The organism is Nostoc sp. (genome assembly GCF_036917465.1).
Classification (GTDB): domain Bacteria; phylum Cyanobacteriota; class Cyanobacteriia; order Cyanobacteriales; family Nostocaceae; genus Nostoc.
The window spans coordinates 115,343-173,013 of sequence record NZ_JBALDL010000041.1 but is presented as its reverse complement, the minus strand read 5'-3'; the positions used below and the strand labels follow the sequence as shown (position 1 = coordinate 173,013).

General features: G+C 41.1%; 50 protein-coding genes, 3 tRNA genes and 1 pseudogene (2 of these 54 running past the window's edge). 34 read left to right on the top strand and 20 right to left on the bottom strand.

The genetic code is table 11. The annotated features are described in order from the left end of the window. Together V7K38_RS08645 and V7K38_RS08640 are read left to right on the top strand one after the other, a co-directional pair. Nucleotides 1-1,796 carry the 3' portion of an FAD/NAD(P)-binding protein gene (locus V7K38_RS08645; protein WP_334857027.1) on the top strand. 457 nt of this gene lie to the left of the window's left edge, so the window shows 1,796 of its 2,253 coding nt (coding positions 458-2,253); its start codon lies off the left edge, out of view; it ends in the stop codon at nucleotides 1,794-1,796. 268 nt (nucleotides 1,797-2,064) lie between these two features. After that, complete coding sequence (locus V7K38_RS08640; RefSeq protein ID WP_334857025.1) at nucleotides 2,065-2,466, top strand: fasciclin domain-containing protein; 402 nt, start codon at nucleotides 2,065-2,067, stop codon at nucleotides 2,464-2,466. 155 nt (nucleotides 2,467-2,621) lie between these two features. On the opposite strand, the gene sfsA is transcribed toward V7K38_RS08640, so the two are convergent. Next, complete coding sequence (gene sfsA / locus V7K38_RS08635) at nucleotides 2,622-3,347, bottom strand: DNA/RNA nuclease SfsA (RefSeq protein WP_334857024.1); 726 nt, start codon at nucleotides 3,345-3,347, stop codon at nucleotides 2,622-2,624. 240 nt (nucleotides 3,348-3,587) lie between these two features. Between sfsA and V7K38_RS08630 the strand changes: the two genes are divergently transcribed. Continuing rightward, entirely contained in the window at nucleotides 3,588-4,262 is a 675-nt protein-coding gene (locus V7K38_RS08630; RefSeq protein ID WP_334857023.1) for a 2OG-Fe dioxygenase family protein, read from the top strand. A 57-nt stretch (nucleotides 4,263-4,319) separates the two neighbouring features. Here the strand turns inward: V7K38_RS08630 and V7K38_RS08625 are convergent. Then, nucleotides 4,320-4,447: pseudogene (locus tag V7K38_RS08625) on the bottom strand (DUF711 family protein); the annotation flags it as partial. Nucleotides 4,448-4,649: 202 nt separating this feature from the next. Here V7K38_RS08625 and V7K38_RS08620 point away from each other — a divergent pair. Continuing rightward, nucleotides 4,650-5,918 carry a tetratricopeptide repeat protein gene (locus tag V7K38_RS08620; RefSeq protein ID WP_334857022.1) on the top strand — a complete coding sequence of 423 codons (1,269 nt, stop codon included), beginning with the start codon at nucleotides 4,650-4,652 and terminating at the stop codon, nucleotides 5,916-5,918. A 144-nt stretch (nucleotides 5,919-6,062) separates the two neighbouring features. Here V7K38_RS08620 and V7K38_RS08615 read toward each other — a convergent pair whose 3' ends face one another. From V7K38_RS08615 to hemE, 3 genes are all read right to left on the bottom strand, one after another. Then, the gene (locus V7K38_RS08615) at nucleotides 6,063-7,661 is read right to left on the bottom strand and encodes a B12-binding domain-containing radical SAM protein (RefSeq protein WP_334857021.1); all 1,599 of its coding nucleotides are present in this window, start codon (nucleotides 7,659-7,661) and stop codon (nucleotides 6,063-6,065) included. Between the two features lie 68 nt (nucleotides 7,662-7,729). Next, the gene (locus tag V7K38_RS08610; protein ID WP_334857020.1) at nucleotides 7,730-8,710 is read right to left on the bottom strand and encodes an NAD-dependent epimerase/dehydratase family protein; all 981 of its coding nucleotides are present in this window, start codon (nucleotides 8,708-8,710) and stop codon (nucleotides 7,730-7,732) included. A 159-nt stretch (nucleotides 8,711-8,869) separates the two neighbouring features. Continuing rightward, nucleotides 8,870-9,931 carry a uroporphyrinogen decarboxylase gene (gene hemE, locus V7K38_RS08605; RefSeq protein ID WP_334857019.1) on the bottom strand — a complete coding sequence of 354 codons (1,062 nt, stop codon included), beginning with the start codon at nucleotides 9,929-9,931 and terminating at the stop codon, nucleotides 8,870-8,872. 221 nt (nucleotides 9,932-10,152) lie between these two features. On the opposite strand from hemE, the gene V7K38_RS08600 reads away from it, so the two are divergent. Both V7K38_RS08600 and V7K38_RS08595 read left to right on the top strand, forming a co-directional pair. Next, nucleotides 10,153-10,890: a hypothetical protein gene (locus V7K38_RS08600; RefSeq protein ID WP_334857018.1), complete on the top strand. Its 738-nt coding sequence runs from the start codon at nucleotides 10,153-10,155 to the stop codon at nucleotides 10,888-10,890. Nucleotides 10,891-10,923: 33 nt separating this feature from the next. Beyond that, entirely contained in the window at nucleotides 10,924-11,547 is a 624-nt protein-coding gene (locus tag V7K38_RS08595; RefSeq protein WP_334857017.1) for a hypothetical protein, read from the top strand. Nucleotides 11,548-11,629: 82 nt separating this feature from the next. Here the strand turns inward: V7K38_RS08595 and V7K38_RS08590 are convergent, their stop codons facing one another. From V7K38_RS08590 to V7K38_RS08575, 4 genes are all read right to left on the bottom strand, one after another. Next, on the bottom strand, nucleotides 11,630-12,949 hold the full coding sequence (locus V7K38_RS08590; RefSeq protein WP_334857015.1) for an ABC transporter substrate-binding protein: 1,320 nt from the start codon (nucleotides 12,947-12,949) through the stop codon (nucleotides 11,630-11,632). Between the two features lie 169 nt (nucleotides 12,950-13,118). After that, nucleotides 13,119-13,772 carry a glycosyltransferase family 2 protein gene (locus V7K38_RS08585; protein ID WP_334857014.1) on the bottom strand — a complete coding sequence of 218 codons (654 nt, stop codon included), beginning with the start codon at nucleotides 13,770-13,772 and terminating at the stop codon, nucleotides 13,119-13,121. Between the two features lie 91 nt (nucleotides 13,773-13,863). Then, nucleotides 13,864-14,832, bottom strand: a complete 969-nt coding sequence (locus V7K38_RS08580; RefSeq protein ID WP_334857013.1) for a glycosyltransferase — start codon at nucleotides 14,830-14,832, stop codon at nucleotides 13,864-13,866. 32 nt (nucleotides 14,833-14,864) lie between these two features. Further along, entirely contained in the window at nucleotides 14,865-15,971 is a 1,107-nt protein-coding gene (locus V7K38_RS08575; RefSeq protein ID WP_334857012.1) for a class I SAM-dependent methyltransferase, read from the bottom strand. 762 nt (nucleotides 15,972-16,733) lie between these two features. On the opposite strand from V7K38_RS08575, the gene V7K38_RS08570 reads away from it, so the two are divergent. Further along, complete coding sequence (locus tag V7K38_RS08570) at nucleotides 16,734-17,513, top strand: class I SAM-dependent methyltransferase (protein ID WP_334857010.1); 780 nt, start codon at nucleotides 16,734-16,736, stop codon at nucleotides 17,511-17,513. 31 nt (nucleotides 17,514-17,544) lie between these two features. Here the strand turns inward: V7K38_RS08570 and V7K38_RS08565 are convergent, their stop codons facing one another. Both V7K38_RS08565 and pgsA read right to left on the bottom strand, forming a co-directional pair. Next, complete coding sequence (locus V7K38_RS08565; protein ID WP_334857008.1) at nucleotides 17,545-18,450, bottom strand: S66 peptidase family protein; 906 nt, start codon at nucleotides 18,448-18,450, stop codon at nucleotides 17,545-17,547. Nucleotides 18,451-18,529: 79 nt separating this feature from the next. Next, the gene (gene pgsA / locus V7K38_RS08560; RefSeq protein WP_334857006.1) at nucleotides 18,530-19,072 is read right to left on the bottom strand and encodes a CDP-diacylglycerol--glycerol-3-phosphate 3-phosphatidyltransferase; all 543 of its coding nucleotides are present in this window, start codon (nucleotides 19,070-19,072) and stop codon (nucleotides 18,530-18,532) included. 144 nt (nucleotides 19,073-19,216) lie between these two features. Here pgsA and V7K38_RS08555 point away from each other — a divergent pair, with 144 nt between their 5' ends. The 7 genes from V7K38_RS08555 to V7K38_RS08525 all read left to right on the top strand — a co-directional run bounded on the left by V7K38_RS08555 (nucleotide 19,217) and on the right by V7K38_RS08525 (nucleotide 27,080). Then, complete coding sequence (locus tag V7K38_RS08555; protein WP_334857004.1) at nucleotides 19,217-20,638, top strand: aspartate ammonia-lyase; 1,422 nt, start codon at nucleotides 19,217-19,219, stop codon at nucleotides 20,636-20,638. Between the two features lie 109 nt (nucleotides 20,639-20,747). Then, complete coding sequence (locus tag V7K38_RS08550) at nucleotides 20,748-21,719, top strand: DUF362 domain-containing protein (RefSeq protein WP_334857002.1); 972 nt, start codon at nucleotides 20,748-20,750, stop codon at nucleotides 21,717-21,719. A gap of 939 nt (nucleotides 21,720-22,658) precedes the next feature. Continuing rightward, nucleotides 22,659-22,847 (top strand): hypothetical protein, encoded by a 189-nt coding sequence (locus V7K38_RS08545; protein WP_334857000.1) that lies wholly within the window; start codon nucleotides 22,659-22,661, stop codon nucleotides 22,845-22,847. A gap of 923 nt (nucleotides 22,848-23,770) precedes the next feature. Further along, on the top strand, nucleotides 23,771-24,595 hold the full coding sequence (locus V7K38_RS08540; protein WP_334856998.1) for an FkbM family methyltransferase: 825 nt from the start codon (nucleotides 23,771-23,773) through the stop codon (nucleotides 24,593-24,595). 539 nt (nucleotides 24,596-25,134) lie between these two features. Next, nucleotides 25,135-25,647: an inorganic diphosphatase gene (locus V7K38_RS08535; RefSeq protein ID WP_334856996.1), complete on the top strand. Its 513-nt coding sequence runs from the start codon at nucleotides 25,135-25,137 to the stop codon at nucleotides 25,645-25,647. Nucleotides 25,648-25,776: 129 nt separating this feature from the next. Next, nucleotides 25,777-26,160, top strand: a complete 384-nt coding sequence (gene panD / locus V7K38_RS08530) for an aspartate 1-decarboxylase (protein WP_334856994.1) — start codon at nucleotides 25,777-25,779, stop codon at nucleotides 26,158-26,160. An 11-nt stretch (nucleotides 26,161-26,171) separates the two neighbouring features. After that, nucleotides 26,172-27,080: an MBL fold metallo-hydrolase gene (locus V7K38_RS08525; protein ID WP_334856992.1), complete on the top strand. Its 909-nt coding sequence runs from the start codon at nucleotides 26,172-26,174 to the stop codon at nucleotides 27,078-27,080. A gap of 176 nt (nucleotides 27,081-27,256) precedes the next feature. Here V7K38_RS08525 and V7K38_RS08520 read toward each other — a convergent pair whose 3' ends face one another. Then, complete coding sequence (locus V7K38_RS08520) at nucleotides 27,257-28,465, bottom strand: HhoA/HhoB/HtrA family serine endopeptidase (RefSeq protein WP_334856991.1); 1,209 nt, start codon at nucleotides 28,463-28,465, stop codon at nucleotides 27,257-27,259. Nucleotides 28,466-28,747: 282 nt separating this feature from the next. Continuing rightward, entirely contained in the window at nucleotides 28,748-30,070 is a 1,323-nt protein-coding gene (locus V7K38_RS08515; protein WP_334856990.1) for a D-alanyl-D-alanine carboxypeptidase, read from the bottom strand. Between the two features lie 424 nt (nucleotides 30,071-30,494). On the opposite strand from V7K38_RS08515, the gene V7K38_RS08510 reads away from it, so the two are divergent. The 4 genes from V7K38_RS08510 to V7K38_RS08495 all read left to right on the top strand — a co-directional run bounded on the left by V7K38_RS08510 (nucleotide 30,495) and on the right by V7K38_RS08495 (nucleotide 33,085). Further along, nucleotides 30,495-31,229: a DUF1995 family protein gene (locus V7K38_RS08510; protein WP_334856989.1), complete on the top strand. Its 735-nt coding sequence runs from the start codon at nucleotides 30,495-30,497 to the stop codon at nucleotides 31,227-31,229. A gap of 80 nt (nucleotides 31,230-31,309) precedes the next feature. Beyond that, complete coding sequence (locus tag V7K38_RS08505; protein ID WP_334856988.1) at nucleotides 31,310-31,855, top strand: histidine phosphatase family protein; 546 nt, start codon at nucleotides 31,310-31,312, stop codon at nucleotides 31,853-31,855. Nucleotides 31,856-32,213: 358 nt separating this feature from the next. After that, on the top strand, nucleotides 32,214-32,639 hold the full coding sequence (locus V7K38_RS08500; RefSeq protein ID WP_334856987.1) for an acyl-CoA thioesterase: 426 nt from the start codon (nucleotides 32,214-32,216) through the stop codon (nucleotides 32,637-32,639). A gap of 185 nt (nucleotides 32,640-32,824) precedes the next feature. Next, complete coding sequence (locus V7K38_RS08495; protein ID WP_334856986.1) at nucleotides 32,825-33,085, top strand: hypothetical protein; 261 nt, start codon at nucleotides 32,825-32,827, stop codon at nucleotides 33,083-33,085. A 25-nt stretch (nucleotides 33,086-33,110) separates the two neighbouring features. On the opposite strand, the gene V7K38_RS08490 is transcribed toward V7K38_RS08495, so the two are convergent. Together V7K38_RS08490 and V7K38_RS08485 are read right to left on the bottom strand one after the other, a co-directional pair. Then, nucleotides 33,111-33,899 (bottom strand): TrmH family RNA methyltransferase, encoded by a 789-nt coding sequence (locus tag V7K38_RS08490; protein WP_334856985.1) that lies wholly within the window; start codon nucleotides 33,897-33,899, stop codon nucleotides 33,111-33,113. A gap of 120 nt (nucleotides 33,900-34,019) precedes the next feature. Further along, a tRNA-Leu gene (locus V7K38_RS08485) sits at nucleotides 34,020-34,100 on the bottom strand. A gap of 408 nt (nucleotides 34,101-34,508) precedes the next feature. On the opposite strand from V7K38_RS08485, the gene murA reads away from it, so the two are divergent. The 8 genes from murA (at nucleotide 34,509) to V7K38_RS08445 (ending at nucleotide 40,990) form a co-directional block, all read left to right on the top strand. Continuing rightward, on the top strand, nucleotides 34,509-35,876 hold the full coding sequence (murA, locus tag V7K38_RS08480) for a UDP-N-acetylglucosamine 1-carboxyvinyltransferase (protein WP_334857083.1): 1,368 nt from the start codon (nucleotides 34,509-34,511) through the stop codon (nucleotides 35,874-35,876). Between the two features lie 199 nt (nucleotides 35,877-36,075). Further along, on the top strand, nucleotides 36,076-36,954 hold the full coding sequence (locus tag V7K38_RS08475; RefSeq protein ID WP_334856984.1) for a M48 family metallopeptidase: 879 nt from the start codon (nucleotides 36,076-36,078) through the stop codon (nucleotides 36,952-36,954). A gap of 96 nt (nucleotides 36,955-37,050) precedes the next feature. After that, the gene (locus V7K38_RS08470) at nucleotides 37,051-37,935 is read left to right on the top strand and encodes a hypothetical protein (protein ID WP_334856983.1); all 885 of its coding nucleotides are present in this window, start codon (nucleotides 37,051-37,053) and stop codon (nucleotides 37,933-37,935) included. A gap of 72 nt (nucleotides 37,936-38,007) precedes the next feature. Next, on the top strand, nucleotides 38,008-39,129 hold the full coding sequence (locus tag V7K38_RS08465; protein WP_334856982.1) for an alpha-hydroxy acid oxidase: 1,122 nt from the start codon (nucleotides 38,008-38,010) through the stop codon (nucleotides 39,127-39,129). 99 nt (nucleotides 39,130-39,228) lie between these two features. Then, a tRNA-Leu gene (locus tag V7K38_RS08460) sits at nucleotides 39,229-39,312 on the top strand. Nucleotides 39,313-39,346: 34 nt separating this feature from the next. Beyond that, the gene (locus V7K38_RS08455) at nucleotides 39,347-39,601 is read left to right on the top strand and encodes a hypothetical protein (RefSeq protein ID WP_334856981.1); all 255 of its coding nucleotides are present in this window, start codon (nucleotides 39,347-39,349) and stop codon (nucleotides 39,599-39,601) included. Between the two features lie 352 nt (nucleotides 39,602-39,953). Continuing rightward, nucleotides 39,954-40,751, top strand: coding sequence for a WecB/TagA/CpsF family glycosyltransferase (locus V7K38_RS08450; protein WP_334856979.1), 798 nt, complete (start codon nucleotides 39,954-39,956; stop codon nucleotides 40,749-40,751). Nucleotides 40,752-40,918: 167 nt separating this feature from the next. Beyond that, nucleotides 40,919-40,990, top strand: a tRNA-Gln gene (locus tag V7K38_RS08445). A gap of 90 nt (nucleotides 40,991-41,080) precedes the next feature. Here the strand turns inward: V7K38_RS08445 and V7K38_RS08440 are convergent. Next, the gene (locus tag V7K38_RS08440) at nucleotides 41,081-41,560 is read right to left on the bottom strand and encodes a hypothetical protein (protein WP_334856977.1); all 480 of its coding nucleotides are present in this window, start codon (nucleotides 41,558-41,560) and stop codon (nucleotides 41,081-41,083) included. 207 nt (nucleotides 41,561-41,767) lie between these two features. Here V7K38_RS08440 and V7K38_RS08435 point away from each other — a divergent pair, with 207 nt between their 5' ends. Continuing rightward, a complete protein-coding gene (locus tag V7K38_RS08435) occupies nucleotides 41,768-43,057 on the top strand; it encodes a hypothetical protein (protein WP_334856976.1) in 1,290 nt (429 codons plus the stop codon). 3 nt (nucleotides 43,058-43,060) lie between these two features. On the opposite strand, the gene V7K38_RS08430 is transcribed toward V7K38_RS08435, so the two are convergent. Together V7K38_RS08430 and V7K38_RS08425 are read right to left on the bottom strand one after the other, a co-directional pair. Next, nucleotides 43,061-43,486, bottom strand: a complete 426-nt coding sequence (locus tag V7K38_RS08430; protein ID WP_334856975.1) for a VOC family protein — start codon at nucleotides 43,484-43,486, stop codon at nucleotides 43,061-43,063. Between the two features lie 519 nt (nucleotides 43,487-44,005). After that, nucleotides 44,006-44,362, bottom strand: coding sequence for a VOC family protein (locus V7K38_RS08425; protein WP_334856973.1), 357 nt, complete (start codon nucleotides 44,360-44,362; stop codon nucleotides 44,006-44,008). A 595-nt stretch (nucleotides 44,363-44,957) separates the two neighbouring features. Here V7K38_RS08425 and V7K38_RS08420 point away from each other — a divergent pair. The 5 genes from V7K38_RS08420 (at nucleotide 44,958) to V7K38_RS08400 (ending at nucleotide 52,945) form a co-directional block, all read left to right on the top strand. Next, the gene (locus V7K38_RS08420) at nucleotides 44,958-46,019 is read left to right on the top strand and encodes a sulfonate ABC transporter substrate-binding protein (protein WP_334856971.1); all 1,062 of its coding nucleotides are present in this window, start codon (nucleotides 44,958-44,960) and stop codon (nucleotides 46,017-46,019) included. A 183-nt stretch (nucleotides 46,020-46,202) separates the two neighbouring features. Further along, the gene (locus tag V7K38_RS08415; RefSeq protein ID WP_334857081.1) at nucleotides 46,203-48,464 is read left to right on the top strand and encodes an FdhF/YdeP family oxidoreductase; all 2,262 of its coding nucleotides are present in this window, start codon (nucleotides 46,203-46,205) and stop codon (nucleotides 48,462-48,464) included. Nucleotides 48,465-48,582: 118 nt separating this feature from the next. Next, the gene (locus V7K38_RS08410; protein WP_334856970.1) at nucleotides 48,583-49,287 is read left to right on the top strand and encodes an SAM-dependent methyltransferase; all 705 of its coding nucleotides are present in this window, start codon (nucleotides 48,583-48,585) and stop codon (nucleotides 49,285-49,287) included. Nucleotides 49,288-49,836: 549 nt separating this feature from the next. Further along, nucleotides 49,837-51,162 (top strand): ABC transporter ATP-binding protein, encoded by a 1,326-nt coding sequence (locus V7K38_RS08405; protein ID WP_334856968.1) that lies wholly within the window; start codon nucleotides 49,837-49,839, stop codon nucleotides 51,160-51,162. Between the two features lie 43 nt (nucleotides 51,163-51,205). Beyond that, nucleotides 51,206-52,945 (top strand): ABC transporter permease, encoded by a 1,740-nt coding sequence (locus V7K38_RS08400; protein WP_334856967.1) that lies wholly within the window; start codon nucleotides 51,206-51,208, stop codon nucleotides 52,943-52,945. 246 nt (nucleotides 52,946-53,191) lie between these two features. Here V7K38_RS08400 and V7K38_RS08395 read toward each other — a convergent pair whose 3' ends face one another. Continuing rightward, the gene (locus V7K38_RS08395; protein WP_334856965.1) at nucleotides 53,192-53,767 is read right to left on the bottom strand and encodes a TIGR04376 family protein; all 576 of its coding nucleotides are present in this window, start codon (nucleotides 53,765-53,767) and stop codon (nucleotides 53,192-53,194) included. Between the two features lie 149 nt (nucleotides 53,768-53,916). Between V7K38_RS08395 and V7K38_RS08390 the strand changes: the two genes are divergently transcribed. Both V7K38_RS08390 and V7K38_RS08385 read left to right on the top strand, forming a co-directional pair. Further along, entirely contained in the window at nucleotides 53,917-55,434 is a 1,518-nt protein-coding gene (locus V7K38_RS08390) for a DUF3131 domain-containing protein (RefSeq protein WP_334856963.1), read from the top strand. Nucleotides 55,435-55,691: 257 nt separating this feature from the next. Continuing rightward, nucleotides 55,692-56,099 carry a peptidoglycan-binding domain-containing protein gene (locus tag V7K38_RS08385; protein WP_334856961.1) on the top strand — a complete coding sequence of 136 codons (408 nt, stop codon included), beginning with the start codon at nucleotides 55,692-55,694 and terminating at the stop codon, nucleotides 56,097-56,099. A gap of 494 nt (nucleotides 56,100-56,593) precedes the next feature. Here the strand turns inward: V7K38_RS08385 and V7K38_RS08380 are convergent, their stop codons facing one another. Beyond that, a protein-coding gene (locus V7K38_RS08380; protein WP_334856959.1) for an FUSC family protein crosses the window boundary here: on the bottom strand, nucleotides 56,594-57,671 show its end. Its footprint extends 1,220 nt past the window's final position; only the last 1,078 of its 2,298 coding nucleotides appear in the window; its start codon lies beyond the right edge, outside the window; the stop codon is at nucleotides 56,594-56,596.

The following is a 57,671-nucleotide window of genomic DNA, read 5'->3' as shown; positions in this document are numbered from 1 at the left end:
CACAACTAAATGCAGCAGCTAATGTGCAGTTAGAGAAGATTGTGGATGAAACGATCGCCATCGAAACTAAACCCAATAGCACAATAATATACCTGAGTAGCGGTCAATGTTTGGATGTGCAGAAGGCGGTGTTAGCGTTGGGCAATTTCCCAGCAATTCTGCCTGCACCGCTTGCCGTTTTAGACAACCGCTATGTCAAAGATGCTTGGTCTGCTGATGCGATCGCTGATTTAAATCCAGAGGATGCTATTTTGTTGGTAGGAACTGGGTTAACAATGGCAGATGCGGTTGTCGCTTTGCATCAGCAAGGGTTCCAGGGAAAAATTCATACCGTTTCGCGGCATGGGTTGATGCCTTGTAGCCACAAATCAACAACTCCTTATCCGGCATTTATTGATGGAGAAACTGCACCAAAAACGGCGCGAGGATTGTTGCATATAGTACGTCAAGAACTGCGCGAAGCCCTTAGCCAAGGACACGGTTGGCGGGCGGTAATTGATGCCATTCGCCCAATTATTCCTCAACTTTGGCAAGCAATGCCATTGCCAGAACAGAAGCGATTTCTGCGCCATGTCAAAGCTTACTGGGAAGTTCATCGCCATCGGATTGCTGAAGGAATTGCTGAAGTCCTTGATGCTGCAATGGAGTCTGGTCAACTAATCCATTACGCAGGTCGGATTAAAAGCTGTCAGGAGTTTGAGAATGGAGTAAACGTGAAAATCTGCGAACGGGGGACGCACGAGGATATTGTTTTGCAAGTTAAGCGAATTGTCAATTGCACCGGCGCAAATTGTGATTACCGCAGATTGCAGCACCCATTAGTCGCTAGCCTCCAAGAACAACGCTTGATCCGTCCTAACAGATTATCAATGGGAATTGACACAGCCTCAAATGGTGCGCTAATCGATGCAGATGGAAATACATCTCAAATGCTGTATACCTTGGGGACACCACGCAAGGGCAATCTTTGGGAAACCACTGCTGTTCCCGAAATTCGCTCTCAGGCGGCAAATTTAGCACAGGAGTTACTAAAATCTCTCAATCCCAAACCCTACGCTACTACTTTCTTGTTGAGGAAACCTGCGATGTTATTTCGTCAACTATTCGATAGAGAATCTAGTACTTATACTTACCTCATTGCCGACCCAGAAAGTAAAACAGCTATCCTAGTTGACCCTGTGTTGGAACAAGTCGAACGCGATCTTCAAGTGTTGCGACAATTAGGGCTGAACCTACGCTACTGTCTGGAAACCCATATCCATGCTGACCACATCACTGGGACGGATAGACTGAGGTCACTGACGGGTTGCTTAGGAATTGTACCTAAGAATGCGGGGGCTACATATTCAGATCGCTACATTGCTGATGGGAATATGTTGGAATTGGGGAATGTGCAGATTCAGGCGATCGCTACCCCTGGTCACACTGACAGCCACATAGCATATTTAGTCAACCACACACATCTATTAACTGGAGATGCCCTATTTATCAGGGGTTGCGGTCGTACCGACTTCCAAAACGGCGATGCTGGATCGCTGTATGATGCGGTTACTCAGAAGCTATTTACATTATCGGATGACACCTTGGTATATCCCGGTCACGACTACCAAGGACAGACAGTATCCACCATTGGCGAGGAAAAGTCCTGGAATCCTCGATTTGCCGGACGTAGCCGCAACCAGTTCATCGAACTCATGAAAAACCTCAACTTACCCCAACCGAAAAAGATGCTGGAAGCTGTACCCGCAAATCAGCATTGTGGCAGAGTTTTAGTTGCATTGGACTATCAAATTTGAACTCTCTTGAACTATGAAAATGGTAAAGCGATCGCTTTACCGTTTCCATTAAGATTGTGTAGCGATGTCTAACCACAAGTCCCTGCGCGTCTACGCTCTATATGTTTCGCCCAGACTAATTACATATAATTCTCTACTGGTATAAAAATATATATAAACTTTTATGATATCAATAAAAAATTTTATTTGGCATACGTCTAACGATAGATAGATTTTATGGAAAAATAGTTTAGATTTGTAACAAGTTACACAGAACTAGGTAAAGCACATGGCCAAGATAATTGAAACTGCCACCAATAATGGTTCTTTCAAGACACTAGTCGCAGCAATCCAAGCGGCTGGTTTAGAAGGTACACTGAATGGCAATGGCCCATTCACCGTGTTTGCACCCACTGATGAAGCATTTAACAAGCTTCCAGCAGGTACAGTAGATGCATTACTGAAAGATATCCCCAAGCTGAAGAAAATCTTGACCTATCATGTTGTCTCAGGTAAAGTACTGGCTGCTGATGTAGCTAAACTGAAGACAGCTAAAACAGTTGAAGGTTCAGATGTAAAAATTGACGCTTCTAATGGCGTTAAAATCAATGATGCAAAAGTTGCAACAGCAGATGTTGCTGCTGATAACGGTGTCATCCACGTAATTGACACAGTTTTGATTCCTGCATAATCAAACTTCAGAATAGCAAATGCTATTTCTGGGGCGGCGACTACCTGTAGTCGTTTCTTGATTAAAATTTGGTTGAATGTTTTTTAGTAAACAGCAACTAACAACAAATCCATCTAGACAGGATCTAGATGGATTTATTGTTTAATTAGGTGTAATCAAATTTTTAGTTTTGCCAAACCCAAATAACGGATACCTTCGGGGGAAATGTCAAAACGGCAAGGTAAGACTTCTAAACCAAGAGCGATCGCATCCCGTAATAATTTACCATAGACAGGATCTGTGCGATCGCCAGGGGAAAACTCGATACAATCACCGCGATTGATAAAGTAAAGCATCACCGCACGAGTTAGAGGTAGTAGCGCCATTAGTTCTCGCAAGTGCTTTTGTCCTCTTGTAGTTTCTGTGTCGGGAAATAAAGCTAATCTTCCCTCAGACAAAGTTGTATTTTTCACTTCTAAATAAATCGGGCGTTCCTCATCACTCCCCGTCAAGAAAAAATCCACTCGACTTTTTTTATCTAACCCATAAACAACCTCTCCCTTAATTTGGCTATACTCGCCCAATTCCGGGAAAAGATGTTGCGCCAAAGCCAACTTTACCACCCGATTGGGCAAAAAAGTATTTATGCCTACCCAAGTCGGCTGATTATCATGTACCTGAATTAGTTCTAAAGTGTAAGCCAATTTGCGGTTAAGATTATCACTTTTAGAAAGCTGTACAGCACTTTGGAGAGTCGATACTCCAGTCATTGGCCCTGTGTTGGGACAATGTGCTGTCACTATTTCGCCAGAACTAAGTTGAACGTCAGCAAAAAACCGCTTGTAACGCTTGAGTAAAATACCAGGATATAAAGGTGGGTAACGGTAAAGCCAATCTGTCATTATAAAACCTTGTTGCTGCTAGTAAATATACGTCGATTCTTTACCCACCTAACTCTCAACAGCAAATCTCTTCAGCAGACACTTCCCACTGTGACAGAAATCAAGCAACTTTATATATCATGAATGGTCAATTTCTGTAGTCAAATTGACAACATAGTAATAATAAGTAGCATATACTGAGTGTTATAAGCCTCCCATAAACAATCCGGGAGAATTTAAACGTGCAAGGAGGTAAATCCTATGCAAAAAGTGTGGACAGCGACGGAATTAGAATATGCTTTTCTGTTTACTCTAAGAAAAGTAAATTCAATCAATCTAGAAGGTTTCAAGCCATTTTTTAGTAATATGCCTGTTGACCCTTATATCAAAGGCAATTATCGTTCCAGAAGATTATCTCGGTTCACAGTTTCTGGAAATCAGTTAATCAAATTACCTCATGGCTACTTCTTTCAAAGTAAAGAGTATAATCCATTAGTGGGTGATATAAAAAGAGAGTTTGCAGAATTAGATGATGCACTCATAGAACTTGATATTTTTAGAAATCTTGTCTTAGCATTTAGTGATTCTTGTAAACTTCATCCTGAAGCGGAAATCGGAGTTCATCAAATTAGAATTAGTTGTTCGCCAGACAATTTTAGTAATCCAGCGCCTGAAGGTATCCATCAAGATGGTACTGATTTTATTGGCTTATTTTCAGTAGATAGAGATAATATTCAAGGTGGAGAAACACATTTGTATACCGCCAAAAAAGAAAAACCTGTATTTAGCAAAGTTCTAAATCCGGGGGAACTTTTATTAGTTAACGATCATGAGTTTTTCCACTTCGCCAATCCCATAAAACCACAAACTGACGCTCAAGGAAGTTGGGATATTTTTGTACTGACTTCTCCTAGCTTACTTTCAGAAGAATTCTAGTTAACTGTAAATATTTTGTGGTGTCCAGATCCCCGACTTCTTTGATAAGTCGGGGATCTATCTTTTTCTTTTACAATCTCTGAAATATGGGGAATTGAATGTAGTCATTTCCCCAGTTTTTTATTTGGAATTGGAAATAATTGGGCTGATAATGGTTTATCTAAAGTTGCCATATCAGTTAATAAATCTGTAATCTGGAGATGCAAAATATTCAATTGGGTAAATCCCTCTGATGAAATTTCCGGGATGTGTTGGTTTTAATTCATTACAAATCCGAAATCAAGCAAAGCCACGCTGAATACTTAAAATATTAAGAGTGAGTGGATAAGTTAGGCTACGAAGTAAGCTTGCTGGAATTCAACTAACTGAATCAACCAAACAAATGCTATGAATAACGAATTCTACAATAGAGGATTGGAAAAAGCTAGGCGAAAAGACTACGCCGGAGCAATTGAGGAATTTAACCATGCTTTACAACTGACACCTTACTTTACCGAAGCTTACTTGCAACGGGGTTTGGCATATTATGACTCAGGAGTAATCCTTAAGGCTGTTTCAGATTATACCGAAGCGCTGAAACTTAATTCTGAGAGTGTAGAGGCGTATTATTGTCGTGCATTGGCTAGGGTGGCGCTGAAAAATTTACCGGGGGCGCTGGAGGATGTTGAACGCGCTATTCGTCTCAATCTTAATTATGCTGCGGCTTATAATCTGCGCGGGATGGTGCGGCGCAAACAGGGTTATATTCAAGATGCGATCGCTAATTTTAAAAAAGCTGCACAATTATATCTAGAACAACAGGATAAAGAAAACTGTCGCCTGTGTCTGGAACGAATTAAACAGCTACAACCGCAAGAATTACCTGTTGTACAGCAATCGCGTTCTACCAATGCGCCAATTTTATCCACTAATGATTATTTCACGCAATTATTAGAAAAAGCTGAAAAGGGAGATACCCAAGAGGCACTGGCAGATTTAAACTGGGTATTAAAAGCCGATTCGCAAGATGCCCAAGCTTACTGCTGTCGTGGGGTTGTGCGTTGTAAAATGGGAAATTATCGAGAAGCGATCGCAGATTTTAATCAAGCATTACGACTAAACTTTCAAGATGCCATTGTCTATCGCAACCGAGGTAAAGCCCGTTCTATATTAGGAGATCATCAAGGTGCGATCGCGGATCTTAACCAAGCACTCCAGATGCAACCACAAGATCCCCTAATCTATATTGCCAGAGGTAATGCCTATCGGACAACGGGTAACTATCTCGGTGCAATTCAAGATTACACCCAAGCGCTGCAAATAAATCCTGATGATGCTCAAGCTTACTATAATCGCGGCATTGCCCATACTTGTTTAGAAGAAATTCAAAACGCCGTGGAAGATTATCAACGGGCGGCGAGTATTTTTTGCGAACAAGAAGACTGGGTAAATTATCAACAAGTCTTAAGTAGCCTAGAAAAAATCCAAAAATTTAGTCCCCAATCCAAAAAGCAAAAGTATAACCAGCTACATCAGCGACTTTTGCGAATGGTTGGGGGATATTGGGAAATAGCCGAAAGATTGATTCAGCAGAAACAAGATTATCATCCTGGAATGTCAGACGAGTGGTATTTGCAAAAAGTGATTGATGATTTAGAACGCGATCGCGGGAGATAGATGAAGAGGCAGGGGAAAATTTGCCTCTCCAAGAACTGCTTTTATTCATAAATGCCACTAACCATATATGTAAATTCACCCGTACACTTGTTTATACGGGTGAAGATGCGATCGATCACTTGTCGATTTCTATCGTCAAAACACTTAACTAACTACCGCTTCAGCTTTTTCCTCGGCTTTTTCTTTGACTAGCACATAAGGCGTTTCTGCCCCTTGTGCTAAATATTCTGCTAGCTGACTTTCAATTTGATCGCGCACAATTTGGCGATATTCTAGAAAATGCTCGTTGTGGGCGCAAGCAGAGATGTAATGCTCAATCACTCCAGGGTTACGCTTGAGAATGCTAAACAAATGATGCCAGAACTTCCAACGGGTTTCCCGTTTGATTCCTTGTCGCCAAATAACAATCAGCAGCGCTCTCACAACAATCCATTCGGGCATTTTCGCTGGTGCTTTCCAACTTGGTAAACCCATCATCAAGAAGCAGCGATAGGTACGATCCAAGTAATTTACTGGATCGTATAAAGTACAAAACGCTTCAACATATTCTCTAGCAAGTTCTTCCAAGGGACGGGTGGGGAGGAAGTTCATCAATGTTGTCTGGTTGATGTTGCCATCTTGATTTTCCCGCAGTCGTCCTTCTTTTTTCAGGCGATGCCAAAGCGCGGTGTTAGGTAACGCTTGCAACATGGCAAAGGTAGTTGAGGGAATTGCTGCTTGTTCTGCAAAGCGGACAATGCGATCGCCTGCGCCTGCTTTTTCGCCATCAAAACCGATAATAAACCCAGCCATTGGGCGCAATCCGGCTCTAGTGATGGTTTCCACTGCCTCAGTTAGAGAACTGCGAATATTTTGAAACTTCTTGGTCATTTGCAAACTATCCTCATCCGGCGTTTCGATTCCCAAAAACACCGCCGAGAAACCGCACTCAACCATCAACTCCAACATTTCTGCGTCTTGCGCTAAGTCAATGGAAGCTTCAGTGTCAAACCGGAAGGGATACTGGTGTTCTGCCATCCAGACTTTTAACTCTTTCAGCAACAATTTTACATTTCGCTTGTTGCCAATAAAGTTGTCATCTACCATGAACACACCCCGCCGCCAACCCAACTTATAGAGGTAATCTAACTCTGCTAACAGTTGGGCTGGGGCTTTGGTGCGTGGTTTGCGCCCGTAGAGAACAATAATGTCGCAAAATTCGCACTGGAAGGGACACCCGCGCGAAAACTGCACGGACATCATATCATAAGCATCCAATTCTAATAAATCAAAGCGGGGTATTGGTGTGCCTGTGACATCAGGTTTTTCTGTGGCGCGGAAAGTGCCAGATGTATCTCCCCGTTGAACTGCCTCAATAAACATGGGCAACGTGATTTCCCCTTCATCCAGAATCAGAAAATCTGCGCCAACATTTTCAACTTCGTGAGGTACAGAGGTGGGGTAGGGGCCGCCCACTGCGACTAACTTGCCACGTTTTTTAGCTTCCTGAATTTGGTCAAGTAAATCTTGCTTCTGAACAATCATCGCGGAGAGGATTACTATGTCTGCCCATGCCCACTCTTCCTCTGTTGCTGTACGAATGTTGCGATCGACCAGCTTGAATTCCCATTCTTGGGGCAGAATCGCCGCCACTGTGACTAAACCCAGAGGTGGTAATAAAACTTTGCGATCGACTAATTCTAAGATTTTTTCATAAGACCAAAAGGTTTTCGGAAATATTGGATACACTAACAAGATTCGCATGTAGTATCAATCCTCACACTTTGATTGTTATCCCACTCTAACGAAAATAAAGAGCTATTGACTTTTTATTAAAGTTGTTTTACTGTGCCATTCATATTTTTACCTTCAACGCCACTGATTTTTAAAACATCACTCATAGTTGCACAATAATTTGGCAAGCCGAAACTATCGGGATTAATGAATTTTTCATAAGTGAAATGCCGATAGCTCATGCAAAACCTATCCCAAGCCGCCATCTTAATGCGGAACAGAACAATAATCAAATTAGCTAATACTATAGATATGGGAATGCGAAAGTAAATCTTCTTGCCCAGATAAGCACAAACTTGTCTCACTGCTTGATTAGCAGTTAATGGTGCTTGCCCTAAAACCAGCCGACGTGGTTGATCCTTTTCGGGAGGACGATCGATTAAATATTGCACGACAGTGGCAATATCTCGTGCGTGGATAAAGTGAAAACTGCCATCTGCTTCCAAAAAACGAATTATATTAATATATTTTGTCACTTCTGTAATACCAGATGTGACAGCAGAATAAGGTTTATTCGCATCACCGCCCAATACTACAGTGGGAAAAACTGTGGTAATTTTGGGTGCGATCGCTAATTGTTCTTTTTTATGTAAACACTCATATTTAGAACGAATGTAATCTGTCCCAATTTCCCCGGCTTCTTTTAATGGTTCATTGTACCGATCCAAAACGCTAGCTGTCGAAAAATAAATCACCTGCTGGCAACGTTCTGGATCTAGCAGTTCGAGCAACTCTATAGTCTTGACTACGTTAATATCAAATGTATTATCACCACCCCAAGCTGTGGCTGTGAGTACCGCCGTATCAATTGTGGATAGCAAATTGGCAAATTGGCGAATATTTTGCATATCACCTTGCAAAACGTTGATACCCGAACGTGCCTTAGTATCAACTTGCAGTTTACTTGGGTTCCTAACTAGTAGATACAGTTCGTGATCTGTTTCCTTAATTAAGGCTTCTGTTAAATAATGACCTACACAACCACTTGCACCAGTCACTAAAATCCGTTTCTGGCTCATAGAAAATTTTTTAAAATTTAGGAGTTAAAAGTGAAGAGTTAAAAATGAAGTTAAAAGTTCCGAATCAGGAGTTAAAAATAACTCTGCACCTCACAACTGATAACTCCTGTAGAGACGCGATTAATCGCATCTGTACTCATAACTCCTAACTCATAATTCCTAACTCTTAACTCCTGCAAGATTCAATTCCTTTGCAGTTTCAAAGAAGAAAGCGACATTTTCTTCGGGAGTTTCAGGTAGGACACCATGACCGAGATTGAGAATATGACCCCAATTACCAGCTTTGCGAACGGTATCGAGAATGCGATCGCGGATAAACTGTTTAGAGCCGAATAACACGCCAGGATCAAGATTTCCTTGAACTTTGACTTGTTTACCCAATCTGGCTCGTGCATCTGCCATATCCACAGCCCAATCTACACTGACAATATCAGCGCCAGATTGTCCCATTCTTTCCAACACACCGGCACTACCACTAACTAGCAGAATTAAAGGTGTATCGGGGTGGGTTTGCTTGACTTGCTGGAAAACTCGCTTTTGATAGGGGAGAGCAAAGGTGTCATAATCTTGAGGACTCAATTGACCCGCCCAAGAATCGAACATTTGCACAACTTGAGCGCCACAGTCAATTTGGTAACGGGCATAAATGGCGATCGCATCTGCTAATTTAGATAACAGTTGATGCAATATCGTCGGGTCTGAGAATGCCATATTTTTGATGATGGAATAGGTTTTAGAACCTTTTCCTTCCACCGCATAAGCTGCTAATGTCCACGGCGCACCCACAAAACCTAACACCGTAGATTTATCGCCTACTTCAGAACGCAACGACTGCAAAATTGTCTTGATAAATGGTAGAGCAGCTTCTGGTTCTAAGGGATGCAGACGCTCGATTTGCTCTTGAGTGCGCAGTGGCGAGTGAATGATTGGCCCTTTACCTTCGGCGATATCCATGTCAATACCCAAACCAGGTAATGGGGTGACAATATCAGAAAATAAAATTACTCCATCTGGTTGGAAAGCTTTCCACGGTTGCAAGGAAACTTCAATTGCTACATCTGGAATTTCCGAGCGATCGCGAAACGAAGGATACTTTTCTCTTAAGTCTCGATATGCTTTCATATATCGTCCCGCTTGTCGCATCATCCATACAGGGGGACGATCTACTACTTCACCACGAGCAGCCCGTAAGAGATGAGGAGTTGTTGAAGAAACACCCATTTATCACTTCATCCTAAGTCACAATTTTTATGCCACTGTTTAGCTTATCATTCCGGGATTACGCTTTTTCAGCAGGCTTACATCAAAAGCGCTAGTCGCTTTACACCAAAGGGAAATCGGGTCAGAAATGGGATAAAACAAGAATTAACAAAGAAAGTGGAATATAAAAGAATTTCGTCACTCTTTTGTGTTGTCTCCACTCTCTACTCCCTTAATTTCCTATGCAAACTGACTCTAACAGTCCCGATGGTGTTGCATCTGTTAATAACGAGCCTAACCCAGGAAAGTTTTTGATTCCGCGATCGCAGCGACAGATGTTCTTTATTCAGTTTACCTTAATGACCCTCATCGGATGGGTTGTGGGTGGCGTTGCCAGTATCGCCTTAGAGAAAATTATTCTCCAAAGTTTTTCATCTAGCGTTGCTATCCAATCACAAACATTGAGCATTTTGGTCAGAAGTCTCAGTAATGTTGTATTTGCTGTGATTTTTGCTGCTGACCAGAGCTTTGTCATTTACCGATATTTACCTGGTTTGCAATGGCTATTTGCAACTAGTGTTGGTTGGCTGATTGCTAACGGCGTTTCTACAGCCTGGATTAACTACATTTCAACCCTTGCTTTATCATCGCCTGAAGAAACTTTTATTTTGGAATTTTTATCTGCGATCGCATATATAATCTCTGGTATTTGGCTAGGTATTTGCCAGTGGCTGGTTTTGAGGCGATATACAGCAGATATTTGGTGGTGGAATTTTTTACCCTCAATCTCTTTCTTCTTGATTACTATTTTGGTTTGGTTGCTTTTTATTGTGCAAAATTTGATTCCAGAAACCTACCGGACTCCCATATTATATTGGAGTGGACAAGGATTAACAGCAGTGATTTTGGGAGCTATACCAGCAATCGGTTTATGTACATTGAAAAGAAATTTACATCGCAAAACTGGAATTTCTCCCTGAATTTTGTCGATATATTCCATAATTTTAATATTTATGACTCGCCCGCGCATTCTCCAACCCGGTCAAAGTTATACATTTAGTAAGTATTTTGAATTACCTTATGCCCCAGCAGATATCTTAGCGGAACTGGGATGTAGTTACGAACGTACATCGCTACAACTACCACAATATTCAGGCGTAATTGACTATTTAGAGTTTTTGCAGCGTTATTTACGGCGCAATATCATGCGCGTCAATCCTATAAGTGAAGCTGCAAAACGCGAAGTTTTAATTGCTCCTATTTTGTTGGAAATTTGTGACCAAACGCAAACTCAACTAAACATTGAGTACCCAATTAATGTTAGTGAACAACTCAAAGGAAGTTTTGATTACTATATTTCCTCTTCCAATTCACTCTTAGTCGTTGAAGCCAAGCAATCTGATTTAAGCCGGGGGTTTACTCAACTTGCAATCGAATTGATAGCACTCGACCAATGGACAGATTCTCAAACCCCAACTTTGTATGGTGCTGTAACAAATGGAGAAGATTGGCGATTTGGGATATTTTATCGGCAAGATAAACGGGTCATGCAAGATATCAAACTTTATCGGGTTCCAGAAGGTTTGGAAGAATTAGTGCGAGTACTTGTAGGAATTCTTACCAATGCTAATAGTTAATTATAGCGTTGCATATTTGTGGCATGATTTAGCAACTTCCAAAATTCCTCTCCTCCTTACCCAATTCATCCCACAGCCCCATTTAATTGCTATCCCAAATACTTTCTAAACGCTCTTGTGCTGTCTTGAGAGCTTTTTCGGGAGACTCACCCAGTAATGTAGCCTCAATAGCTCGACCAAGACTGTCAGAAAGACGACTATATCCAGCAATAATCGGTCGAGCGCCAGCTAGGGGAACTTGTTCCATAAACACTTTTAACCAAGGTTTTTGCTTCATAAATTGCTGATAAGCTTCACTTTCAGCAGCTTTAAGATTAATTGGTAAAAAACCAGTTCCAATACTCCATTCTTTTTGGAATTCTTCACTCAAAACATATTCTAAAAACTTGAGTGCGGCTTCTTCTCTTGCTGGTGTTGTCTTCATCACATAGAGATTTCCACCACCTGTCACCGTAGCTTTATCAACATTTGCAGGTATGGGAAATGCATCGTAATCAACTTTAGATTTAGTGATATAAGTCCAAGGGCCTGTAATTTGCATAGCAACGCGACCCGCTATAAAAGCATCCTCTTCATAACCCCGTTCTGGAGAAGAAAGCATTGCTGAACCATCTTTTAATAGCTCTTGCCAAAATTGTAAAGCTTTCAGCGCTCCAGGATTCGTTAAATTCGGTCGGTTATTTGTTAGCACTTCTCCCCCAGCGCTCAATAAGAAAGGAAACCAGCTAAAAACTGTCCATTCACTCTTCCCCAAAGGCAGTATAATTCCGTACTGTTCTGGTCGCTTGTCGCCATTGCTGTCTATGGTTAATTTTTTGGCAACTTGCCTCAATTCTTCCCAAGTTTTAGGCATTTGCGTAATCCCCGCAGCTTGAAAAAGCTTAGGTCTGTAAAAAATGCCTATATTACTTGTATATAATGGGGCTGACCAAAGATGACCATCTAATTGCAATTCTTCAAGAAGGTTAGGTCTAATTTCTGACTTTAGTGGCAATTTTTCTAGCCAATCTTCTAAAGGTATAATTGCTCTTAAATCTGCCAACTGACCTGTAATTTGCGGGTAGAATGCCAGGATATCTGGAGGCGCATTACCCACAACTGCTGTTAATATTTTTGGCAATTGGGGTTGAGCTAAAAAGACAGATTCTACCTGGACATCAGGATGAGTCTGATTAAATTTGTCTACCAGTTTCTCAAACACATCCCGATTAGTAGGGGGATTGATTGCTTGCCATAAAGTTAAATGAATGACTCCATCGTCCTTCTGTGCTATTGCCTGACAACCAGATAAAAATATTAAACACGAACTTAGGACAATCCCTACAAGTAACATCTTCCAAACAGAAGCAATAACCCGGCGAGAATAATGGCTTATTTGGGATGGAAAAAGGATATTCTTCATATAGCAGTCCTAAATCATTTGTGAAAATTACATATCTCTTTTTTCTTTCTTCCCTTTGCGTCCTACCCTGCGGGAAGCCGCTCCGCTTCTATGCGTTCTTGGCAGTTCGTTTTATTATCTATATTTTTCACGACTCATTTAGGACTGCTATACCAGTTAGTTAATCAAATTAAGAAATATTCTCTAAAACACTTTTGGTAATGCTAGTTTCTGCTCTTGTGTAAATATAAGTTTCCGGTTCGCTTATTTTTTTAGTTCTGAATATTTTTTCTGCCCGGTACCAAAAATCTGTATCTTCTCCATAAGCAATATTATTAAATCCCTTCACATCAAAAAATACCTGTCTCTTACCAAAAAATGTTGGGCCTAAAACACATTCTCGGAGATTAATTGTTTTACCTGGTTGAAAATAATCTGCAACCAAAACCTCTTCTTCTGTTGCGAATCCACCTTCAATTAAATCAATTTCTGGATTAGCTTTCATATATTCAACTCGCGCATCTAGATGATTTACTTTGTACGCATCATCACTATCCAAGAATGTTATATACTTACCAAAAGATGCCTGAATACCAGCATTTTTTGCATACCATAGCTTTCTATTTCGATGTTTCAAATACCGGATATTTTGAAATTCTTGAATATAAGGATTAACAACTTCAAAAGTATTATCTTGACTCCCGTCATCAACTATAATCAATTCCCAATTTTTAAAACTTTGAGAGATAACACTATCAATACAGTTGTTTAAATATTTTGCTCTATTGTAAGTACAGAGGATAATCGATACTTCGTAATTTAAATCAAAAACTACAGTTTCCATTGTTAAATTATCATCGGATTATTCATACAAAAATCTAAATAATCAAAGATGATTTTTAGATTACTTAGGAGGAGAATACTAAACTTAATTCTTAACTGTGTAATTTTAGAAATTCATGCACGATATCATTATAATTATAAACTATGAGACTAAGATCAAAGTTTTCTCTGACGTATTCTAGAATATTTTGACGATAATATTGGTTTTTCTCAATCATCTCACTAATTGTATCAGTAACAATTTGTTTAGCTTCTGGTGTGATGTTCCTTAATATATTATCTGGCAAAACTCTAATGAATTCTTTATGATGCAAATTGGCACTAGCAGATTCAGAAACAACAATACATAAACCTGCTGCCATTGCTTCTAATACTACGAGTGGTGCAACTTCCCCTTCACTAATTAAAACTAAACAGCTATAATTTGTAAGACGAGAATAAACTTCCTCTAAACTCCATACACCTAAATATTTTGTTGTTATTCCTTCAATAAAATCAGGATCGTCTAGAGGCCCAACAAAATCTATTGCAATTTTACTATCTACTATTTTCGCCAGTAATTTCTGCTGTTTTCTTGGTTGAATCCAACCTAAACAAATAGCTTTATTATTTCCTTGGGCTTGAAAATTTACTTTCTGAGTATCGATACCGTTTACTTGCACTGATATATATCCAGAATATCCTGATTTCAAGAAAAAATCTTTGGTTAAATGAGACAGGGCAATTATCCCAGGTGCATTAAAATAATGTTGGTATGCTTCTCTAAATTCTTCGTTCCATTTATCTGTTTTAAACAGATAACCATCATGGCAGGTAAAACAATACTTTTGTTTGAGCCTTCGATTAAATTCGCTCACAAAACTGTAGGCGTGTAAATGTACAAAATCATAATAATTATTATTAATATATTCTATGACTTCGTTAACATCTTTCTCATTTAAGATATCGACTTGATGCCCAATTTTCTCTAAAAAATTTTTGTACTCGTTTATCACAGTCAAAACAGAATGTGATAAGGGAGGTTCAGGGATATAACCCCAAGCAACAAGAGCAATTTTCATAAATTATTTAATTTTTCCTCACACATTTTGATTTATTTTTCAGCCACAATACAAGTTGCGACGGGATAATCTGGATGATAAGCGTCTAGTTCTTCAGATGTCAATTCTTCTACAGCGATTCCATGATAAGAGGCTATTACAGTGGTAGGGTTGCCATAGACATACAACTTCTGTTGGGAGAAATTTTTATACATCCAGACGAAAGCATCAGGTAAAGGCCGCCAATAATCAACGGGAGTCGCATGAATTCTAATGGCACTTGGTACCATCGCAAAACATTTTCCACCAGGTTTTAGCCAGGTGTGGATATTTTCTACCACTATCCAGGGAGCATAACAATGTTCTAAAACGTTAAAAATTATCACTGAATCAAAAGATTCTGGCTTGATAACGGATACATCGTGAGCATCCCCAACTATATCTACTCCTGGGCCTGGTTCTAAGTTGAGAATTTGATATGATGTGCCTGGATTAATTTGATAGAAATCTTTATCTTTTGGTGTTCCTCCTATTTCTAAGATATTGCCACCGATTTGAGGTTGAATTTCTTTCAGAAACTTGCTGAGATAATATCTATCAACAGGTGTACCTCTTGTCAATCCAAATGCTTGGCAAATGGGAACTGTTTTTTTCAAATCACCCCAATCTATCGAACCTGTCGCTGGGGATAGTAAACCAAGATTTTCTAGATGTTCTACTAATTTCCGAAAGTCTTCTATATTCTCAATAGATTCTAAATCATCTTCTAATTGATATTGGGAAAATAATTGTGGCAACACTTGGTAAGTTTCTCTACTTAATGAACCAAGTTCATATTGCATTTCCTTTTCGATAAAACTCCGAAAGCCTTTACCAAAAATTGTGAGGCTGCCATCTGCTAAAAAAACTAGAGCATTTTGTAGAAGCTGCTCATATTTTTTTACCTCCTGAATTACTTTCTGTGCTATAGGTTCTAATTTAATTTTTTGAAATATTTGGTAAGCATTTTCTAATGAATGTTCGTGAATAAATATTTCCAGTATTGTCAACCATGATTTTGATTGAATAATTTCTGCTGTTCGCTGACTCCAAGCAAAAATTGCATATAACTGTGAATCTTCAACTTTTAAAAAGGCGTTCGGTACATATTTTTTTGGCATATAGTTAATAACTCAAAAGTTTTTAATAAGGAGGATAACTTGGGTATTATAAGCTATTTTGAATTTTCTCTATAATGGCATCGCGTTTATTTTCATCCAAGCCTAGAATACCAATTTAGCGATCCTGGAAAAAGCTCTTCTTAACCTCCCTACATTTCAAACAGACTAATGTTGCTTTGTCTTCTCTTGTAGTCCAGGGGGTAATGTCTCTAATTGTTTCAGGGCTACATTAGAGGCGATTACCTTCCTTTGCTTCGATATTTGATTTGATCTCAGTGTTAACTATTAAACCATATATAGCAATCCGATTTGATTTCTGAATCGCTCGTAGAGGTAAGGGACTGGGGACTGGGGACTGGGGACTGGGAAGAAGGAATAAAGGTGTACTGAGTTTTGTTCAAAAATCAAATATGAGTCCTATAGGATTACTATTTAATTTTTGAACGAAATTAGGTATTGTAGGGAAGCTAATGCGTTGCGGTGAATCCAGCGCTGTAGGCGGGTTTCCCGCCATAGGCGACTGGTGAACCCGAAGGGAGGTTCCCTCCGTTGTAGCAACTGGCGTTGTGTTAAAACGGAGTTCGTAACCCACTATTATCACGGCTTTGATGCGTTACGCTGTCGCTAACACATCCTACGTATATTTTCAGAAATCAAACCGGATTCCTATAATATGTTATTGTTAATCACAAATTACGTAATTTAATTAGGAAAGCTAACAAAAATAGTACATAATTAATAATCTTTGGAGAGAAATAAATAATGGCAAAAACGAATGAAGTTGTTCCAAATATCTCTTTGTCTAGTTGGGACTATATTTCACCTGAATTTGAGATAGTTCATCCTGATTCATCTTTTCCCAATATGATTATTGGAGACATTAATAACTGTTATTGGTCTTATTTACGTCGAGATATTCCCCATAAATGGTATGTGGATAGAGATGAACCATTTATCGGGTTCCTCAATCGAGATGAAGCACATGTTTTATATAATACAGCCCTGAAATTTGCCGGAAAAAAAGCTTTAGAAATTGGTTGTTTGCGGGGTTGGTCTGCTTGTCATCTGGCATTAGGTGGCGTGGAATTAGATGTAATCGATCCTTTTTTAGCTAGAGAAGATGTTTATGAAAGTATAAGTCATTCTTTACGGCTTGCTAATGTTCTCGACTCAGTTAATTTAGTAGCTGGTTATAGTCCACAAAAGGTAGAAGAGTTAGCTAAACAATTACAATGTAAGTGGTCATTAATTTTCATTGATGGCGATCATGAATCACCAGCGCCACTCAATGATACGATTGTTTGTGAACCATTAGCAGAGGATGATGCTTTAATTTTGTTTCATGATTTAACTTCCCCTGATGTAGCACAAGGCTTAGATTACTTAAAGGAAAAGGGTTGGAATACAATCATTTACCAAACTATGCAAATTATGGGTGCTGCTTGGCGTGGGAATGTTGAACCAGTAAAACATCAGCCAGATGCCAAAATTAATTGGGATTTACCAGAGCATTTAAAACATTATTCTGTGAGTGGATTATGAATGTTCAATCAAAAGCAAATCTGATTTTAACTTAATGAGGATGCCCGATCGCTAATATTCCCGCATCCCCATCTAAAGTTACCTCTACACCCACCGGTAAAGCTGCATTTGGACTATCATGGCCAAAAGGTAAATCAGAGACAATCGGAATACCCAAATCACCCAAGCGATCGCGCAATACTTCTTCTACACTAAAGCTAGACACACTTGGCGGCGCTTCACAGCGAGTAAAACCGCCCAAAGCAATACCGCAGACTTGAGACAAAACACCACTCAAACGCCACTGTGTCAGCATTCTATCAATACGATAGGGTGCTTCCGTAACATCTTCTAACGCCAGTATTACACCATTGAGATTTGGCAGAATTGGTGTACCTAAAAGGTTGGTAGCAACCGTGAGATTACCTGGTAACAAAGTACCAGTTACCACGCCGCCACCCCAACCGCAACCTTTGAGAGGCGCGAGAGGACGACCTTCTACCGAATCGAATAATCGCTCAATTGACCAATCTGGCTCATCTGCTAAAGTCACTAGGACGGGAGCATGAACGCCGGAAAATCCTGCTATATAAAGACTCCACAATAAAGCTGTGATATCAGAAAAGCCTATAAGCCACTTGGGAAGGGCTGAGTTTTGTTGCCAATTCCAATCTTCTAAAATGCGGGTGCTACCAAAACCGCCTCTGGCACAAAGAATACCACGACAATTAGGATCTTGCCATGCTGCTGCTAATTGCTGACGGCGGATTTCATCTGTCCCAGCTAGATAACCCCATTTGTCATCTATCTGTGGACTGATTTCTAATCGATAACCACGCGATCGCCAAATTTCTAGACTCTGTTCAAATACCTCAAATTCTCGCAAAGCACCACTAGGGGCAATGACTCGTATTAAGTCTCCAGGTTTTAAGGGCGGTGGTAAGATTTTGGATGGCATGAAAAAAATTAGGGGTTCAGAACTCCGATAAAATTTTATTGAAATCTTTTTTGAAAGCGATCGCTACAGTGGTTTTATTTTAGGTTCGCTTTATATCTAACTGTGGATTTTCCTTAGCTGGATTTTGGGGCAAAAGATAAATACCTCCAGAGATTAAAGTTAGGGCGACAGAAACCCAAAAGGCAATCAGAGAGAGACTTTGCCACACTTCAGGCAGAGGTGCAATTAAAAGTGCGATCGCTATTATTTGACTAACAGTTTTGAGTTTACCCCAAATATTCGCCCCGGTAATTGTTGTTTGATTCACCCGCCAACCAGCGATCGCTAATTCTCGCGCTAAAATCAAGAACACTCCCCAAGCAGGGATTTTTCCTAGTTCAATAAAAACCAGCAACGGCGCAAGCACCAAAAGTTTATCCACTAAGGGATCGAGAAATTTACCCAACTCACTAATTTGGTTGAGTTTCCGCGCCAAATAGCCGTCTAACCAATCAGTTAATGCAGCAACAAGAAAAATTGCCAAACATATCCACTGAGCTTCAGGTGTGGGATTATATAAACCATAAAGCAGAAATGGTATCCCCAATAGGCGAGAGAAGGTAATCCAGTTGGGTAGAGTCATAGGGAATTCAAAAATAAAACTTCAAAATTAACAACTGTAAAGCAACAAGCAGCCAAGCAAATATGCAAAATCTATGCAGATTAGTGTATCTGGGTGTGGCTGCGTGGGAAAATCTGTTTTCTGTAGCTCTCCTAAAACAATACTATGACTGAACACACAGACTCTCAATACCGTATCGAACGCGATTCGATGGGCGATCGCCAAATTGCTAGTAGCGTTTATTACGGCATTCAAACGCTACGAGCGATTGAAAACTTCCCAATTAGCGGCATAAAGCCTTTACATACTTACGTAGATGCTGGATTAATAATTAAAAAAGCTACAGCAATTGTGAATGGAGAACTGAATTGCATTCCCCAAGATATTAGTCAGGCGATTGTGCAAGCAACTGATGAAATTTTAGCTGGGAAGTTCCGGGATCAGTTTGTCGTGGATGTTTATCAGGCGGGTGCTGGAACATCCCACCACATGAATGTCAACGAAGTTTTAGCAAATCGCGCCTTAGAAATACTTGGTGAAGAAAAGGGCAATTATAAACGTCTTAGCCCTAACGATCACGTTAATTATGGGCAGTCTACCAATGATGTGATTCCGACTGCAATTAGGATTGGTGGATTATTGGCACTTTCTGAGACATTACACCCGGCCTTAGAGGGTGCGATCGCATCTTTAGAAAACAAAGCTGTAGAATTTCAAGATATCGTCAAATCTGGCAGAACCCACTTACAAGACGCTGTACCCGTGCGTTTGGGTGAGAATTTTCGGGCTTGGGCGCACATTCTTACAGAACACCAAAACCGGATTTACACCGCCTCTGGTGATTTGATGGTGCTGGGTTTGGGAGGTAGTGCAGTCGGAACGGGATTAAATACTCATCCTTTATATCGCGCCCGTGTAGTAGAAGTTCTTTCAGAATTGATTGATACACCTTTAGAACCTGCGCCCCATCTGATGGCAGCTATGCAGAGTATGGCCTCATTTGTGAATGTCTCCGGTGCTTTACGCAACTTAGCGCAGGATTTAGTCAAAATATCTCATGATTTGCGGTTAATGGATTCGGGGCCAAAAACTGGTTTAAAAGAAATTCAACTCCCGCCAGTGCAACCAGGTTCCTCGATTATGCCAGGGAAATATAACCCAGTCATGGCAGAGATGACATCAATGGTGTGTTTTCAGGTAATGGGTTACGATAGTGCGATCGCATTAGCCGCACAAGCCGGACAATTAGAATTAAATGTGATGATGCCACTGATTGCCTATAACCTAATTCACAGTATCGAAATTCTGGGTAATACTATCGCCGCACTCACCGAACGATGCATCAAGGGAATTACAGCTAACCAAGAACGTTGTTTAGCTTATGCAGAAGGTAGTTTAGCTTTAGTAACCGCATTAAATACCCACATCGGTTATTTAAATGCCGCATCTGTTGCCAAAGAATCTTTAGAAACTGGTAAATCTCTACGCCAAATTGTCCTAGAACGAGGGTTGATGAGTGAAACAGACTTAGCTACAGTGTTAAATCTAGAACAAATGAGTGGTATCTTACCGCTAAAAACAGAATAATAGTTATGGGGAATTGGGCATTGGGCGTGGTTATTCTCTTTGTACCTTTTCCCGTCATCTTCCCCAGTCCCCAGTCCCCAGTCCCCAATCCCCAATCCCCAGTCCATCTATGCAGACTCAAAAACCATCTGTTAGTCTCATTCGGGCTACATCTTACGAACGAGAGGCTTTACGAGAATCCTTAGTCATTCTCCTGGAACCTTTTGGAGGTATGGCAGCATTTGTGAAAAAAGGCGATCGCGTTTTACTCAAACCCAATCTACTTACAGGATCGCGTCCTGGTAAAGAGTGTATCACCCGTGCCGAACTAGTTTACGAAGTTGCTCAAATGGTAATTGAAGTTGGCGGTAAGCCATTTTTGGGTGATAGCCCTGCTTTTGGCAGTGCCAAGGGCGTAGCAATAGCAAACGGCTATCTGCCTATTTTAGAAGAACTCAATCTTCCCATCATTGATTTTCACGGTCAACGTTACCAAACCGTCAGTGATAATTTTAACCATCTGCGACTTTCTAAAGAAGCAATGGAAGCAGACGTAGTGATTAACCTACCCAAAGTGAAATCACATGCCCAGTTGACATTAACACTGGGCGTAAAAAACTTGTTTGGTTGTGTCCCCGGTAAAATGAAAGCTTGGTGGCACATGGAAGCTGGAAAAGATGCCAATAGATTTGGTGAAATGTTAGTAGAAACTGCTAGAGCTATTAACCCTAACTTAACCATATTAGATGGCATCATCGGTCATGAAGGAAATGGCCCAAGTAATGGTGAACCTCGCCAACTGGGAATTTTAGCAGCCGCCTCAGATATATTTGCATTAGATCGGGCAATGGTAGAAATCCTCAATGTTCCTCCTGAACAAGTACCTACAGTTGCAGCTTCCCAAAGACTAGGAGTTTGTCCAGAACTTGCTGCTATCCAGTTTCCGCATTTAAATCCCGACTTATTAAAAATAGAAGATTGGCGACTACCAGACAAGTTGATCCCCATCGATTTTGGAATGCCTCGCGTAATTAAGTCTACGTTTAAGCATCTTTACACCCGATTTATTAAAGAACCAATTAGTGTTTACGGAAGGAACTAAAGACTGGGGAAATAACCCATGCCCCATGCCCAATCCCCAACTTAGTGCAAACTTCGTTACAGCAATTTCATTTATTAGCAGATTAATCTGTAATTACCCTCCGATTGCTTAACCAGACCGCCCTATTATATTAGTGGCGGTTTTTTTAAAGGATTAGTTTGTTATAAAATTCCTCGTGTGAGATTGTGATGTATTCCAAAAGTTATATCGATTTAGCATCTGGAAACTGGAATTGGGTATTTTGTTCATAACCCTCTACGCCTTCTTCAAAAATATTCTTTACTCTACCTATATATAGATTGACAAAAAGGCTGTGATATTAAATTTTTGTTAAATTAAAATTACTAAATATTTATTTAGTAGTATCACTGAATTAATGCTGCACACTACAGTTGATGTATCTGTATTTATTCGGTAATTATCATTGGTTGCAAAAATAATTCCTAAGATTTCTTCTCTGGTGTCAAATATTCATGTGTATAACTACCGGATAACAATCAAAAGCACTGAATATCCATCAGTGCAATTGCTAATTTGTGTCCTGTATCACAAATTAGCAATTCTAGTAAAATGACCTTATCAAAGGTGTTTTAGAATGTTATAATCATGAAGTATCAGACAAATATGTTTTGCTAATTAATCTTTAAGCAGCGAAAAAATGTAATTTATGATGCTGTCAAAGTTGGCTTTGCGTATGCGAACCGTTACACCATACAGGGAAACATCTAAAAATATTAATTACAAAATAAAACATGATTTGTTTACTTGTAACTTTGTATTAAGAAGTCCATGTATAAAAAGAGTAATATGACATTTGTATAAACTGGTTGTAAGTTGTAGAATGCTACACGTTTTACATTTTCAACATAGCTAAAATAGCATTAATACTCTCAATTAGAGATTAGACCTATACAGTATTACGAATAACTTCAATTTTGTATGAATTCAAATAGCCAGTCTGCCAATTCTACCGACACATATTCCCAACGTTTGGCAGACATTGTGGGAACTGCGATCGCTTTGTTGACTCTCATCCTACCCGTATTTGTCATCGCCCACTATTCTTCAACTAATGTTCAGAATAACCAGCAACCAGCGATCCAAAACCTCAAAGCAAGTCAAGACTGATAAAGCTTCCCAGTAGTATTTTACCAACATAAGAGCTACAGTCCATATTCTGCGGGTACGATCGCAATCGAAACCAAACGAGCCGGAAAATTTATTTGAGTAAGCAATGTCCTGATACCCAAGAACTCAGCGATGACTATGTTTTCAGTGAATATATGGTTTTCGCTTTCTCAAATATCTAGCCCTTTCAAGGTGGGTAAAATTTTTGGACAATAATTCTTCTTTTCTCTGTGTTCTCTGCGTCTAGAGTGGTTTAATCAAATACTTTTAAACCGCAGAGGCAAAAGAGACGCAGAGAAGAAAGCAAAGGTTTTAAGAGTCACCTTGAAAGGGCTAGTCCTAATTTGTTTAATAGCTTCTGATGGAATCGCTATTTCTAAAGCTTTGAGTAAGTACCGTACATAATTCAACTACAGACTAGAATAGTGAGAAATATTTAGTTGTATTTTACACAGCATACTTAGATGCAAGGCTAAGTTTACCTGATTTGACGCTATTGGCACGATTAGAGGTAGAAATAGCCAATACCGCACAAGAATTTTGCGCCGCATTACCCATCTCAATCCTTTATATAGCAAGCTTCTTGGCTATATACTCAAAACTTTTTCTTATTTGACTTAATGTTGTATAACTTAATGTCGTATAATTTTAGCAAGTCTATCAAAAAGTTAACACCGGAAATCAAATCCTTAAATTCACGATCCTTACTACCTTGGATTTAATAACAGGATTTGGTAGTATGCAAGGCAATAATCAGGATTTTAAATCTTTCAGCTTTGAGAACCTACCTCATCTAATAGGAAACCGCTATGATAACTATAGTTTTTTGACAATCAATACCTAAAATGTAAAATCCTGGTTTGTCTTTCAAGACGCTTTTTAATAGTTCCACACAAAATTGCCTACAACAAAGGAATTGAATTATGGTAAATATAGCCGAGAAAATCAAAGATCAGCTAAAAACAATCCTGAAAGAAACTGATTTATATGATAAATATTATCAACGATCTTCTTTTCATAATTTATATATTTCTCTTTTCAGACATGATTTGGTAGAAAGAAATGAAAAAGCCTTTAAATTTATTAAAAGTATTTTAGAACCCGATAGTGTTGTATTTGATATAGGAGCAAATATTGGATATAAAGCAGTTATTTACTCAAAGATAGGGTGTAAAGTTATAGCGGTAGAACCCGATCCCAGAAATATAAAAATATTACAAAGGGTATTTAATAACAATAAAAAGGTAACTCTAGTTGAAAAAGCAGTTAGTAGTCAAATAGGAGTAGAAAAGATTTACATATCAGAGCAAGATTCTGCCTTAACTACTTTCAGTACTAAGTGGAAATCGTTCCTAGAAAGCCAAAAGGATAGAGACGACTTAGCCCAATTTTCTCCTAGCGTAGAAAGTTATGAAATACCCACTACTACCCTTGATGCTTTAATAGAGCAGTTTGGGGTTCCGAGATACATAAAAATTGATGTCGAAGGATATGAACTAGAGGCAGTAAAAGGATTGTCTCAACCAATAAAATTAATTAGTTTGGAGGCTAATCTGCCAGAATTTCGCGAAGAAACAATTAAGAGTGTTTTGCATTTATTTGAAATAGAAAATAAGGCATTATTTAATTATGTCTTGGATGATACCAAAAGTTTTGAACGGAATACTTGGTTAGACTATGAAGGAATAACTGACTTTCTGAAAACTACTGATATAAGGTATATGGAGATTTATTGCAAAATGGAATAGTTGTTTGTTAAACATCTTATCTTAAACAATGGAAAACCGACGCTCACTCTTAGAGGAGGTTTGAAAAGTCTAAAAGTGTACTAAAAAGACCATTTCCATTCCTCTATTTGAAAGGTAGATAGGCTTTAAAATCCTCACTTCTGTGTAGGGAATGAGGTTATGGAGATTAGGTTTGAGAGCTTTTGGTATTAGAATAAGACTTTTCAAACATCACCTAAGCTTAACTTTATCCAAAATTAAGAACTTGCTTTTCTTGATACGCCAAAAGCCTAGCTTTTGGCAAAAACTTTTTCTATATAACTGATTAAGTTGATGCCATGATACATATTCATTACTAGGCTATTTTGGTTCTCAATATGTCCATGAAGTTGAACTAGCAAGTAAGTAGCTTATAATACCAGAAAATATTTTTGCAAGAAACCTAATGAATACCTTGGGATGAATACCTTGGGAAGAGATCCATATTGTCCTAAAATTCTACACGGGGAGCGAAGGTGACTTACTGCTTCCATGATTCACTGTTATCAGAGGACTTTTTTGTGGATTTATCTCGTATTGCTGCCCAACCGAAACCCGGTCTAATCAACGTTCTGATTGAAATTACTGGCGGAAGTAAAAATAAATACGAATACGACAAGGAACTAGAAGCTTTTGCTCTAGACCGAGTACTTTATTCCTCGGTGCAATATCCTTATGACTACGGCTTTATACCCAATACTTTAGCTGAAGATGGCGATCCCCTGGATGGTATGGTCATAATTGACGAGCCAACCTTCCCAGGCTGTATTATTGCTGCACGTCCAATTGGCTTCTTAGAGATGATTGACGGTGGCGATCGCGATGAAAAAATCCTTTGTGTTCCTGATAAAGATCCACGCTACACTCAGGTAAAATCCCTGAAAGACTTAGCGCCACACCGCTTAGAAGAAATTGCCGAATTTTTCCGTAGTTATAAAAATTTGGAAAAAAAGGTGACTGAAATTCTCGGTTGGCAAGATGTAGACAAGGTTGCAGCTTTAGTAGAAAAATCCGTCAAAGCTTATAGAGGATAATAGAGGAGTTAGGAGTTAGGAGTTAAGAGTTAAGAGTTATTAATTTTTATTCCTGACTCCTGTAGAGACGCGATTAATCGCGTCTCTACTGTTACGGCTCGCAAAAACTGCCACCAATCCTAAACCAGAATGCAGCGTACTCTCCTTTTGGCAAAAATTCATAATTGCACCCTGACGGGGGCGAATATCAACTACGTGGGTAGTATCAGCATCGATGAAATGCTTTTAGAAAAAGCTGGTATCTTACCTTATGAGCAAGTGCAAGTAGTTAATAGTGCCAACGGTCAGCGTTTTATTACTTATGCGATCCCGGCTCCAGCCCATTCGGGAGTAATTGAGCTAAATGGGGGAGCGGCACGTCTCGGCATTATTGGCGATCGCTTGATTATAATGACTTACGGGCAGTTCACTCCAGAAGAGTTAAAAAATTACTCTCCTACAGTAGTCATTGTGGACGAAAAAAACAGGTTGTTGGAAGTTCGGCGCTACGATGACCTGCTCGTTAAGGTCTAATTTCAAGAAAAATGTCAAATTTTGAGTTGTCAGATTCCCAGAACTACATACCTGAAAAGTCTGCTACCCTGCCAAGTAGCCCAGCAGGTGAATTTCTTGTGCAATTCTGGGGTGTACGGGGTTTGATCCCCACCCCAGACACCAACACCAACCGCTATGGTGGTAATACCGCTTGTGTAGAAATGTCTGTAGGTGGGAAACGCTTGATTTTTGATGGCGGTACCGGCTTACGCATACTGGGTAAAACTTGGCAAAAGCTACAACAGCCAATACAAGCCCATTTATTTTTTACCAACTGCCAATCAAACCGAATTCAAGGGTTTCCCTTTTTTGCTCCTGCATTTATTCTGGAAAATTCTTTCCATATTTACGGCACAGCTGCCTCAAATGGAGCCTCAATCAAACAATCTCTGTACGATCAGATGCTCCAGCCTCACTTTCCTTATCCTTTACAGGTAATACAGTCGGAATTGCAGTTTTACAATCTGACTCCAGACAGTGATGTAAAGCTAGATGATGTCACCATTAAAATGGCATTAATCAATCAAACTCAGCGCTCAGTTGGCTACCGAGTTACTTGGCAAAACTATAGTGTTGCTTATGTCACGGATTTGCACCAAAATGCCGATCAAGTTGAGCGAGAGCGGATTTTAGAGTTTATTAAAGGCGTTGATTTACTGATTGCCAATGCCACTTATACTCCCCCAACCTCTCACAATCATGATTCTGCTGAGTTACTCTGGCAAGCTGCGGTGAATGCAGCTTTGAATGCTGGTGTGCAACGGCTAGCTATTTCTCATCATCACCCAGATGACCATGATGATTTTCTTGACAAAGTTCAAGGAGATGTTAAATCTGCTTTCCCTCAAACAGTATTAGCTCATGAAGGACTAGTTTTATCTGTTGGTAAGTGGATTTAGACTCGTTGGCAAGAGCATCGCTAAGGAGGGAGCCAGGAGAGAAAAATACCACAAAAACTATCCAGTTTTTACATTTATGAGGTATTTTAGCGGATCTCGTTTACAGACAAAGCGCATTAGGGTAGCACAGCTAGCTCCCTTAAATTTACACCAATAACAGATATAGATGTGCCTCTCTACGAAGCATTTTGCAACTCGGCTGTGCGGATTGAAAGCTGCTGTGTCTGATTACCCCGTTGCACTTTCACCTGTAATAGTTGACCAAGACGACTGTCTTCTACAAAGTTCTGCAATTGTTCAGCGCTGGTAATAGCTTTACCATCAACTTGCAGAATTACATCCCCGCGCCGGATACCCGCAGATGCAGCAGGAGAATTGGGGACAACTCGCATGACAAAAACACCATTAATTTCTGGTATCTGAATCGGAGAGTTGGGATCGGTGTTATTTTGCTTGGCCAGTTCGGGTGTTAAAGTTAGCATTTGCACGCCTAAATAAGGGTGAGCAACTTTACCATCACGTTGCAGTTGTGTTGCGATCGCTTTAGCTTTATCAATAGGAATGGCAAACCCAATACCCATCGCATCGGGGCGAATCGCTGTGTTAATGCCAATCACTTCACCTTGGCCATTTAATAGCGGCCCGCCAGAATTACCTGGGTTAATAGCAGCATCGGTTTGAATGAAGTCTAAGCGTTTGTCGCTAATGCCGACTTGGGCGCTGGAACGTTTGAGGGTACTAACAATCCCCAAGGTAACGGTGTTATCAAATCCTAAAGGATTACCAACTGCGATCGCCCAATCTCCTACTTGTACACTACTAGAAGAACCCAAGGGCGCGACTGGTAAATCTTTGCCGGCGTTAATCTTGACTACTGCCAAATCTGTGACTTCATCAATACCTTGAACTTTCCCTTCAAAGGTGCGGCCATCTTTGAGTCGGACTGTTACCTTATCAGCCTTATCGACGACATGGGCATTAGTCAGAACTAACCCACTCTTGTCAATAATGAAACCTGAGCCTAAACCGCGTAACTGCTCAGAAGACGGCATCTGTTGAGAGAAACCATCACCGAAAAACCGACGGAAAACGGGGTCTTCCATAAATGGATCGACGCGACGAGTAATTGTCCGCTCAGTATCAATCCGAACTACTGCTGAACCCACACGATTTACTGCTGCTGTAACAAAACTAGTACTACCGATCGCAGCCGTAACTGGTGATTGCGGTTGAGCAATCAGTTGTGGAGTATCACCAGCAGTTAGGGGTGCGGCTTGGGAGGGCAATACCTGCAATGTACTAACGGTTAACAATACTCCTAGCGCGATCGCTAAAACATAACTACTGAGTTGACGTAAAGACCTGGGTAACTTGAGAAATTGCATAATCACAACCTAATTTATCAGCTTAATTGTTGCTTAGTCGTGAAAAATCTATTTACAGTTATTTTTACTTTCGGTTTCGCCTGCTCTTTCCAATACTGTGGTTAGGGCATTTTACGAGCTACCTATAATCAAGTTAATGGAAAATTTAACCCAAAAGCTATTATGGACATTTACCCTTTACAAGTTCGGTTTTTACCCATAAATAAAATTTTTGGATTGCTAACAATACTAAACTTTCAAGGTAGTTTCCAATTATTCCTTTATTTTACCGAGTCAAATGAACTAACTTTTGAATAAAATTTCATTTCGACTAGCTGCACCTAACTGCGGTAAAGAGTTGATGGCTGAGTGAGGAGTCAGGGCAGTAGGAACGGTTAGAGGTAATTGTAATTGTTTGACAACACTTTGCAAGAGTTGATCTTGTTGATTCCGCAAACCCCAAACATTTGCCCCACGGTTGATAATAGCAAACCAAACCAAACCGCGATCGCGTGTGGGCATGACTCCGGCTAAAGCGCTTACATCCCTAAGAGTGCCAGTTTTGATCACAGTAGCTAGGGGAATGTGTCTGCTATGTACTGTTCCTCGGTGATCAAACCCAGACATCGGGAACAAGTCAGCTAGATTTAGCTGATGGGCAGATGCCTCTCCTTGAATAGCCATCAACATCGCACAAACAGCCCTGGGAGAAATGCGGTTTTCCGGGCCTAGTCCAGAACCATTGATTAACTGAATTTCGACTTGTGGAACCCTAGCAAGGTTAGCAGCAGTGGATTGGACTACAGTTGCTCCTCCCAGTGACTCTGCTAGCATTTCTGCCATATCGTTGTTACTGTAAATATTCATTTCCTTAAGCAGTTGCCTTAAGGGTAACGAGCGATGACGCAGTAACAAAGTTTGTTGAGGGTTTGGTTGCGCCTCAACTTTCACCGTACCCGCAATCACAACTTGAGGCTTGGGCGTTCCCTTGGGCATGATTGAGTATGTGTAAATAGCAGGGCGGCCCCAAGTTGCACTATTTAGTGTTTGCTTGAGCATCATACCCGCCAGCATCGGCTGTCGTTGGAAATTCATCGCAAATCTGCCATTAATGATTAAATTTCCCTTTACCTGCTTGATGCCCATTTGATTGAGAGTATTACCAAGAGCGATCGCTTCTTCCCAAACAAACATCGGATCGCCACCGCCTGTAATCACCAAATCGCCTTGCACAACTCCATTTACCACTGGCCCGGTAATATTTACCAAAGTATCAAATTGATAATCTGGCCCCCAAGTTTTTAAAGCAACTAACGAAGTAGCAATTTTGGTTAAAGAGGCAGCCGGCAGAGGTGTCGTACCTTGGTGATTTGCCATCAGCATCGGCCCTGACTGCATCCAAATTCCCTGACTCTCAGCCAGATTTTGCCCCACCACTTTTGATGCGATCAGCTTTTTCAGATATTCCTGCACCGTGGTTGCCCCAGTTGGATTGGGATCGGGGGCAAGAACCAAACCAGGGCTACCTTGCCAAGTCAAAGCATCTAAGGCATCTAGAGGCTTGATTTGCACCCCGGCCATTTCCAGCCAAAGTGACACCAAACCTGAACCCAATAATTCCAGCATATTTTATTCCTCTGTAAGGATATGATCCGTTGTTTACTGTGCTAATCTACAAGGTTTTTTACGATAATCAGTACTGAGCCTTTAACAATTCAAAATTCAAAATTCAAAATTCAAAATTAAAGAGAGTTTCAGTCTGGGTTTAAATCCCCGTCTGAAACTGGGGCTACCTTTAGAGGTAGGGGTCTTAAACCCTTTTATTTACGATAATAACTGGTGTTTTTATCATCTGGAAATAGCCCTTTTTTGTGATCTTGATTATGAATTCTGTAGGACTGACGCAAAACTACAAGCGGTAGGGGCAATTTATGAATTGCCCCTACATCTGGGGATTCAAACCTATGTTTGGTTAATCGTCGTCGTCTGGCTACTCAATCAGAGCCAATACTGAAACAATAGGAATAATGCTAAAGCGACATCATAAACTATGAGTGAACTTCCTAACAGTCTTGAAGATGCGATCGCCCAATCTCGTGTAGCTGTCCAAGCTGCCCTTGCAGATGGTTGTACTCGCTTGCAGGTTGAGTTCCTGTTCCCAGAACTCAAGTTTATGCCGGTGGCGGAACAATTTTTGCCCGTGTTTACGGATTATGATTCCCGTTTGAAGATTTTCTTTGCTGACGCTGGTGCTGCCGCCCTAGCCCGCCGCAATTGGGCTGACGCACCATTTCAAATTTTAGATATCGGTACGGGAAGGACTGCTTCCTTGGAAACAAAAATTCAGCCAGAGGATGAAATTTTCTTATTCATTGCTCCTACTTCCGTAGAAGTACCGCAGGTGGAAAAGTTGTGTCAAGTAATAGGCGATCGCCCTATAGTCTTTTTAAATCCCCGTCTAGAAGATTCTGGAATTGTGGGCATTGGTTATGCAGCAAGGCAAATTCGCCTGCGTTTAATCGATACCATTGAATGCTGTTATTACCTGCGCCCCATAGACGATCAAAGTGCCTTATCTCGCTCCTACCCAGGACAGTGGGAAGTTTGGCTAGAAACTGGCGGCGAATATCAGAGAATTGCCGAATTACCCACAAAACCATCGGCTGATGAGTTGGATCTGATCTTTTTAAAAGGACAACCGCAAACAATAACGGACACTGCACCTGTGAAAAAGCCCAATGTGTTTAAGAGTTTGCAACGCTTTTTAAAGGCTTTGAGTAGTTAGTAGAAGGTAGAGGTAGCAGCAGGAAACTCGATCGTCTGCTGCCTCATTTTGAATTTTTTATTTCTAAAAACAGAAGCTTGATGCTGAAAATACTGTATATTGTGCGACATTGCCAAGCAGTTGGACAGGAACCTAACGCGCCTCTTACATCACAAGGCAATCTCCAAGCGATCGCTCTTGCTGATTTATTATTCGATTTGGGGATCGAGCGGGTTATCTCTAGTCCATTTATGAGAGCATATCAATCAATTGTTCCACTCGCTGAACGTCTAAGCCTCTCAATTGAGACTGATAATCGACTTATTGAGCGCGTACTGTGTGCAACACCGCTTAATGATTGGCGTGAGCGATTGGCTGAGTCATTTACCAATCTTGATTTATATCTAGATGGTGGTGAATCAAGTCGTATTGCTATGGCGCGTGGCATAGCTGTAATTGATCAAGTATTACAGCAAGAAGCAAACACAATTGCGATCGTGAGGCATGGCAATTTAATGGCGTTGATTCTGAAGCATTTTGACGAGCGCATTGGTTATGCTGAATGGGAAAAATTGAGCAATCCAGATGTGTATCGCGTACAGTTTCTCAATGGTGCAAAACATGTAGAGCGAATGATAAGTAGGTAGGCGTAATTAAATATAAGATCAAACCTCACCCTCAATCCCTCTCCAAAGCATCGGCTATGGTGTACACACAAGTTATCGAATCACTCAACTACCAGTCTTTGAATTACCCCACCCTAACCCTCCCCTTAGAAAGGTGAGGGAAAGAAATTCTCTTGTTTCCCACCTTTCCAAGGGGGGATTAAGGGGGGTAATTAGACTTGTGTATACACGTAGCCGATAGCAAGCAGAGGGAAGCCGGAGGCAGGGTGAGGTTTTATATTTAATTTGACTCACTTATTGGCGCTGATTCTGAAGTATTTTGACGATCGCATTGGTTATGCTGAAGTGTAAAAAACAGTGCCATACTACCAATTAACCTATGCAACCGTTCAAAACTCTGCTACGTGTCCGACACTATGAAATGGACGCACTTGGGCATGTAAATAACGCCGTCTACCAAAATTATCTAGAACAAGCAGCCATTGAACATTCAGAATATTTGGGCTTAACTTTGGATGTATATCGGGAAGTAGGTGGGGTATTTATCATGCGGCGGGTAGAAATTGACTATTTACGCCCAGCAGTAGCAGGCGATACCCTAGAAATTACTACCTGGTTGAAAGAAATGCGCGGGACTCGTGCCTTCCGATGCTACGAGATTCGTAAAAAAAACCAAGATGATTTGTTAGTAACGGCAGAGGCGCTGTGGGTTTGGGTGGATGCACAGACAATGCGCCCACGACCAATTCCCAGCATCATGTTAGACAAATTTTTGCAAATCCAAAACCCAGGTGTTACAACCTAAAAATGGTTTCTCATTTGCAATTTCATGAATCTTAATTATTGTAATGAAAAACAAATTATTGATTTTTCCCCAGGTAATGCTGACGTTCAAGAATACACAACTATGATGTTATAAGTGCAAAATTTTAATCTGTAGAAGCTGCAATCAAAATTAAGTCAGTAAATCAGGATTTTCAAATCAATATTATGGAGCCAATTCACCCACAACAGCGCCGCGTCGCCGATCAAGTGTTTCAGCAATCTCTCGATCAGCTGGAGGATATCTTACAAGAAATTTCAACTGAGGAAGAAGAAATTACACAACTCCCTCAACTGCATTCTACTAGTCTCAGTGAAGTCGAAGTCGATCAAGACTCGATCGCTATTGATTTAGCAGCCCTTGAAGATGCAGTTGCTGATATCGAACAATATCTCGAAGAAAAGACAAAAACCAAAGAAAAATCATGAGTTTTAACTCCTGTACAGACGCGATTCATCGCGTCTCCTGACTCATTTGCCGCCGAGCTTCGTATAACATTAAAGCGGCTGCGATCGCTACATTCAAAGATTCTACCCCAGGACTCAAAGGAATTCTAACTTGTTTATCTGCGATCGCTGCTAAATCTGCCGACAATCCAGCACCCTCATTGCCCAGTAAGATCAGACTGGGTTTGCGCCAGTCCACATCCCAATAAGTCAAAGTCGCACTAGGTAAGGTTGCTACTACCTGCATCCCTGCTTGTTGACTTTGTTGAACTGTAGCTTTTAAATCTTCCGTTACGGCTGTTGCTAGGCGAAACCATTGCCCTGCTGAAGCCCGAAGAACTTTTGGACTGTCTAAATCTACACTATCTCCACTTACCCACAAACCTGATGCTTCCACCGCCGCCGCAGTGCGAATCATCGTCCCCAGATTTCCCGGATCTTGCACCGTTTCTAAAGCTAGAACTAAACCAGTGAATGGTAGTTGAGTTTGGCTATCGCTTCGTTTTGCCGTTGCTACCACACCATCTGGTTGGACTGTAGTAGCGATCGCATTTAATACTTCCTCGCTGACAATTTCGGTGCGATCGCTTTTACTACAAGCTTCTTCCCAGAGTGACGAGTGGGCTGCTTGCCAATCTGGAGTACAACATACTGTTTCTAGTGGGTAATTAACTGCACAAGCTTCTTCCAACAGGTGCGTCCCTTCGAGTAAAAATAACTGCTGCTTATGCCGCTCCTTGGTGGAGTGGAGTTTGCGAATTTGCTTAATTAGGGAATTTTGTAAACTGGTCAACACGATTTTAGATTTTAGATTTTAGACTAATTAACAAGACGCTCGCATACTCGCTCTAAGCGCAGCTATGCGGTAGGCTTTACGCTGCGCTATCGGTAATCTAAAATCCAAACAAAATTGATATGCGGAACCCGGGACTTGAACCCGGAAGCCTTGCGGCACTAGAACCTGAATCTAGCGCGTCTGCCATTCCGCCAGTTCCGCTGGCACTTGTGCTTATCGACAATTTCTTGATTGTTGCGTAAAATTTTACCTTTGTCAAGTGAAAACAAAAAAACCATTAAAAGTCTCAGGTTTGTAACGAGTTTTTCTGGAAATTAGGTCGAATCAAAATATTAGCTGAACAGTACAGCATTGATTCGTAGAGAATACTTAAGTCATTTTACTGAGTATTTAATTTTGCTCAAAACTAGTACTCATTCATTATTTATTGTTAAATTTTTTGAAACCCTAAAAAGCTTACTATAACTTTCTTTTAGCCCTTATTTTTTCCAAAAAAGCAATTTTTTGATGCAATAAGTTGCCCTAAAACGTGGACAATTTGAATCTTTACTGTAGAATCAAAACCAACTTCAAACATATAAAATACGTATTACTTTTGGAGGTAGGCTTATCAATCCTTCTACCAGCTTACCAGATGCCAAAATTGCTCCAGAAGCAGACTCCTCAGTCTTGCAAATTTGGGGTGGGCATCCTTTGCGTGGTCATGTGAAAATTAGCGGGGCAAAAAATGCAGCATTGGTAATCATGGCTGGAGCCTTGCTGTGTCCGGGCGATTGTCGTATCCGCAATGTCCCCTTATTAGCCGACGTAGAGCGGATGGGTCAGGTATTATCGGCTTTGGGTGTACGTTTAACCCGGCAAGGCGATATTTTAGACATCAACGCCAGCGAAATTAAAACATCAAAAGCTCCCTACGAACTAGTTACCCAACTGAGGGCGAGTTTCTTCGCTATTGGAGCCATTCTTGCCAGATTGGGAGTAGCACAGATGCCCTTACCAGGCGGTTGTGCTATTGGGGCAAGACCAGTTGACTTGCATGTGCGAGGACTGCAAGCGATGGGGGCTGAGGTACAGATTGAGCATGGCATTTGTAATGCCTACGTCCCTGGTAGTAGCCGGAGATTAAAAGGTGCGAAGATTTACTTAGATATCGCCAGCGTTGGAGCGACGGAAAACTTGATGATGGCTGCTACCCTAGCAGAGGGCGAAACCATCATCGAAAATGCTGCCAGAGAACCGGAAGTAGTTGATTTAGCTAACTTCTGTAACGCGATGGGAGCGAAAATCAAGGGGGCGGGTACTAGCAGGATTATTGTTGAGGGAGTCCCCAAATTGCATTCTGTTGATTACAGTATCATTCCCGATCGCATTGAAGCGGGGACATTTTTACTGGCAGCAGCAATTACCCGTTCCGAACTTATTCTCTCACCGGTGGCTCCAGAACATCTTATCCCAGTGATTGCAAAGCTGCGAGATATTGGGGTGACAATAATTGAGGATAAGCCTGACCACTTACACATTCTGCCAGCAGAAAGCCTCAAAGCAACGGATATTGAAACTCAATACCATCCAGGTTTTCCCACAGATATGCAAGCGCCATTCATGTCTTTGCTGACATTGGCTGAAGGCGACAGCGTGATTAACGAATCCGTCTTTGAAAATCGCTTGCGTCATGCCTCAGAGTTGAATCGCTTGGGGGCAGATATTCGTGTCAAGGGTAACGCTGCTTTTGTTCGGGGAGTACCAAAATTATCTGGCGCACCAGTATTAGGCACAGACTTACGAGCATCAGCCGCGCTAGTTATCGCCGGGTTAGCGGCAGAAGGAAAAACCACAATTCAAGGATTACAGCACCTCGATCGCGGCTACGACCGACTTGATATGAAATTGCAGCAATTGGGAGCTAAAATCCTCCGTGTGGGTGAAACATCAGCAGATGCCGAAATAGCTCCCAGCATCAGTAGCCTTTCAAGTTGAAATTGATCGGTTGAGACTAACGGGGAAACAAAGGAAGGGAGAAATCTAAACGCCAACTTCCGGCGCTCAAAATTTTGGGGAGACAAGGTAAAATTTTCTCCCCCTGCCCACCCTGGTTAAATCGTTATACTAACTGTGGGTGGCTGTTTATTTAACCAGCCAGATTCCATAGTTGTGTTTTTATATAGCTTGTTGCACTATGTCTTTCTTCAAAACCCCTCTGATTGGTTTAAAAGCTGACTCATTTCGTCATCCATTAGACCTGGAAGCTACTAAAACGCTCAAGCAAATACCAGGCATAGATATGTTGGTGCGAAATTGGCTTGGCCCAATGGCAGAGCAGGTTTTCTATGTAGAAAATATTGCTTCCAGCATTCTGGTGGGTGAAAAACAACTACCAGATTTATACAAGCTATTGTTAGACGCTTGTGAAATTCTGGATATAGAGCCTCCCCAGTTGTACGTCCGGCAACATCCGGCTCCCAACGCCTATACTTTTGCTGTGCGGGGTAAGCAGCCCTTTGTAGTAATACACACATCCCTAATTGATATCCTCACTCCAGAGGAAATCCAGGCAGTAATTGCCCACGAGTTGGGGCATCTCAAGTGCGACCATAGCGTTTACTTGACCCCTGTAAATTTATTAATATTAGCAGCGGCGATTGTGCCAAATGTGGGAACCTTCGTTGCTCAAGCGATACAGGCGCAGCTTTTAGAATGGGTACGTTGTGCTGAGTTTACCTGCGATCGCGCCGCATTACTAGCAACCCAAGATCCCAAAGTTGTCATGTCAGTATTAATGAAACTGGCGGGTGGTTCCCCAACCTTAGCGCCACAACTGAATCTCGATGCCTTTGTTGCCCAAGCCCGCGCTTATGATGACATTAGCAAAACCGAATTAGGCGAAATGGTCAAAACCGCCCGCACAGCCCAATTAACCCATCCAGTGCCAGTCCTGCGGGCGCGAGAAATTGACCGTTGGGCAAGCAGCACAGAATACCAATCTTTAATTCAAACTCATGGTTTGAAGTCTACAACTAATGAAGTTGCACCCAAAGGTGGCTGGCGAAACTGGTAAAATTAGTAATGCGATCGCAATTACAAAATTTCTTCAGGCAAGCTCTGGGCGATTACACTGTGATGTAAAATACTGGTTCAGCCAAAAAATCAGCTAATGACTAGGTTTCCTTACGACCAGTTCGCCAAAGACTATCTTAAAGAATTGTTACAGCCATTGGGAGAAGTGGAAACCAGTCGCAAAGTTCCAGCCCAAATCCGAGAGATTGATGTTTATTTCGTACCTCCACCCCAATCGGTAAAGAATACAATAGAATTAGGGCTGTTAGGAAAGTTTGCGGCTGAACCTGCATTAATTGAACCATTTAGAAATGCGGCGACAATTGCGGAAATGCGTAGTTGTATGAATAAGTTATTTGATATCTTTGCTGAAGTAAAACGCCAAGCTAAAGGTGATAGGACTCGGCTTGCAGAATCAGAATTACCACGTTTGTGGATTTTGTCACCCACAGCTTCTGAATCTGTACTAGATGGTTTTAGAGCTAATTTAGATGAGGAAAATTGGGGAATAGGAGTACATTTTTTAGGCGATTACTTGAGAACAGCAATTGTGGTAATTCACCAATTACCGCGTACAGAAGAAACAATATGGTTGAGAATTTTAGGTAAGGGAAAAGTCCAGCAACAAGCGATAGACGAACTAGAAGCACTTCCCCAGAATAATCCCTTACGTACTAAAGCAATTGATTTATTATTAAATTTAAAGACTACCTTAGAATTCAATCAAAATATAGACGAGGAGGATAGAAATTTGATTATGCGCTTATCACCCATTTACGAGCAAAAATTAGCAGAAGTTAAACAAGAAGGAATCCAAGCAGAACGTCGGAATGTTATAGAGAACTTGTTGAGAGTCCGCTTTGGTTCGTTAGATACAGAACTAAGAGTAATTACTGAAGTTTTATTGGCATTATCTCCAGAACAATTTACTCCTTTATTGCTGCAACTATCTAGAGAAGAATTATTAGATAGATTCCTTTAAAAGAACTCAGTTACCAATAAATCGTTCAATCGGATTAAAAGACATCCCATTGCTTAACCCACAGCCGCTACCATGACAGTTGTATCTAACGACCATCGCTTTCAACCCATAAATCTTTTTGAGTACGAAAAGCTAGCAAAAGAGCATCTGTCTCAAATGACCCTTGATTACTATAGCAGTGGTGCTTGGAACGAAATCACATTACGAGATAATCGTGCTGCCTTTGAGCGAGTCAAGCTACGACCTCGGATATTAGTCGATGTTAGCGATCGCAATCTAACTACCTCTATTTTAGGACAACCCCTGCAACTACCTTTATTAATTGCGCCGATGGCCTTTCAATGTCTAGCCCATCCAGACGGAGAAGTGGCCACAGCTATAGCTGCCGCATCAGCTGGTGTGGGCATGGTGTTAAGTACAATGGCTACAAAGAGCATTGAAGAAGTAGCGACTGCGTGTGATAAATTTCCAGATTCTCTGCGATGGTTCCAGCTTTACATCCATAAAGACCGGGGGTTAACTCGTGCTTTGGTAGAAAAAGCCTATAAAGCAGGCTACAAAGCACTTTGTCTGACTGTAGATGCACCTGTTCTCGGACAACGCGAAAGAGATAGACGCAACGAGTTTGCCTTACCCACAGACTTACATCTGGCTAATCTCGCCGCCATCTCAGGGCTAGATATTTCCCATGAAAAAGGCGAATCAGGTTTATTTACCTATTTTGCCCAACAGTTAAACCCAGCAGTAACTTGGGATGATTTGGAATGGTTGCAATCTTTATCTCCACTACCTTTAGTTATCAAAGGAGTTTTACGGGGAGATGATGCTGTACGGGCTGTAGAATATGGGGCTAAAGCAATTGTTGTTTCCAATCATGGTGGCAGACAACTCGATGGTGCGATCGCTTCAATAGAAGCCCTAATTGAAATAGTAGCAGCAGTGGATGGTAAAGTAGAAGTGCTGCTGGATGGAGGCATTCGCAGGGGGACAGACGTTCTCAAAGCTCTGGCACTAGGAGCAAAAGCGGTACTAATCGGACGACCCATTTTGTGGGGACTAGCAGTAGCAGGACAAGTTGGTGTATCTCACGTCATCTCACTACTACAAGATGAGTTAAGTATAGGAATGGCACTTAGCGGCTGTGCCAAGCTCCAGGATATTAACCCTAGTTTATTGATCTTGCCACGCTTTTAAGCCTTATATATAATTTATTCCAGAAAAAGTTTGAGAATTAATTTTCAAAGTTGTTACAAAATCCCTCAACTAGAGTATAATAGTTAAGTTAGATGTAACGGGCGGGTGGCGGAATTGGTAGACGCACCACACTCAAAATGTGGCGGCCTTGCGGTCATAGGAGTTCGATTCTCCTCCTGCCCACTATCAAACAACTAAATAGAGATGTTAAAAATTTATGCGCCTGAAAAGATGGGAATCTCCCCGTAAAGAAGGTAGGAATGACAAAGGTAGAGGTGGTTCTGCTAGGAAGCGTCAACTTAAAAAGCAACGGCAAATGTTACGCCAAAGACTTAAAGAAGCTAACAAACTAGACAACAATAAAAATAATAGAACAGGGGAAGATAAGCTTATCTTCCCCTTATTTTTTAAGCGCATACTTACGGATCAAAAACGCCATACTGAGTGCCTGTTATCTGGCTTCTCCGTATAAAGTAATTACATCAGAAATCTTACTCAATCATAAAATTTCTATAAAAATTTCTCGTAATTGTAATGCTTGCATGAACCAATCAAAAATTAATTATGAAGAGAGTATGAATTTTGTCAACCAGTGTCATAAATTCTTAGCTTAAAACAGTAAGCTAGGACACAACAGCAAGTAACTATAGTATTAGCGATTAAGCCAAAAGTTTACTAAGAAGGCAATTGCACCTCCACGTGTTAACTTCCAATGATGACACAAGCCTATAAAAAAAAGTCAGGAGTTATCCAATGCGAATTATTCAATATTCGTATTGGTTTAGATAATCTATGGATTTTTTTCTTGGACACAGGAGTTATTAATGGTGGCAAGAGTGCTTCTACCGACTAAAAAAGTGCTTGATTTTCCTATTACTGCTTTACGCTTTGACCATCAGATACAAACAATACTGAAGTGGGCGAGTAGGCGTGAGAGTAAAAGCGTGTATGTAGCCAATGTACACATGCTCATTGAAGCTCATTGGCATCCAGAATTTGCCGCCGTATTGCGAAATGCAGATATAGTTACTCCTGATGGTATGCCTCTTGTATGGATGATGCGAAAAATGGGAGCGTCTTCCCAAAACCGTGTGGCAGGGATGGATATCTTTCTAGAATTGTGTCAGCTAAGTCAAACAGAAAATCTTAGTATTTTCTTTCTCGGTTCCCAAACAGAAATTCTCTCTAAAATGCAAAAAAGGTTAGAGCAGGAATTCCCCCAGATAAAGATTGCGGCGATGGAGCCTCTACCATTTCGTCCCCTGACTCAAATTGAAGACGAAGCTTTAGTTCAAAAGATTAATTCTAGTGGTGCTAGCGCCGTCTTAGTGTCGCTAGGATGTCCTAAACAAGAAAATTGGATCGCTCAACATAAAGGTAAGATACAAGCTGTAATGATTGGACTGGGTGGAGTTTTCCCAGTTTATGCAGGAATTCATAAACGTGCGCCCCGCATAATTCGAGACTTAGGACTTGAATGGCTATATCGATGGATTCAAGAACCGCGCCGACTTTGCGGCCGCTATGCTAAGACCATTCCACTATTTATATGGCTGGCTATGAAGCAACTACTATCATCAAGTCGGATTGTAGCAGTCTTCCTTCACGAGACTGGAGATTAGAAAAAAGTGAAAATAAATAATCTAGTTGCCCCTAGCTTTGAATATCAAAGCTAGGGGCAGCTTTTTGAGCTTAAATTTTATAGTAAAAATCCATTATCTGAAATAAACCATTAAAGTACTTGACACAAACCCCAGATTAACTGCTATATTAACTAGAGTAAAGTCGTTGGGGCGTAGCCAAGTGGTAAGGCAGCGGGTTTTGGTCCCGCCATCCCTAGGTTCGAATCCTAGCGCCCCAGTAAATCTAAAGACAGGTCGTTATGCCTGTCTTTTAGAGTTTCTATTTAATTAATCAAATATACATCTCCATCCATCTGATTGTGTAGATGTTACTTATCAAGTGACTTGAGAGCTTGATCTAGAGTTTGCCGAGCCTGTTCTGCTTTAGATCGGGCATCTTGATAACGCAAATTAGCTTGGGCGAAATTTTTGAGGACTTTAAAACCTTCCTTAAGTCGAGTAATTTCCTCTTCAGTCACCGAATCGTCACTGAAGAGAACATCGAGCGCTTTGCGAATTTCTAGGGCTTCATCTCGTGACTCCTGAACTTTCAGCTTGAGTGTGGCCAGGTTACTTAAAACCTGGACAGCTTGTGTAATAGTATCCTCACCGCTAGTAGTATCAATAGTTGACTCTTTAACCTCAATTAATTGTTGAGGGCCAAACCCTTCTTCTAGTTCCGTGGGGAGCTTACCTGCATCCATCAGTTCCATTAGCTGATCCATTGCTTTATCACGGGCTTTAGCTGAATCTTTTCCAGAAACAGTAAGGATAATTTCTGGGCTTTGAGCGAGAGTATATTGCACCATATTTGAGCAGAAAATTTGCTGGTTAACCAAGCTGAAGCAAACGATTATAACATATTGTGTGTCAGATTATTTGTTGGTTTATCTGTTTCGGTTTTCGTTGTGTAATTTCCATAATTTCATGCTTCATTCCTACCTTTGCTAGGTCAATCAAAATAAAACTTTATACTTAATGAAAGGGTAAATAAGTTTCAACAGGAGGAGAGAGCAATGGCTCCCAATCCCACCATCATGCAAGCTGTGGAAAAACTGGGCTACCGTGTCACCGTTGGTGATGTGGCAACTCAAGCAGGATTGAACGTCGCGGAAGCTAATCAAAGCTTATTAGCACTAGCATCTGATGCTGGGGGACATTTGCAGGTAGCAGATTCAGGTGATATAGTTTACCTTTTTCCACAAAATTTTCGAGCAATTTTGCGTAATAAATACTTTCGGTTACGATTGCAAGAATGGTGGAAAAAGGTCTGGAGTGTACTCTTTTACCTGATTCGCATTTCTTTTGGAATTGTCTTAACTCTTTCCATCGTACTGATAACTGTTACCATCTACATTATTATTACCTCTGCCAATTCCGATCGCAACGGCGACAATCGGGGCAGTAATTCTGGCGGTGGCGGTTTCTTCTATTTTCCAAATTTATTCTGGTATCTTAGCCCAAATTATGACACTCACTACCAGGAACGGCGACGGGGAAGCCGAGAAGAAAGCAATCTGAATTTCTTTGAAGCTGTGTTTTCGTTTTTGTTTGGTGATGGAAATCCTAACGCCAACTTAGACGAGCGTCGCTGGCAAGAAATTGCTACGGTGATTCGAGGTAATCGTGGCGCAGTGGTAGCAGAACAAATTGCCCCATACTTAGATGATATTGGCGAAGGATATACAAGAGAGTACGAAGATTATATGCTGCCCGTTCTAACACGATTTAATGGGCAACCGGCGGTAAGTCCCGAAGGGCAAATTGTTTATTACTTCCCAGAGTTACAGGTGAGTGCAGTTAAAAAGCGCCGTCATTCAATATCGCCTTATTTAGAGGAGTTGCCTTGGCGTTTTAGTGCCGCAAGTTCAGGGCAAATTATGCTGAGTGCGGGGTTGGGTGTACTAAATTTTGTTGGTGCTTTAGTACTGGAAAATTTGTTGAGAGATGGCACTGTTGCCGCCCAATTGGGTGGATTGGTAGCTTTTGTACAAGGAATTCATTTGCTGCTATTGGCTTACGGAGTAGGTTTCTTAGTCATACCGTTATTGCGTTATTTCTGGATTCGGTGGCGTAATCGGAACATTATCGATCGCAACCGCGATCGCCTTTCCCGATCGAGGGTGTTGGAAAGTCCTGATGCACCTTTGCAACAAAAAATCGACTATGCTCAACAATTTGCCACCGAAAAAGTCATTGGCAACGAAGATTTAGTGTATTCTAGCGAAACTGACTTACTCGACCAAGAAGTTGAGCGTTCTGCACAAATTGATGCTGAATGGCAACGGCGGTTAGATGAGTCATAAGCTTTAATTTCTGGAAATGTCTAATAGCAACTCCTCTGTTTGTAGCTGTACAAAAGTACTCTTGACGAACTCTGCGATCTCTATTCGATTCCCACCGGGATCGCGGAGGAAAAACCTCACGCATCCTGGAATTGATCTTAGATCGGGAATAATTTCTACCCCATGTCCTTTTAGGTGTTCTTCAAAGGCGTTCAAGTTATCAACTTGGAAACAATAATGTCGTCTAGATGCTTGGTTATTGGCGTTTTTCTCTGTACTAATATGCAGTTCAATGTCTCCCAACCTGTACCAGGCTCCTGAATCGTTTTTGATTATTTCAGGTCTGGGAATTTCAGTCAATCCCAAAACTTTGCTGTAGAAAGACAACATTGCATGCTCTACCTGAAGAGGATAAGTTACTTGAATATGATGAACTGCTTTGAGTGTCATAAATTTTTATCCTAGTTTGAGTTAAATTAGTAGAAAGTAATTGAATAACTTGAAGTGAGATTTGCTCGATATTTGTACCATAATGCTGTAGTAATTATTTAATGTTTTCATTTCTTAAATGCTGAATATGTAGGCTTTGCGCTACTGGCAATTAGCTAGAAATTGCAATGAAAGTTTTAGTTGAGAAATTTAATTAAGCAGCTTTACAAATGGCGAATAATGTCGGTCAGATTTTAAAATACGATAAATTAATCGAGTTGCCGTATTTTAGGATTGCACGGATACTATCATAGACTTTTGCAAGAATCAAGCATTCAGAGGGAATTGAGAATTGAGAAAACCCACGCTTAAAATAGTGAGATTGTAACAAGGACACTGAATTTAACGATCCAACATCGTGCCACTTACCGAAATATTATACTGAACTTTGGAAGAGCCGCTTACAGGCGAAAAACTGACACTTACTGGGTTAGATGAAGCGATCGCAGCAGATCCTTTTTACGGTAGAATAATTAATCATCAAAATTCAACATACTCAATAATGGTTCCATCAGGATGCATTGCTCGCATATTGGCTCCAGTGGGAACTTTATTTGGTTCAGCCAAAATTACTGCACCTTGCTGAGTCAGTGCTTCTCTAAAATCATTGAGTGAGTCAACGAGAAATGTTGCGTGTGTACCCTTAAATGAAGAGAGTGCTTCTGCTGAACCAGCGATTAAAAGAATAGAACCCACACCTGCAAGTTCCAACTCAGCTTCGGAATATTGAAACCACAACCAACATTTTTCTGTAAACAGATTTTCATAGAAAGCGATCGCCTCATCCAAGTCTACCGGACTAAGATAGACTCTGGTTAGTACTTTAAGAATTTGCATTGCAAACTGTCTATTAGGCAGCTAGTGTACTTTATTTTGCTTACTCGGCAATCATACTTAACTAAGATTGATCGATAAATAACCTATCTTCAACTTGAAAAAGGTCTTCAGCTCTCTGTTCACCTAGCTCTTGATAACGTTGTTCGCTGTTAATCAAAATACATTTCATTTCTACTCTTTTAGCCCGACATCAGTCATCTGTATAGCTATAACAAATATATATACATAAATTTTGCATCAGTACTTAGCTTGAAGAGTCTGTCAGAGAAAATAGCAGGATAAGGCTTTCTGATGCCATCTTGAATTGATATCTCTACAAGAAAAGATATATCTGATCCTCCCAAAGCATTTAGCTCGTACTGAATTAGTGAGGTTGAAGAATATTATCTGTCATTGCGTCCCTTCCGATCCGATTGAGTTTAGATTTGACGTTGCTATGACTTTCAGTTTTTTCAGGGAATAAACTTGCATTTCAGCTTTAATTATGTGATATTTTTATCATTCTATAATTATACGGTAAATCAATAAACTTGTCGTTGATTGCCGTAAGTTTGCTGAAATCAGATATTTATTTACCCCTGAAAGCAGAGTTAGCATGTTAACTAAGTTCTCTTCAAGTCGATTTTTGGGTATGGTTTTTACCTGTTTCCAAAAGTTTAAACAGCAAAGAATCCCTGCCTTTTCTCTATTATTTGCAGTAGGACTTGGCTTAACTTTGGCTGTCTCTGCTTGTTCTCCAAGCGCAAGTAACAACTCTGGAAAAACTCAGACAACTAGCGGCACTACAGTTCGCATAGGCTACCAGAAAGCATCAACTGTTCTCTATGCGCTAAAAGCGAGAGGGGAATTGGAGAAAGCCTTTGCAGCTTCAGGATCTTCCGTAACTTGGTCAGAATTTCCGGCAGGCCCCCCACTCCTAGAGGCATTGAATGCAGGCAGCATCGACTTTGGCTATACCGGAGAATCACCACCGATATTTGCGCAAGCTGGGGGTGTTCCTTTGGTTTATGTTGCCTACGATCCTTGGAGTCCGAAGGCTGAAGCCATTCTAGTGCCGAAGGATTCACCTATTAAAAGTGTGGCTGAACTCAAGGGTAAAAAAATTGCTTTTGCCAAAGGTTCTAATGCTAACTACCTATTGGTGAAAGCCTTGGAAAAGGCAGGGGTAAAGTATAGTGACTTCCAACGAGTAACTCTCACTCCCGCCGATGCTCGTGCTGTTTTTGAAAGAAAAAACGTTGATGCTTGGGCAATTTGGGATCCTTACTTAGCCGCAGCAGAAGCAGCAACAGGCGCACGGACTTTAACAGACGCGACGGGATTAGCCTCTAATCGGGGTTATTATCTGGCTGCAAAATCTTTTGTTGATACCCAGGCAGATGCCTTGAAAATAGTTTTAAATCAGGTAAAGAAAGTTAGTGACTGGGCAAAGAATAATCCTAGTGAAGTTGCTAAATTTCTTTCCCCTGCTTTGGGTATAGACGCTCCTGTATTGGAAATAGCAGAAAAGCGACGTGATTATGATGTACTTCCGCTCACAGACGAAGTGATTAGTAAGCAACAAGAGGTTGCAGATACTTTTTATAAAATTAAATTGATCCCGAAAGAAATTAAAGTTAAGGAAATTGTTTGGCGAGGCAAAATTAATAATTCGTAATAGGTAGGCGTAATTAAATATTAAGATCAAACCTCACCCTCAATCCCTCTCCAAAGTATTGGAGAGGGAAGCCGGAGGCAGGGTGAGGTTTTATATTTAATTTGACCCACTTACTTAAAAGCTGACAAGAATTTGAAACTACGCTACGTTGTACAAGATGAAGCAATTTGTCGCCGTAGCTACATGGATAACAACTCCCAATCCCAACCACCCTTCCACGAAACCAACGATCAAACCCCAGAAATTGGCGGTGGATTGCCTGTAATTGAATATTGGGCGAAGCACACGCTTTCGCCAGAAGGTACAAAGCTCTGGAAAACCCTGCTCCATCACAGTGCTTGCTTGTCCTGCTCTTGGGGCACTGGTGGACAAAAAGGTGGATTCACAAATGAAACTGGTGAGAAACTGCAACGCTGCATGAAAAGTGTGGAAGCAATTTCAGCCGAAATCCAACCACCCGTTCCTGTTCACTTCTTTGATTCGCACACAATTACTGAGCTACAACAACTATCCTCTATGGAAGCCGATCGCTTGGGAAGACTCAGCTTCCCGGTGATTCGTCGGGCAGGTAGTGACCATTATCAGCGCATTTCCTGGGATGAAATTTATGCGATCGCCACGGCTGCTTTTCAGAAACCACCAGAGCGAGTTGCATCCTACAGTTCCGGGCGCGGCTCCAACGAAGCGGCATTTTTATTGCAACTACAACTACGAACCCTTGGTTCCAATAATCTGGCAGATTGTTCGGATCTCTGCCATGCCCCTTCCACAGTTGCACTTAAAGAGATGTTTGGCACAAACACGTCAATCGTCAGTCTGGAAAGCTTGAAGCAGGCGGATTGTGTGGTGTTAGCAGGCGCAAATTGCGCTTCCAACCATCCGCGTTTGATGAATGAGTTGATTAAACTGCGAGACAAGGGTGGCAAAGTGATTGTCATCAATCCCGTGATGGAAATTGGATTAGTTAAGTTTGGCTCTCCTGCATTCCCGATCAAATCTCTGATTCCCGGTTCTGACATTGCTTCATTATATCTTCAGCCAATTCCCGGTAGTGATGTGGCACTGTTCGTTGGCATCCAGAAAGCGTTAATTGAACAGGGATTTGTACAGCCCGACTTTTTGCAAGCACATACAGAAGGGTGGGAAGCCGTATTGAAAGAGGCGCGATCGCTCCCTTGGGAAACCATCACTACTACCTGCGGCGTGTCCAAACCAGAAATTGAAACAGCAGCAACCATCATCGGTAGATCAAAAGGTGTGGTCTTTGGTTGGGCAATGGGAATAACCCAACAGACAAATGGTGTCGATAACGTCTATAGCATTGCGAATACAGCGTTGATCTGCGGTCAAATTGCCAAAATGGGAGCCGGAGTCATGCCCGTGCGGGGACATTCCAACGTGCAGGGCTTTGGCTCAATGGGTGTAACCGTGAAGCTCAAAGAAGAGATCAAGCAGGCGTTGGAAAAGTTGTTGGGGCGATCGCTGAACTTACCCAATGGTTATCACACTCGTGACCTGATCGAAGCGGCAGAAGCGGGCAAAGTGGATAGTTTAATGTGTGTCGGCGGCAATCTCTATGGTGCTAATCCCGACTCAGCACAGGCAAAACGGGCATTGGGTAACATCGATACCATCATTTATCTCGCTACTAAACCCAACATTGGCCACTTTAACGGATTAGCAAAAACAAACACAATCATCATTCCCGTCCTCAACCGATTTGAAAACCCCCACAAAACCACCGTTGAATCGGGTAACAACTTTGTGCGCCTCAATGATGAAGGTGAAACTCACCTGAAAGATGCAGATATAATTTCCGAAGTCGAGTTTTTAACTGAACTGGCACATCGGTTGCTGGGTAACTATCCCATCGAATGGCGCAAACTGCAAGATACTCGCTACGTGCGGCAACTGATTGCCAAAACCATCCCCGGCTATGAAAAAATTGCGACGATTGACGACACCAAGGAAGAGTTCACCATCTCCGGGCGCATTGTTACCGAACCCCACTTTAAAACGCCGTCAGGCAAGGCAAAAATGTTTACTACGCCACTGCCGAATCTGACTCTACCTGAACCTAAAGATTTTGGCATTGATGAACCTGCAAACAGTCTCGTACTGGCATTAATGACGGGACGCAGCTATTCCCAACACAACACGGTGGTTTACAAAATTGGCGATCAGTACCGAGGAATGCCGCATCGCCACTGCATTTTGATGAACCGCATAGATGCAGAAAAGATTGGGTTAGCAGAACACGATCGCGTCACAGTCCAGGGCGATGCCGACAAACTAGATAACGTGGAAGTGATTTACGGTGCTGTGCGGGAAGGTGCGGCGTTGATGTTTTATCCAGAAGTAAATGTCATTTTTAAAGCCAGAACGGAAACACGCTCCGGTACACCTGCTTACAAACGGGTTCCGGTGCTAGTGTATCGAAAGTAGCGATAGATACCTTCGTTACGAGAGGCTACGCCAAGGGTAAGCTTCTCTAGAAGACGCTCCGCGAACGGTGCTATCAAAGAATATCCTATTTAGTTAGTCTATTTACAAGGTAAATTCTATGGCAATGGTTCTAGATAAAGTAGTTCCTTTTGGAAGGTCAATGGATGAATATATAAAAATATTCAAATTAACAGACGCAGATTTAAATAAAAAAATTATTGGGATTGGGGACGGGCCGGCAAGCTTTAATGCAGAAATGACCCATCAAGGTAAAAGTGTAGTTTCTGTCGATCCCCTATACCAATTTTCCGGTGATGAAATATTGCAAAGATTTAATGAAGTGGTAGATAACATCATTGACCAAGTTAGGGCTACATCGAATGATTGGGTATGGAGCTATCATAAATCTCCAGACGATTTACGACACAATCGCGTCAAAGTTATTCAAGAATTTCTATCTGATTACGAAGCTGTCAAAAAAAGCAATAGATACACTATCGGTGAACTGCCAAAATTGGCATTTAAAAATCAAGAGTTTGACATAGCTCTTTGTTCACATTTATTGTTTTTATATTCAGATCATCTCGATTACGATTTTCACCTGAATTCGGTAGATGAAATGCTACGTATAGCTAAAGAAATCAGAATATTTCCCCTGATAACTTTAATGTGGAAACATTCACAACATTTAGATGAAATAGTTAAATACTACACTTCAAGAGGTTACAAAATAGATATTGAAAAGGTTGATTATGAACTACAACCTGGTGGAAATAAGATGTTGAAAATAACAAGAGATATTGATAATATTCATAATTTTTAATTATGTTGGCGAACTCCTTTCTCATGTCGCTAATACCAATTCTGTATAAAGATGCGCTAAACCGTAAGTACAAGAAAGAAAAACGAACTGCATAGACGCAAAGCGACTACTCTACGAGTTCTCCAACGGAGTACCCGCAGAGTAGGAGGCATTCGTGTAGCGTCTCGTAGAGAAGAACACAAAGAAAGAAGTTAAAAGTAAAAGGGTTTGGCGCAGCCTCACAAAGAAATGGTATAAAGTCATTGGTAATTGTCTTAAATCTTTGCTCTCAGGAAAGTCGTTAAATATACTATCAAACCCCGCTTCCATTTCTCTCCCCGAAAGCTTGAGAGGCTTTGAATTCGCCATTATCGCGTCGTGAAAGGGTCAGAAGGTTAGGTCTTTGATGACTACTATGTTTCAGATTATACTTTTTCAAACATCCTTTAAGCGCATTGCCACAGCCTGCCGCAGCCATTGTAACTATTGATGAGATTAATTTAGTCGAGTTTGACTAAAAAATAACCTCAACATGAGATTCTATTTAAAGATTTCGTTATGAGAAAAATTATGGTAGTTAACAAACCAACCGAACAGCTAATTGTCCTGAAAAGTGTCACAAAATCTTATCAGCAACCGAATGGACAGCAAATAGTGATTTTGGAAAATATCAATCTTGAGTTGCATCCAGGGGAAATAGTTGCGTTGCTGGGGCCTTCGGGTTCAGGAAAATCTACTTTAATGCGGATAGTTGCTGGGTTAATTGCCCCTAGTCAAGGTGAGATTTTATATCACGATCGTCCCCTAGTTGGTTTAAATCCTGGGGTAGCGATTGTTTTTCAAAGTTTTGCTCTTTATCCTTGGTTAACTGTACTAGAAAATGTAGAACTGGGTTTAAAAGCCAAAGGAGAATCGCCAGAACCTCGACGGCAAAAGGCACTAAAGATGATTGATATTATTGGTTTGGATGGGTTTGAAAATGCTTATCCTAAAGAGCTTTCAGGGGGAATGCGTCAGCGTGTAGGATTTGCTAGGGCTTTGGCTGTAGAACCAGAACTGTTATGTATGGATGAGCCGTTTTCAGCCTTGGATGTGCTGACGGCAGAAAACTTGCGGTTTGAATTATTAGATTTGTGGTTGGAACATCGCATACCCACTAAAGCCGTTTTAATTGTTACTCACGGTATTGAAGAAGCGGTGATTATGGCAGATCGAATTATTGTTCTAGGACGCAATCCTGGGAGAATTCGCGCTGACTTACCTGTGACTTTACCCCATTACCGCGATCGCAAACACCCAAGTTTTCAAGCCCTAGTAGATCGAGTTTATACAATTATCACCAACCCCGATCTAGAGACAATTCGGCCACCAGCGACTACTTCTGTACAAGTAGCAACACCACAACCAAAGTATCAATCCTTGCCAGCCGTGCGAATTGGTTCCATAGCCGGTCTATTAGAACTATTAGAAGATCGTCAAGAAAAAGACTTATATCGGCTAGCCCAAGAATTGCAGCTAGAAGTAGATGATATTTTACCCATTGTAGAAGCTGCAAAACTAATGGATTTTGTAGAACTTGCAGAAGGCGATATTAGTCTCAAACCAATAGCGCAAGAATTTATTAACGGTAGTATTGATGAACGTAAACAAATTGTGCGATCGCAACTTCTAACTCATATTCGCTTAGTACAACAAATTTATCGTCTATTAGAAGCGAAAAATAATCAACGCATTCCCGAAGAATTAGTTTTAGATATTCTAGAAACTCACTTTAGCCGCCAAGAAGCCGAGCAACAATTACAAACCGTTGTTGATTGGGGTCGTTACGCCGAGATATACGGCTACGATGAGCCATCTGGACAAATCTTTTTAGAAAAAGTAGTCGTTAGTCGTTAGTCGTTAGTCGTTAGTCATTCCCCATTCCCCATTCCCCAACCTTATGACTCGATCCCTTACTCCTGATAATAAAACTCTAGGACGTAACAATTGGACTTGGCAAGATGGATTGCTGATTTTAGTAATTTTATCTTTCATTGTGGCAATTATTAGAACTGCTTCTAAATTTAGCGGTACTTTTCAACCTGAACTCACAATTTCTACAAACATCAATGCTTTGCCAGGATATTCAGCCCAAACCTTGATCCGCATGGGACTGGCTTACTTTTTATCCCTAATTTTCACCCTATTGTATGCCTCTACTGCTTATCGTTCTCGAATGGCAGAACGGATTTTAATTCCGATGTTGGATATTCTGCAATCGATTCCAGTATTGTCTTTTTTGCCAGGTGTGGTACTAGCTTTGATTTCTCTTTTTCCAGGTCAGAGAATTGGTGTAGAACTAGCAGCTATTTTGCTAATTTTTACTGGGATGACTTGGAATATGACTTTTAGTTTTTACCAATCTCTCCAAAGTATACCGCAAGAATTGCTAGAAGCAGCGCGGGTTTATCGGCTTAATCCTTGGCAACGCTTTTGGACGTTAGAGTTACCATCTGGTGTAATTGGTTTGGTGTGGAATAGTGTAATGTCGGTAGCTGGAGGTTGGTTTTTTTTAATTGCTATTGAGTCATTTACCTTGGGTAATCAAGATTTTCGTTTACCAGGATTAGGCTCTTTTTTAGGTACAGCAGCCAACAAAGGAGACTTTAAAGCTATATTTTGGGGCTTGGCGGTGCTGATTGGGATCATTGTGGTAACTGATTTTTTTGTGTGGCGACCCCTAATTGCTTGGGCAGAAAGATTTAAGTTTGAGATGATTGAAACTGAAAATGCACCCCAATCGTGGGTATTGGATGTTATCAGGCGATCGCCAACTATACACGCAATTGGCGATCGCGTTTTTCAACCACTACAAACAGTCATAGATGACAGTTTAATTCGTTCGTTTACTGTGCGTTCTGTGCCTGTAAATGCCAAAGGTAACCTAAATTTACCGAGTTTTCTAAATTGGGTATTTGTGAGCGGCTTCACCTTAATTGTTTTGTGGGGTACTTGGGAAGCCGTGCTACTTTTACGGACTTTGGGCTGGGCTGATTGGCAACAGGTAATGAAGGGTGCTACGTTGACAGCGTTGCGGGTAATAATTGCTTTGATTTTATCACTGTTGTGGACAGTACCCGTAGGCGTAGCAATTGGGCGCAATCGGCGGTTGGCTCAAGTATTGCAACCATTGGTACAAATTGCCGCTTCTGTGCCTGCAACAGCCTTATTTCCGGTGTTGTTGCTGGGGTTAACCCGCATTGCTGGGGGTTTGCAGATTGGTGCGATCGCTCTGATGATGCTAGGAACAATGTGGTATATCCTGTTCAATGTCATTGCTGGGGCGCAGTCAATTCCCTCAGACCTAATCGAAGCAGCTTCGGTGTATAAACTCTCAACTTTGCAGCGTTGGCGAACCCTAATTTTACCCGCAATCTTTCCCTACCTAATTACAGGAATTATTACTGCCGTTGGTGGCGCTTGGAATGCCAGCATTGTCAGCGAGTACGTTACATTTCAAGGGCGAGTAATTACTACTCCCGGATTGGGGGCGACGATTTCTCATGCTACGGCGACAGGTAATTTTTCTCTGCTGTTAGCTTCGACTGTAGTAATGTCTTTGTTAGTAGTGTTGACCAATCGTTTGATTTGGCGACCACTTTACAATCTGGCTCAAGAGAAATATCAATTATTGGTTTAGTTTTACAGCGTGCGATTCTATTTAGAACTAGTAGCTGCACCGACTGGTATCCTAGACTTCTTGCATGAATTCTTACCCTCAGCCTAAATCTCTCTCCCAAACTTGAGAGAAGGACTTTGAAATTGACTCCTCTTCTCCCAATTTTGGGAGAAGGGGTTGGGGGCTATGCCAACAGCTAAAATTTGTTCTCGATCGGATCGAGCCGCTCATTTTTGGTGTGTTTGAGTAGTGAAGCCTGCAACTATATTATTTCCCTAGATTCCGTTTCATTTGTTCTAATTCATCTTGGGTTTCCCAGCTACGGAACTTCTCTTCTAAATCATCAAACCCACTAGAAGAACTACTAGTTTTATTTGACCAACCACTGGTTTCAAAACGCTGCTGAGTTTGCGCCTGATCGCGGGCTGTCTGTGCTTCGGCTGCTTTAGCTTGCACCTCCTGTCGGCGTTGCTGAATTTTGTGCAGTAGTTCTTGAGATTGGTTAATGCGTTCTTTCAGCCCTTGCATGTGTCCCCAACGCTGATTTCCTTCGCGCAATAGGGCTGCTTCTCGCTCAAGAGCCGCACTTGCTAAATCTTCTCTATTAGCGTTTTTGGCTTTTTGAATACGGATATGCCAACGCTGAATTTCTTGAGCGGTGGAGAGAATTTCTTCTTGCGATCGCTTCTCTTGTAATTGTAAATCTGCGATCAGCTTTAATGTGTCTTCTTCTTGCTCACGCAGCTGTTCTAGCAGCGCCTCTAACTCCAAATGTGGATTATTACGCAAGAATTCTTCTAAACGGTTTTCTAAAAACCGACTCAAATCATCAAATAAGCCCACTGCTAGAACTCCAGAGATCGGGTGCGTGACTATTTTATTGTAGTAGTCAGGTGGGCTTTCGGGTGTTAGTTAGATTTCAAAGTTGGGAAGAATGTATTTAGTGAAACTACGCAAACAACGCTGACTTATAAAATAAGGCTTTAATCAGTATGAGTTCAGATTTTCAACCACCACCTAAGAGTTTGTCCATGCTAGCTACTGTAGGAGGAGTAGTTACGGCTGTAATAGCGATCGCAATTTTGAATGTTTGGTCTAAGCAACTTTCCAAGGCTTCGATGAAAAAACCTGAAATGTCAACATCTGAAACCGTTTCACGCCAGTTGGTACAACCAAAAAAAACCGAAAGCCCTGTCTCTGCTGATAAAGCGGCTGAAATAGTTGCTAGCCTTGATGCTAAATCTGTAGTTTTACCAGGTCAATCCATTCCCAAAAACCAACTCACAGTAGCGATAATTCCATACATTGCTCCGGGAGTTGGAAAACTGACTTCAGAAGAAACGAAAACTGCACGTATTGCTTGGTCATACTTCCAGCGCAACTGGAATGATGAAACTGGCTTAGTCAATTCCGTTGATGGCTTTGCCTCTGTCAGTATGTGGGATCAGACAGCAGCGATCGCAGCTTTGGTCAGTGCCAGAGAACTCAAGATCGTGCCTGCGGCTGAATTTGAAGCCAAAATGAGCAAAATGTTGAAAACACTGGCATCAATGCCTTTATACAAAGGTGAACTACCCAACAAGGTTTACAATGCCAAAACTCTTGTACCCGTTAATTATGGTCAACTAGAAAAACGCCAAGAAATTGGTTGGTCGGCCATCGATTTAGGAAGGATGGCAATCTGGTTGAAGATTGTTGGGGCAAAGTATCCAGAAATGCGACTAGAAACAGAAGCAGTTTGGAAAAATTGGCAAGTCAAGCGTCTTACCAAAAATGGGCAAATGTACGGTACTGCCGTTATTAAAGGTAAAGAACAATATAACCAAGAAGGGCGCTTGGGCTATGAGAATTATGCTGCTTATGGTTTAAAGCTTTGGGGCTTGAATGTTACACAAGCATTGGATTATCAGTCCAATGCTGCCTTTGTCGATCTTTACGGACAGGGAATTCCTTACGATCGCCGCGACTTTAAAAACTCTGGAGCTAATAACTATGTTCTCAGCGAACCCTACATTTTAGATGGCATCGAAACTGGATTTCAAGCTTTGCCAAAAGCTTATGCCGATCGGATTTTAGCTGCTCAAGAAGGGCGTTATGAAGCCACACAACAATTAACCGCAGTTACCGAAGACAACTTAGATCGTCCGCCATACTTTGTTTACAGCAGCTTGTTTGTGAACGGGGAACCTTGGGCAACAATCACAGATACCCAACAAAAACACAACAATTTGCGATTTCTCAGTGCCAAAGCTGCGATCGGTTGGCATGTACTTTACAACACTACTTACACAAGCCAGTTATTTAATTTTGTCCAAGCTAACCTTAACTCTAAAGATGGTTGGTACAACGGCTTTTATGAATCCCTGCGTCAGCCGAATAAAACTCTCACCGCCAACAATAATGGTGTGATTTTAGAAAGCTTGCTGTATAAACAGGTCGGACAACCACTTACCCTTTGGGCAGGGGTTAAAAGTCAGAAGTTAACCCAGATGACTATTAGAACACCGTAAGCTACAGTTGAAATTATAAGACCATGAAAAAGCTTACCTTCTATAGAAGTATAAATTATTCATGGTTTTGTCACAGTTTTGTAATGCCTCTGTCAATATGCCGTGTGATAGTAAAGCTCTGGGTTAAAAAATAGACTAGCCCCATAGCAAATCCACACACCAGAATCGCTCGAAGAGAATCGTTATCAGGTACAAACCTCGATAGCATAAATCTTCAAATCAAAATTGCAAAATCATAGTTTATAAGGAACAAAAAGATGAATTGGAAACTACTTGCTTTGATCCCTGTTCTGACTTTAGCTACTGCTGTACCTGCTTACTCTTTAACCAGTCATAAAAGCCACAATCGGATTGCTGCGACCCAAGTGGCACAAAATCCTCAGCAAGGCAATATGATGAAAAAGCCTAATGCTATGCACAAGTCTAATGGTATGGTAAACCATAGTAGAGGTATGGCAAACCATAGTACCGCTCTCACAGTAGGTAGCAGGGGAGAAGCAGTTAAAACGGCTCAGAATGCTTTAAAACAACAAGGATTCTATACTGCAAATGTGAATGGTGTCTTTGATAACAAAACACGTTCAGCAGTGATGAAATTTCAAAAGTCTAAAGGATTAAGAGCAGACGGCATACTTGGACACCGGACTTTGGCTGCTCTCAAATAAGATGATTTACTTAACTTGTTTACTAGAGTTAAAGTAAAACTACTAAACAGCAGCGATTTTGATACCGATCGGGAAATAATGATGAAGAAACGGAAAAGCACTTGATTAACTCCGCATTCTAAGTGCTTAAATTCCTTAAATACAAAAGGCTAGAATTTATTTTCTAGCCTTTAAATATTAAATCAACCTTTTCTATCTGGATATTGCCTACGACTATCTCGTAGACATTTTAATTTTTTACCAAGATAAAATTTTTGAATTTTATATTTTGGATTAAAAATAGGGGTTTTTGACCCTATCTAGGGGAGTATCCCAAATGTGCAAAAACCTTGATAGCCCTCATCCCCTAACCCCTTCTCCAATGTTTGGGAGAAGGGGGACTAACTAGAGTCATTTCCCCCCTCTCGCAAAGATGGGAGAGGGGCTGGGGGTGAGGGAAAAGAGTTAAGCAAAATTGGGATGCTCCCCTACCGAGAAAGTTCTTTCTTCTTCCTTTATTCTTGTAGACGAGAAATTACACAGTGCATAACTTTAATTTCATTAACAATTCGATCCAGTTCTGTGGATAAGGGAGTTTGTTCTCGAACGGCTTGTAATGTGGAAGTTAAAGTCTGGGAATTTCTTGCAATCTCTGATAATCGAGCGGTATGTAGCTGCTCAATTTGATTGTGAATTACTTCAAGATAGCTATCTAACGCTGGTAACGGTTGGGGTGGCTGTCCTTGCCCAAGAGCATCTGCTAAGTTTTCCAAAACTTGAATAATGATATCAGTAAGTAGCTTGATTTCAGTAAATTGGTACTCGCCGCTAAATTCCCGCTTATGTTCTGCCAGAGTTGTAACCGAACTGAAAAAGCCACGAATGTATGTTATCACCGTCATTACAGGTTCGATTTCTCCCTGAATGTGACGCGGTTCGCTAAACAATCGTTGAGCAGATGCGTTAGCGTTGGCGTTTTCTAGTGCGGCTTGATGGCGTAGCATATTCATAGATTCATCCGGTTGTGGATGCAGATAATTAGCAATAACCTGTTGAAAGTAGGCAAGATTAGCTCTAATTGTCTTTTCCAGTTGTGCGGGAAGTTGTTGTCGTTCCCAACTGGGAAAAAGTAAATAGCTGCCAAGCAGTGCTAAGACACCCCCAATTAAGCTATCGACGATCCGCAATACGCCAACCTCCCAGCCACCTGCTCTAATAAGGTTGAGTAGTAAAATGATGGCAGGAGTTAGCAAAATAATAAATATGCTGTAGCTTAACGATCGCACCGACATCGCAACAAACACCAGAAACAAAAAACAAACTGCGTAGGCGTAGCCCGTCGTAGACATCGCTAATGTATTCTTAAGCAGTAAAATCAAACTAATACCAATAATTCCACCCAAAATAGTCCCAACAACTCTTTGTACTGTCGTCTCAGATGTTCCTCCAAAGTTCGGCTTGAGTGCAACTAGTGCCGTTAACGTTATCCAGTAACCTCTAGGTAGTGGCAATATTGAGGCAAGTAATTCAGCGAAGGTTACGATCAGTGCGAGGCGCAACGCATGACGAAAGAGGACTGACTCAAAGGTGAAG

Bases quoted from the DNA above. Each gene is read 5' to 3' on its own strand.
- V7K38_RS08640 (WP_334857025.1), top strand. From the start codon at position 2,065: ATGGCCAAGATAATTGAAACTGCCACCAATAATGGTTCTTTCAAGACA.
- sfsA (WP_334857024.1), bottom strand. From the start codon at position 3,347: ATGACAGATTGGCTTTACCGTTACCCACCTTTATATCCTGGTATTTTA.
- V7K38_RS08630 (WP_334857023.1), top strand. From the start codon at position 3,588: ATGCAAAAAGTGTGGACAGCGACGGAATTAGAATATGCTTTTCTGTTT.
- V7K38_RS08620 (WP_334857022.1), top strand. From the start codon at position 4,650: ATGAATAACGAATTCTACAATAGAGGATTGGAAAAAGCTAGGCGAAAA.
- V7K38_RS08615 (WP_334857021.1), bottom strand. From the start codon at position 7,661: ATGCGAATCTTGTTAGTGTATCCAATATTTCCGAAAACCTTTTGGTCT.
- V7K38_RS08610 (WP_334857020.1), bottom strand. From the start codon at position 8,710: ATGAGCCAGAAACGGATTTTAGTGACTGGTGCAAGTGGTTGTGTAGGT.
- hemE (WP_334857019.1), bottom strand. From the start codon at position 9,931: ATGGGTGTTTCTTCAACAACTCCTCATCTCTTACGGGCTGCTCGTGGT.
- V7K38_RS08600 (WP_334857018.1), top strand. From the start codon at position 10,153: ATGCAAACTGACTCTAACAGTCCCGATGGTGTTGCATCTGTTAATAAC.
- V7K38_RS08595 (WP_334857017.1), top strand. From the start codon at position 10,924: ATGACTCGCCCGCGCATTCTCCAACCCGGTCAAAGTTATACATTTAGT.
- V7K38_RS08590 (WP_334857015.1), bottom strand. From the start codon at position 12,949: ATGAAGAATATCCTTTTTCCATCCCAAATAAGCCATTATTCTCGCCGG.
- V7K38_RS08585 (WP_334857014.1), bottom strand. From the start codon at position 13,772: ATGGAAACTGTAGTTTTTGATTTAAATTACGAAGTATCGATTATCCTC.
- V7K38_RS08580 (WP_334857013.1), bottom strand. From the start codon at position 14,832: ATGAAAATTGCTCTTGTTGCTTGGGGTTATATCCCTGAACCTCCCTTA.
- V7K38_RS08575 (WP_334857012.1), bottom strand. From the start codon at position 15,971: ATGCCAAAAAAATATGTACCGAACGCCTTTTTAAAAGTTGAAGATTCA.
- V7K38_RS08570 (WP_334857010.1), top strand. From the start codon at position 16,734: ATGGCAAAAACGAATGAAGTTGTTCCAAATATCTCTTTGTCTAGTTGG.
- V7K38_RS08565 (WP_334857008.1), bottom strand. From the start codon at position 18,450: ATGCCATCCAAAATCTTACCACCGCCCTTAAAACCTGGAGACTTAATA.
- pgsA (WP_334857006.1), bottom strand. From the start codon at position 19,072: ATGACTCTACCCAACTGGATTACCTTCTCTCGCCTATTGGGGATACCA.
- V7K38_RS08555 (WP_334857004.1), top strand. From the start codon at position 19,217: ATGACTGAACACACAGACTCTCAATACCGTATCGAACGCGATTCGATG.
- V7K38_RS08550 (WP_334857002.1), top strand. From the start codon at position 20,748: ATGCAGACTCAAAAACCATCTGTTAGTCTCATTCGGGCTACATCTTAC.
- V7K38_RS08545 (WP_334857000.1), top strand. From the start codon at position 22,659: ATGAATTCAAATAGCCAGTCTGCCAATTCTACCGACACATATTCCCAA.
- V7K38_RS08540 (WP_334856998.1), top strand. From the start codon at position 23,771: ATGGTAAATATAGCCGAGAAAATCAAAGATCAGCTAAAAACAATCCTG.
- panD (WP_334856994.1), top strand. From the start codon at position 25,777: ATGCAGCGTACTCTCCTTTTGGCAAAAATTCATAATTGCACCCTGACG.
- V7K38_RS08525 (WP_334856992.1), top strand. From the start codon at position 26,172: ATGTCAAATTTTGAGTTGTCAGATTCCCAGAACTACATACCTGAAAAG.
- V7K38_RS08520 (WP_334856991.1), bottom strand. From the start codon at position 28,465: ATGCAATTTCTCAAGTTACCCAGGTCTTTACGTCAACTCAGTAGTTAT.
- V7K38_RS08515 (WP_334856990.1), bottom strand. From the start codon at position 30,070: ATGCTGGAATTATTGGGTTCAGGTTTGGTGTCACTTTGGCTGGAAATG.
- V7K38_RS08510 (WP_334856989.1), top strand. From the start codon at position 30,495: ATGAGTGAACTTCCTAACAGTCTTGAAGATGCGATCGCCCAATCTCGT.
- V7K38_RS08505 (WP_334856988.1), top strand. From the start codon at position 31,310: ATGCTGAAAATACTGTATATTGTGCGACATTGCCAAGCAGTTGGACAG.
- V7K38_RS08500 (WP_334856987.1), top strand. From the start codon at position 32,214: ATGCAACCGTTCAAAACTCTGCTACGTGTCCGACACTATGAAATGGAC.
- V7K38_RS08495 (WP_334856986.1), top strand. From the start codon at position 32,825: ATGGAGCCAATTCACCCACAACAGCGCCGCGTCGCCGATCAAGTGTTT.
- V7K38_RS08475 (WP_334856984.1), top strand. From the start codon at position 36,076: ATGTCTTTCTTCAAAACCCCTCTGATTGGTTTAAAAGCTGACTCATTT.
- V7K38_RS08470 (WP_334856983.1), top strand. From the start codon at position 37,051: ATGACTAGGTTTCCTTACGACCAGTTCGCCAAAGACTATCTTAAAGAA.
- V7K38_RS08465 (WP_334856982.1), top strand. From the start codon at position 38,008: ATGACAGTTGTATCTAACGACCATCGCTTTCAACCCATAAATCTTTTT.
- V7K38_RS08455 (WP_334856981.1), top strand. From the start codon at position 39,347: ATGCGCCTGAAAAGATGGGAATCTCCCCGTAAAGAAGGTAGGAATGAC.
- V7K38_RS08450 (WP_334856979.1), top strand. From the start codon at position 39,954: ATGGTGGCAAGAGTGCTTCTACCGACTAAAAAAGTGCTTGATTTTCCT.
- V7K38_RS08440 (WP_334856977.1), bottom strand. From the start codon at position 41,560: ATGGTGCAATATACTCTCGCTCAAAGCCCAGAAATTATCCTTACTGTT.
- V7K38_RS08435 (WP_334856976.1), top strand. From the start codon at position 41,768: ATGGCTCCCAATCCCACCATCATGCAAGCTGTGGAAAAACTGGGCTAC.
- V7K38_RS08430 (WP_334856975.1), bottom strand. From the start codon at position 43,486: ATGACACTCAAAGCAGTTCATCATATTCAAGTAACTTATCCTCTTCAG.
- V7K38_RS08425 (WP_334856973.1), bottom strand. From the start codon at position 44,362: ATGCAAATTCTTAAAGTACTAACCAGAGTCTATCTTAGTCCGGTAGAC.
- V7K38_RS08420 (WP_334856971.1), top strand. From the start codon at position 44,958: ATGTTAACTAAGTTCTCTTCAAGTCGATTTTTGGGTATGGTTTTTACC.
- V7K38_RS08415 (WP_334857081.1), top strand. From the start codon at position 46,203: ATGGATAACAACTCCCAATCCCAACCACCCTTCCACGAAACCAACGAT.
- V7K38_RS08410 (WP_334856970.1), top strand. From the start codon at position 48,583: ATGGCAATGGTTCTAGATAAAGTAGTTCCTTTTGGAAGGTCAATGGAT.
- V7K38_RS08405 (WP_334856968.1), top strand. From the start codon at position 49,837: ATGGTAGTTAACAAACCAACCGAACAGCTAATTGTCCTGAAAAGTGTC.
- V7K38_RS08400 (WP_334856967.1), top strand. From the start codon at position 51,206: ATGACTCGATCCCTTACTCCTGATAATAAAACTCTAGGACGTAACAAT.
- V7K38_RS08390 (WP_334856963.1), top strand. From the start codon at position 53,917: ATGAGTTCAGATTTTCAACCACCACCTAAGAGTTTGTCCATGCTAGCT.
- V7K38_RS08385 (WP_334856961.1), top strand. From the start codon at position 55,692: ATGAATTGGAAACTACTTGCTTTGATCCCTGTTCTGACTTTAGCTACT.